The sequence below is a fragment of the Acinetobacter sp. genome, from assembly GCF_041919735.1.
In the GTDB taxonomy this organism is placed as follows: Bacteria; Pseudomonadota; Gammaproteobacteria; order Pseudomonadales; family Moraxellaceae; genus Acinetobacter.
On the sequence record NZ_JAYRTF010000018.1, the window covers coordinates 1 to 57,425 of the forward strand.

At 45.7% G+C, this 57,425-nt stretch carries 56 protein-coding genes (1 of these 56 running past the window's edge); 23 read left to right on the forward strand and 33 right to left on the reverse strand.

Annotation, left to right across the window (positions count from 1 at the left end; all coding sequences use genetic code 11):
- Nucleotides 1-164: 164 nt before the first annotated feature.
- A complete protein-coding gene (locus ACE3T3_RS11145) occupies nt 165-644 on the reverse strand; it encodes a hypothetical protein (protein WP_374666919.1) in 480 nt (159 codons plus the stop codon).
- A gap of 105 nt (nt 645-749) precedes the next feature.
- On the opposite strand from ACE3T3_RS11145, the gene ACE3T3_RS11150 reads away from it, so the two are divergent.
- From ACE3T3_RS11150 to dapC, 6 genes are all read left to right on the forward strand, one after another.
- On the forward strand, nt 750-1,502 hold the full coding sequence (locus ACE3T3_RS11150; RefSeq protein ID WP_374666921.1) for an AzlC family ABC transporter permease: 753 nt from the start codon (nt 750-752) through the stop codon (nt 1,500-1,502).
- Nucleotides 1,499-1,846 carry an L-valine transporter subunit YgaH gene (ygaH, locus tag ACE3T3_RS11155; RefSeq protein ID WP_374666922.1) on the forward strand — a complete coding sequence of 116 codons (348 nt, stop codon included), beginning with the start codon at nt 1,499-1,501 and terminating at the stop codon, nt 1,844-1,846. Before ACE3T3_RS11150 ends, ygaH begins: the two co-directional genes overlap by 4 nt.
- Before the next feature lie 122 nt (nt 1,847-1,968).
- Entirely contained in the window at nt 1,969-2,460 is a 492-nt protein-coding gene (locus tag ACE3T3_RS11160) for a hypothetical protein (RefSeq protein WP_374666924.1), read from the forward strand.
- A gap of 288 nt (nt 2,461-2,748) precedes the next feature.
- Entirely contained in the window at nt 2,749-3,963 is a 1,215-nt protein-coding gene (gene purT / locus ACE3T3_RS11165) for a formate-dependent phosphoribosylglycinamide formyltransferase (RefSeq protein WP_374666927.1), read from the forward strand.
- Between the two features lie 29 nt (nt 3,964-3,992).
- A complete protein-coding gene (gene glnD / locus ACE3T3_RS11170) occupies nt 3,993-6,659 on the forward strand; it encodes a [protein-PII] uridylyltransferase (protein ID WP_374666929.1) in 2,667 nt (888 codons plus the stop codon).
- 24 nt (nt 6,660-6,683) lie between these two features.
- Nucleotides 6,684-7,853: a succinyldiaminopimelate transaminase gene (dapC, locus tag ACE3T3_RS11175; RefSeq protein ID WP_374666931.1), complete on the forward strand. Its 1,170-nt coding sequence runs from the start codon at nt 6,684-6,686 to the stop codon at nt 7,851-7,853.
- Nucleotides 7,854-8,092: 239 nt separating this feature from the next.
- Here dapC and ACE3T3_RS11180 read toward each other — a convergent pair whose 3' ends face one another.
- Together ACE3T3_RS11180 and msrB are read right to left on the reverse strand one after the other, a co-directional pair.
- Entirely contained in the window at nt 8,093-8,575 is a 483-nt protein-coding gene (locus ACE3T3_RS11180; RefSeq protein ID WP_374666933.1) for a glutathione peroxidase, read from the reverse strand.
- Nucleotides 8,572-8,991: a peptide-methionine (R)-S-oxide reductase MsrB gene (msrB, locus tag ACE3T3_RS11185; RefSeq protein ID WP_374666935.1), complete on the reverse strand. Its 420-nt coding sequence runs from the start codon at nt 8,989-8,991 to the stop codon at nt 8,572-8,574. The genes ACE3T3_RS11180 and msrB overlap by 4 nt, the downstream gene beginning before the upstream one ends.
- A 228-nt stretch (nt 8,992-9,219) precedes the next feature.
- On the opposite strand from msrB, the gene ACE3T3_RS11190 reads away from it, so the two are divergent.
- Complete coding sequence (locus ACE3T3_RS11190; protein WP_374666937.1) at nt 9,220-10,650, forward strand: pyridoxal phosphate-dependent aminotransferase; 1,431 nt, start codon at nt 9,220-9,222, stop codon at nt 10,648-10,650.
- A gap of 74 nt (nt 10,651-10,724) precedes the next feature.
- On the opposite strand, the gene ACE3T3_RS11195 is transcribed toward ACE3T3_RS11190, so the two are convergent.
- Nucleotides 10,725-12,704, reverse strand: a complete 1,980-nt coding sequence (locus tag ACE3T3_RS11195) for an acyltransferase family protein (protein WP_374666939.1) — start codon at nt 12,702-12,704, stop codon at nt 10,725-10,727.
- 221 nt (nt 12,705-12,925) lie between these two features.
- On the opposite strand from ACE3T3_RS11195, the gene ACE3T3_RS11200 reads away from it, so the two are divergent.
- Nucleotides 12,926-14,116 carry a YbfB/YjiJ family MFS transporter gene (locus ACE3T3_RS11200; RefSeq protein ID WP_374666941.1) on the forward strand — a complete coding sequence of 397 codons (1,191 nt, stop codon included), beginning with the start codon at nt 12,926-12,928 and terminating at the stop codon, nt 14,114-14,116.
- 278 nt (nt 14,117-14,394) lie between these two features.
- Here ACE3T3_RS11200 and ACE3T3_RS11205 read toward each other — a convergent pair whose 3' ends face one another.
- The 3 genes from ACE3T3_RS11205 to icd form a co-directional block, all read right to left on the reverse strand.
- Entirely contained in the window at nt 14,395-14,556 is a 162-nt protein-coding gene (locus ACE3T3_RS11205) for a hypothetical protein (protein WP_374666943.1), read from the reverse strand.
- A gap of 345 nt (nt 14,557-14,901) precedes the next feature.
- Entirely contained in the window at nt 14,902-15,168 is a 267-nt protein-coding gene (locus tag ACE3T3_RS11210; RefSeq protein ID WP_374667062.1) for a hypothetical protein, read from the reverse strand.
- A gap of 153 nt (nt 15,169-15,321) precedes the next feature.
- Nucleotides 15,322-16,575, reverse strand: a complete 1,254-nt coding sequence (gene icd / locus ACE3T3_RS11215) for an NADP-dependent isocitrate dehydrogenase (protein WP_374666946.1) — start codon at nt 16,573-16,575, stop codon at nt 15,322-15,324.
- Nucleotides 16,576-16,769: 194 nt separating this feature from the next.
- Between icd and ACE3T3_RS11220 the strand changes: the two genes are divergently transcribed.
- Nucleotides 16,770-17,558, forward strand: a complete 789-nt coding sequence (locus tag ACE3T3_RS11220; RefSeq protein WP_374666948.1) for an rRNA large subunit pseudouridine synthase E — start codon at nt 16,770-16,772, stop codon at nt 17,556-17,558.
- A gap of 28 nt (nt 17,559-17,586) precedes the next feature.
- Here ACE3T3_RS11220 and ACE3T3_RS11225 read toward each other — a convergent pair whose 3' ends face one another.
- Both ACE3T3_RS11225 and ACE3T3_RS11230 read right to left on the reverse strand, forming a co-directional pair.
- On the reverse strand, nt 17,587-17,781 hold the full coding sequence (locus tag ACE3T3_RS11225; RefSeq protein WP_374666950.1) for a hypothetical protein: 195 nt from the start codon (nt 17,779-17,781) through the stop codon (nt 17,587-17,589).
- Between the two features lie 190 nt (nt 17,782-17,971).
- Nucleotides 17,972-19,675 carry a M61 family metallopeptidase gene (locus ACE3T3_RS11230; protein WP_374666952.1) on the reverse strand — a complete coding sequence of 568 codons (1,704 nt, stop codon included), beginning with the start codon at nt 19,673-19,675 and terminating at the stop codon, nt 17,972-17,974.
- 180 nt (nt 19,676-19,855) lie between these two features.
- Here ACE3T3_RS11230 and ACE3T3_RS11235 point away from each other — a divergent pair, with 180 nt between their 5' ends.
- Nucleotides 19,856-21,172, forward strand: a complete 1,317-nt coding sequence (locus ACE3T3_RS11235; protein ID WP_374666954.1) for a D-alanyl-D-alanine carboxypeptidase PBP6B — start codon at nt 19,856-19,858, stop codon at nt 21,170-21,172.
- Here ACE3T3_RS11235 and ACE3T3_RS11240 read toward each other — a convergent pair.
- Nucleotides 21,102-21,467 (reverse strand): hypothetical protein, encoded by a 366-nt coding sequence (locus ACE3T3_RS11240; RefSeq protein ID WP_374666956.1) that lies wholly within the window; start codon nt 21,465-21,467, stop codon nt 21,102-21,104. The genes ACE3T3_RS11235 and ACE3T3_RS11240 overlap by 71 nt on opposite strands.
- Before the next feature lie 470 nt (nt 21,468-21,937).
- Here ACE3T3_RS11240 and ACE3T3_RS11245 point away from each other — a divergent pair, with 470 nt between their 5' ends.
- A complete protein-coding gene (locus ACE3T3_RS11245; RefSeq protein WP_374666958.1) occupies nt 21,938-22,420 on the forward strand; it encodes a peptidylprolyl isomerase in 483 nt (160 codons plus the stop codon).
- Between the two features lie 302 nt (nt 22,421-22,722).
- Here ACE3T3_RS11245 and ACE3T3_RS11250 read toward each other — a convergent pair whose 3' ends face one another.
- The 5 genes from ACE3T3_RS11250 to ACE3T3_RS11270 all read right to left on the reverse strand — a co-directional run bounded on the left by ACE3T3_RS11250 (nt 22,723) and on the right by ACE3T3_RS11270 (nt 27,486).
- Nucleotides 22,723-23,496 (reverse strand): M48 family metallopeptidase, encoded by a 774-nt coding sequence (locus ACE3T3_RS11250; protein WP_374666960.1) that lies wholly within the window; start codon nt 23,494-23,496, stop codon nt 22,723-22,725.
- A gap of 117 nt (nt 23,497-23,613) precedes the next feature.
- Entirely contained in the window at nt 23,614-23,922 is a 309-nt protein-coding gene (locus ACE3T3_RS11255) for a hypothetical protein (RefSeq protein WP_374666962.1), read from the reverse strand.
- Between the two features lie 187 nt (nt 23,923-24,109).
- Complete coding sequence (locus ACE3T3_RS11260) at nt 24,110-25,432, reverse strand: adenylosuccinate synthase (protein ID WP_374666964.1); 1,323 nt, start codon at nt 25,430-25,432, stop codon at nt 24,110-24,112.
- 98 nt (nt 25,433-25,530) lie between these two features.
- Nucleotides 25,531-26,697, reverse strand: coding sequence for an ATP phosphoribosyltransferase regulatory subunit (locus ACE3T3_RS11265; protein WP_374666966.1), 1,167 nt, complete (start codon nt 26,695-26,697; stop codon nt 25,531-25,533).
- A gap of 333 nt (nt 26,698-27,030) precedes the next feature.
- The gene (locus tag ACE3T3_RS11270) at nt 27,031-27,486 is read right to left on the reverse strand and encodes an Lrp/AsnC family transcriptional regulator (protein WP_374666968.1); all 456 of its coding nucleotides are present in this window, start codon (nt 27,484-27,486) and stop codon (nt 27,031-27,033) included.
- A 146-nt stretch (nt 27,487-27,632) separates the two neighbouring features.
- On the opposite strand from ACE3T3_RS11270, the gene ACE3T3_RS11275 reads away from it, so the two are divergent.
- Both ACE3T3_RS11275 and ACE3T3_RS11280 read left to right on the forward strand, forming a co-directional pair.
- Entirely contained in the window at nt 27,633-28,379 is a 747-nt protein-coding gene (locus ACE3T3_RS11275; RefSeq protein ID WP_374666970.1) for an AzlC family ABC transporter permease, read from the forward strand.
- The gene (locus ACE3T3_RS11280) at nt 28,376-28,675 is read left to right on the forward strand and encodes an AzlD family protein (protein ID WP_374666972.1); all 300 of its coding nucleotides are present in this window, start codon (nt 28,376-28,378) and stop codon (nt 28,673-28,675) included. The genes ACE3T3_RS11275 and ACE3T3_RS11280 overlap by 4 nt, the downstream gene beginning before the upstream one ends.
- A gap of 185 nt (nt 28,676-28,860) precedes the next feature.
- Here the strand turns inward: ACE3T3_RS11280 and ACE3T3_RS11285 are convergent, their stop codons facing one another.
- Nucleotides 28,861-29,163, reverse strand: coding sequence for a hypothetical protein (locus ACE3T3_RS11285; RefSeq protein WP_374666974.1), 303 nt, complete (start codon nt 29,161-29,163; stop codon nt 28,861-28,863).
- A gap of 172 nt (nt 29,164-29,335) precedes the next feature.
- Entirely contained in the window at nt 29,336-30,361 is a 1,026-nt protein-coding gene (locus ACE3T3_RS11290; RefSeq protein ID WP_374666976.1) for a type I glyceraldehyde-3-phosphate dehydrogenase, read from the reverse strand.
- A 760-nt stretch (nt 30,362-31,121) separates the two neighbouring features.
- Between ACE3T3_RS11290 and alaS the strand changes: the two genes are divergently transcribed.
- The 3 genes from alaS (at nt 31,122) to csrA (ending at nt 35,934) form a co-directional block, all read left to right on the forward strand.
- Nucleotides 31,122-33,815: an alanine--tRNA ligase gene (gene alaS / locus ACE3T3_RS11295; RefSeq protein WP_374666978.1), complete on the forward strand. Its 2,694-nt coding sequence runs from the start codon at nt 31,122-31,124 to the stop codon at nt 33,813-33,815.
- A gap of 340 nt (nt 33,816-34,155) precedes the next feature.
- Complete coding sequence (locus ACE3T3_RS11300; protein WP_374666980.1) at nt 34,156-35,436, forward strand: aspartate kinase; 1,281 nt, start codon at nt 34,156-34,158, stop codon at nt 35,434-35,436.
- A 243-nt stretch (nt 35,437-35,679) separates the two neighbouring features.
- On the forward strand, nt 35,680-35,934 hold the full coding sequence (gene csrA / locus ACE3T3_RS11305; RefSeq protein ID WP_004989721.1) for a carbon storage regulator CsrA: 255 nt from the start codon (nt 35,680-35,682) through the stop codon (nt 35,932-35,934).
- A 157-nt stretch (nt 35,935-36,091) separates the two neighbouring features.
- Here csrA and rnhB read toward each other — a convergent pair whose 3' ends face one another.
- Together rnhB and ACE3T3_RS11315 are read right to left on the reverse strand one after the other, a co-directional pair.
- Nucleotides 36,092-36,670, reverse strand: coding sequence for a ribonuclease HII (gene rnhB, locus ACE3T3_RS11310; protein ID WP_374667065.1), 579 nt, complete (start codon nt 36,668-36,670; stop codon nt 36,092-36,094).
- Between the two features lie 108 nt (nt 36,671-36,778).
- Nucleotides 36,779-37,171 (reverse strand): hypothetical protein, encoded by a 393-nt coding sequence (locus ACE3T3_RS11315; RefSeq protein WP_374666982.1) that lies wholly within the window; start codon nt 37,169-37,171, stop codon nt 36,779-36,781.
- Nucleotides 37,172-37,386: 215 nt separating this feature from the next.
- Between ACE3T3_RS11315 and ACE3T3_RS11320 the strand changes: the two genes are divergently transcribed.
- Nucleotides 37,387-37,941 carry a cytochrome b gene (locus tag ACE3T3_RS11320; protein WP_374666984.1) on the forward strand — a complete coding sequence of 185 codons (555 nt, stop codon included), beginning with the start codon at nt 37,387-37,389 and terminating at the stop codon, nt 37,939-37,941.
- Between the two features lie 51 nt (nt 37,942-37,992).
- Here the strand turns inward: ACE3T3_RS11320 and ACE3T3_RS11325 are convergent, their stop codons facing one another.
- From ACE3T3_RS11325 to yaaA, 5 genes are all read right to left on the reverse strand, one after another.
- Nucleotides 37,993-38,343 (reverse strand): hypothetical protein, encoded by a 351-nt coding sequence (locus ACE3T3_RS11325; RefSeq protein ID WP_374666986.1) that lies wholly within the window; start codon nt 38,341-38,343, stop codon nt 37,993-37,995.
- Nucleotides 38,344-38,449: 106 nt separating this feature from the next.
- The gene (locus ACE3T3_RS11330; RefSeq protein ID WP_374666988.1) at nt 38,450-39,451 is read right to left on the reverse strand and encodes an adenosine deaminase; all 1,002 of its coding nucleotides are present in this window, start codon (nt 39,449-39,451) and stop codon (nt 38,450-38,452) included.
- A 67-nt stretch (nt 39,452-39,518) separates the two neighbouring features.
- Entirely contained in the window at nt 39,519-40,841 is a 1,323-nt protein-coding gene (locus ACE3T3_RS11335) for an NCS2 family permease (protein WP_374666990.1), read from the reverse strand.
- 401 nt (nt 40,842-41,242) lie between these two features.
- On the reverse strand, nt 41,243-41,434 hold the full coding sequence (locus tag ACE3T3_RS11340; RefSeq protein ID WP_374666992.1) for a hypothetical protein: 192 nt from the start codon (nt 41,432-41,434) through the stop codon (nt 41,243-41,245).
- A 450-nt stretch (nt 41,435-41,884) separates the two neighbouring features.
- Nucleotides 41,885-42,664 carry a peroxide stress protein YaaA gene (gene yaaA / locus ACE3T3_RS11345; protein ID WP_374666994.1) on the reverse strand — a complete coding sequence of 260 codons (780 nt, stop codon included), beginning with the start codon at nt 42,662-42,664 and terminating at the stop codon, nt 41,885-41,887.
- Nucleotides 42,665-42,787: 123 nt separating this feature from the next.
- Between yaaA and ACE3T3_RS11350 the strand changes: the two genes are divergently transcribed.
- Nucleotides 42,788-43,417 (forward strand): alpha/beta hydrolase, encoded by a 630-nt coding sequence (locus ACE3T3_RS11350; RefSeq protein WP_374666996.1) that lies wholly within the window; start codon nt 42,788-42,790, stop codon nt 43,415-43,417.
- Here ACE3T3_RS11350 and ACE3T3_RS11355 read toward each other — a convergent pair.
- On the reverse strand, nt 43,397-43,732 hold the full coding sequence (locus ACE3T3_RS11355; protein ID WP_374666998.1) for a hypothetical protein: 336 nt from the start codon (nt 43,730-43,732) through the stop codon (nt 43,397-43,399). The two genes, ACE3T3_RS11350 and ACE3T3_RS11355, sit on opposite strands and share 21 nt — an antisense overlap.
- A 102-nt stretch (nt 43,733-43,834) precedes the next feature.
- Between ACE3T3_RS11355 and ACE3T3_RS11360 the strand changes: the two genes are divergently transcribed.
- Nucleotides 43,835-44,275: a DUF2147 domain-containing protein gene (locus tag ACE3T3_RS11360; protein WP_374667000.1), complete on the forward strand. Its 441-nt coding sequence runs from the start codon at nt 43,835-43,837 to the stop codon at nt 44,273-44,275.
- A gap of 183 nt (nt 44,276-44,458) precedes the next feature.
- Here ACE3T3_RS11360 and ACE3T3_RS11365 read toward each other — a convergent pair whose 3' ends face one another.
- From ACE3T3_RS11365 to pheA, 4 genes are all read right to left on the reverse strand, one after another.
- Complete coding sequence (locus ACE3T3_RS11365) at nt 44,459-44,824, reverse strand: hypothetical protein (protein ID WP_374667002.1); 366 nt, start codon at nt 44,822-44,824, stop codon at nt 44,459-44,461.
- 109 nt (nt 44,825-44,933) lie between these two features.
- Entirely contained in the window at nt 44,934-47,183 is a 2,250-nt protein-coding gene (locus ACE3T3_RS11370; RefSeq protein WP_374667004.1) for a bifunctional prephenate dehydrogenase/3-phosphoshikimate 1-carboxyvinyltransferase, read from the reverse strand.
- A 3-nt stretch (nt 47,184-47,186) separates the two neighbouring features.
- Complete coding sequence (hisC, locus tag ACE3T3_RS11375; RefSeq protein ID WP_374667006.1) at nt 47,187-48,278, reverse strand: histidinol-phosphate transaminase; 1,092 nt, start codon at nt 48,276-48,278, stop codon at nt 47,187-47,189.
- Nucleotides 48,279-48,360: 82 nt separating this feature from the next.
- On the reverse strand, nt 48,361-49,470 hold the full coding sequence (gene pheA, locus ACE3T3_RS11380) for a prephenate dehydratase (protein WP_374667008.1): 1,110 nt from the start codon (nt 49,468-49,470) through the stop codon (nt 48,361-48,363).
- 479 nt (nt 49,471-49,949) lie between these two features.
- Between pheA and ACE3T3_RS11385 the strand changes: the two genes are divergently transcribed.
- Nucleotides 49,950-50,468 (forward strand): type 1 glutamine amidotransferase domain-containing protein, encoded by a 519-nt coding sequence (locus tag ACE3T3_RS11385; RefSeq protein WP_374667011.1) that lies wholly within the window; start codon nt 49,950-49,952, stop codon nt 50,466-50,468.
- 81 nt (nt 50,469-50,549) lie between these two features.
- Here the strand turns inward: ACE3T3_RS11385 and ACE3T3_RS11390 are convergent, their stop codons facing one another.
- Both ACE3T3_RS11390 and ACE3T3_RS11395 read right to left on the reverse strand, forming a co-directional pair.
- Entirely contained in the window at nt 50,550-51,692 is a 1,143-nt protein-coding gene (locus ACE3T3_RS11390; protein ID WP_374667013.1) for an acyl-CoA dehydrogenase family protein, read from the reverse strand.
- Nucleotides 51,693-51,894: 202 nt separating this feature from the next.
- The gene (locus tag ACE3T3_RS11395) at nt 51,895-53,241 is read right to left on the reverse strand and encodes a dicarboxylate/amino acid:cation symporter (protein ID WP_374667016.1); all 1,347 of its coding nucleotides are present in this window, start codon (nt 53,239-53,241) and stop codon (nt 51,895-51,897) included.
- Nucleotides 53,242-53,635: 394 nt separating this feature from the next.
- On the opposite strand from ACE3T3_RS11395, the gene ACE3T3_RS11400 reads away from it, so the two are divergent.
- Nucleotides 53,636-54,652: a glycosyl transferase family protein gene (locus tag ACE3T3_RS11400; protein ID WP_374667018.1), complete on the forward strand. Its 1,017-nt coding sequence runs from the start codon at nt 53,636-53,638 to the stop codon at nt 54,650-54,652.
- A gap of 130 nt (nt 54,653-54,782) precedes the next feature.
- A complete protein-coding gene (locus ACE3T3_RS11405; protein WP_374667020.1) occupies nt 54,783-55,157 on the forward strand; it encodes a hypothetical protein in 375 nt (124 codons plus the stop codon).
- A 98-nt stretch (nt 55,158-55,255) separates the two neighbouring features.
- On the opposite strand, the gene ACE3T3_RS11410 is transcribed toward ACE3T3_RS11405, so the two are convergent.
- Complete coding sequence (locus tag ACE3T3_RS11410; protein WP_374667021.1) at nt 55,256-55,522, reverse strand: YeaC family protein; 267 nt, start codon at nt 55,520-55,522, stop codon at nt 55,256-55,258.
- 3 nt (nt 55,523-55,525) lie between these two features.
- Complete coding sequence (locus tag ACE3T3_RS11415) at nt 55,526-56,464, reverse strand: NAD(+) kinase (protein ID WP_374667023.1); 939 nt, start codon at nt 56,462-56,464, stop codon at nt 55,526-55,528.
- 151 nt (nt 56,465-56,615) lie between these two features.
- On the opposite strand from ACE3T3_RS11415, the gene mrcB reads away from it, so the two are divergent.
- Nucleotides 56,616-57,425, forward strand: the beginning of a protein-coding gene (mrcB, locus tag ACE3T3_RS11420; protein ID WP_374667025.1) for a penicillin-binding protein 1B. 1,584 nt of this gene lie beyond the right edge of the window; 810 of the gene's 2,394 nt are visible here — the first part of the coding sequence; the start codon lies at nt 56,616-56,618; its stop codon lies off the right edge, out of view.

A 57,425-nucleotide genomic window follows, 5' to 3' on the forward strand; every position in this document is an offset into this window, starting at 1 on the left:
CATAAAACATAAAATCAAACAATAAACAATTATAAAAATCAAAATATTAAGATGTAAAAATTATTAAAATAAGCAGTGATTTTTTATAAATTTGATATTTTTCAAATCATTCACTACAAAAAAACCGCTAAATTTCGCTTTAGCGGCTGTTAATCAATCCCAGCTTAGACCCCAACTTTTTTCGGGTCCGTATTGCCTAATTCAGGGTTATCAATGGCGTCCTTGCATTGCGCTTTATCACGCTCATAATCCGCCTGCCTTTGGGCGACGGTACTGCTTTGATCCAAAGTTTCACGCGCCCATATTTCCAGACTGGTCAATGCTTTGCGGCAAAGCGCATATTTTCCTTCCGTCACAGAATCGGTCATTTTGACATTGATCCGCCATTCTGTACTGAGTTTACGCGCAGGCTTGCGGACTTGCTCATCAATCAGATTGCGCTGTTTCTTATACACAATCCCATCCGCCCGATTCATGAATGTCCAGGCTTCCTGAGCATAAGCAGTTGCATCGTTGGTCAGTTTAGGAGCAGCCTTAATTTCCACCTTATCTTGCTCAGCATTATCGTTACCGCAGGCCTGCAGCAGCACTGTACTGCACAATAATGAAACAATCAGTATCCCGCGCATCTTCAACCTCTGCATATCAGGCTCGTTTCAACAAACATATTCAGTAATATGCTAGAGAATTCGAGTACAATACTCAACCATCATTTGACCCATTGATCAACTCTTCCGCTAAGGTGTGTCGTGTCAGAGTACAAAACCTCTCCAGTACAGCCCGCTGGCTTTTGGCAAGGCGCTAAAGATAGCCAAGCAATTATTTTTACTTATCTTCCTGTTTCTTTTGCCTTTGGCGTCTCGGCGACTCAATTCGGCTTCAGCGCATGGGAAGCTTTGTTTTTATCCTGTTCCATGTATGCCGGCGCCAGCCAGTTTCTAGTGGTTGCCCTGCTTGGCAGCGGCACCTCTATTTGGATGACCGCGCTGACGGTCATTGCGCTGGATATCCGCCATTTGCTGTATGGCCCAGCCTTGCAGAACCTGATTCAAGACCGTTTAAACTTGAAAAAAACCGCGGTGTGGGCTTGGGGCTTAACCGATGAAGTCTTCGCCTCCGGCATGATTAAACTGTCACAGCGCCGTCAGGAATGGTCTGAATCCTGGATGCTGGGACTCAGCTTATTCAGCTGGATGTCTTGGGCGCTGGGTTCATTTTTGGGCGGACTGTTTGCCGATCAAGTCAGCAGCTTGCCGCAATTCCTGCAAGCGGCGCTGGATTTCTTATTGCCGGCCCTGTTCTTAAGCTTCTTATTGGCAGCCTTTGAGAAAAAACATACTTTTGTTGTTGCCATTACCATCATTGTATCGGCCATTGCCTGTTACTTGATTGATTTATCCGCTGCAATTTTTATCGGCATCTCATCCGGTATTTTTGCAGGTTTATTCAAGCATTATGTCCTGAAAAAACCAAACCCAGAACATACGGGAAATGCAGCATGAATCTCGAAATTATTTTAGTCGGCATTTTAGTCGGTATCGCCAATTTTGCTTCGCGCTTTGGGCCATTTTATTTCATTCAAAAATTCCAGCAAGGCTCGCAGCAGCGCGGTTCTTTATGGCTGAAAATTGCTTTGGGTTCGATTGGCATCTCCGCCATCAGCTCCATGCTGGTCGTGGCCACTTTGCCGCCTCTGCTGGAAACACCGGATAAAAGCATGGCCATGCTGGCCGGTTTTATTGTACTGGCAGGCTTATATTTTAAATTTAAGAAGATTGTTCCAGCCACGCTGACTGCAGCACTCACCTATGGTTTGGTCTACACCTATGTGCCTTTCCATCTTTAAGCTGCATATTGCTCGATCAAGCTAAAAATATTGAAGCGCAGGCATCATCAGTCTGCGCTTTTTTATCGTCTACAAATATGAGATAGTCAATACATGATAAAAAACTTCGATAAAGCAAATAGATGCCAAAATACCGCTTCATTCAAGGCAAAATTTTTATTCATTCTAGACGTTCATCTTCACTGAGCTGGGGACTGCAAAAGCCTGCAGACAGTATTTATTTTGAGTGTTTCATACAGAATCAAAAGTTCAATGGCAATTTTTGTGGATTGCATTGCCATCCAGCAGATCAGATTCGCGCGCTTTATACCGAAGATGATCAGCAAAAAACCATTATTGCCTTGTATAACTGCACCCAGCAGATCTTGCATTTACACCCAAAACGACGGTTATATCCTCAAATTTCTTGGTCGATGCTATGGATAAACATCCTACAACTGTCAGGCTTTCTAATGCTTTTTCTATTTGGTGTTTTCCGCTTCAGCGCATGGCAAAATGCTTCATTTCATTTTTCCAATGTGATAACCGATACGATTTATTTCTCTACAATATTAGTTTCAATCATATTGATTTTAAGCTTATGTGCCGCCCCGCTGCTTTGGTTGCTGTACTGACCCAACTTCCGTCAAACGGATGCACAAATCAAAGCGCTGCAATGTTTCAATCCAGACATCACAGCATTGCCAGCATCTATACAAAACGCTGGAATTTTTAAAATGAATTTGAATAAAAACAGATAAATACTATTTATCTCTCCCCTTGTACGCACATGAATGCCGGCGCCTGCTCCCGACCTCAAATATATAAATAAAATTGTTGGACAATATCATTTATTTATGTGAATACGCGCTTAACAGCCTAGCGAGTTCTGCTATGCTTAAAGCCCATAAAATCAAGCATGGATGAGACACATGAGCGTGACTATTGGTACCCCACTTCAATCTTCTGCTTTTAAAGTTTTACTTTTAGGTTCTGGCGAACTGGGTAAAGAAGTGGTGATTTCTTTACAGCGTTTAGGTGTAGAAGTTCACGCTGCAGACCGCTATGAACACGCCCCAGCCATGCAGGTTGCACATTATTCTTATGCCTTGAATATGGCAGATCCAGAAGCATTAAAACAACTCATCCAACAAGTAAAACCAAATCTGATTGTTCCAGAAATTGAAGCGATTGCGACTCAAGTTTTAGTTGAAGTCGAAGAACAACTACTGGCAACCGTAATTCCTTCTGCCAAAGCTGTAAATCTCACCATGAACCGTGAAGGCATCCGCCGCCTTGCCGCGGAAGAACTGGGTTTGCCAACATCTGCATACCGTTTTGCCGACACATTAGAATCTTTCCGCGCTGCGTGTGACGATATTGGTTATCCAAACTTCGTTAAGCCGGTGATGTCTTCTTCTGGCAAAGGCCAATCTCGTGTAAAAAGTTTTGCCGAAGTGGATGCTGCTTGGCAATATGCGCAAACCGGCGGCCGCGTGAATCAAGGCAAAGTGATTGTCGAATCGCAAATTGATTTTGATTTTGAAATTACCTTGCTGACGGTGCGCGCTAAAAATGCCGAAACAGGCGAAATTGAAACCTCATTCTGCGACCCGATTGGCCACCGCCAAGACTCAGGCGACTATGTTGAAAGCTGGCAGCCGCAAGCCATGACGCCTGCTGCACTGGAAGAATCCAAACGCATTGCCAATAAAGTCACCATCGCGCTGGGCGGCTGCGGCATTTTTGGCGTGGAACTATTTGTCAAAGGCGACAAAGTGTGGTTTAGTGAAGTATCTCCTCGCCCGCATGATACAGGCCTTGTGACCCTTGCGTCTCAATTCCAAAGTGAATTCGAGCTGCATGCCCGAGCCATTTTAGGCTTACCGGTAAATACTGCACGCCACAGCACTGCAGCCAGTGCGGTCATTTATGCGGGTATTGATGACACCAATTTATCTTTTTCTGGCTTGAATCTTGCTTTAGCAAATCCAAATACTGATTTACGCTTATTTGGCAAACCAGAAGGCTTTAAACGCCGCCGCATGGGGGTCGCGACAGCCCGCGCAGAGACAACCGATCAAGCGCGTGAACTGGCGCAGCAAACCGTACAGCACATCAGTGTTCATCAAAACTAAGCTAGCAACACCATAACGGACTACTGTTCATGATCAATACCGTACCGCTGCTGAATTACATTAAAAGCAATCAAGACATTCAAGCAATTAACCAATGGCGCACAGATGTCGAAAATCAGCTGCAGGAATATTTTGAGAATGGGCAGTCAATCCGTGACCTGATTTTGGCACGTTCCAATATCATTGATGAAGCTCTGCAATTTTTATGGTCGCATGCTCATTTAGACCAAACCAATCTCGGTTTGTTTGCTGTCGGCGGTTACGGCCGCCGCGAAATGCTGCCCTATTCTGATGTCGACATCATGATTTTGTCGGAAGACCGCATTTCTGAAGAACATGAAAAACTGATTTCCACTTTCATTTCATCGCTTTGGGATGTCGGCAATTTCAAGCCCGGCATCAGCGTGCGCACCATTGCTGACTGCGTGACGCAAGCCACCAACGACTTGACTGTAGCAACCGCACTGATTGAAGCGCGCTTGATCAGCGGCAATCAGCATTTGGCCAAATGGCCGCGCCGCATTGTGTCGCAAACATGGACAGATAAAACCTTTTTCGATGCCAAAATGCAGGAACAGGAAAAACGCCATGCACAGCACAACAATACAGAAAGCAATTTAGAACCTGATATTAAAAATGCGCCGGGCGGCATCCGCGACATTAACCAGATTGGCTGGATTGCCAAACGCCATTTCCGCGTCAACCGCATTTATGATCTGGTGCATTTGGGATTTATTTCAGAATTTGAACTCGGTGTTTTGGAATCGGCGGAAAGCTTCTTATGGGAAATCCGCCACCATCTGCACCGCTTAACCAAACGCGATGAAAACCGCTTGCTGTTCGATTATCAGCGTGAAATCGCAGCCAAATTCGGCTATATGCGCGAAGAAGGCAAATCGCCGAATTATCCGATTGAACAATTCATGAAGCGCTATTACCGCAGCGCACAGCAAGTATCCACACTGAATGAAATGCTGCTGGCCTATTTCAATGAATCGGTGATTACCCCGCGCCTGCCTAACTATAAACGCAGCATTGAAGAAATTAATGCCAACTTCAAGCTGGTGGACGGCAAACTGGCAGTGCAGCACCACAAAATCTTTTCTGAAAATCCAAGCGCGATTTTAGAAATTTTCTATCTGCTGGCCAACCGTCCTGAAATTACAGGGATCCGCGCCAGAACATTGAGACTGCTGATTTTGGCGGCCAAGCGCATTGATCAGAATTTCCGTGACAATCCAGAACATCAAGCGATGTTTATGGCGATTATCCGCTCGCCCTACCGCCTGTATGACACCATGCTGGCGATGAAGCGCTATAGCGTTTTAGGCAATTACATTCCGGCTTTCGGCCAAATTATGGGCCTAATGCAATATGACTTGTTCCATATTTACACCGTAGATGCGCACACCTTATTGCTGATCCGCAACCTCAACCGCTTCAAAGAGCCTGAGTTTGCCAAAGACTTCCCTGTGGTCAGCTCTGTGTTCCAGCGCCTTGCCCGCAGAGATATTGTTTACCTCGCGGCCATTTTCCATGATATCGCCAAAGGCCGCGGCGGCGACCACAGCAAATTAGGCGCGGCGGATGCCATTCAATTCTGCATGAAGCACGGCTTCAGCGAACGTGAAGCCAATATGGTGGCATGGCTGGTGAACAACCATTTGCAAATGTCTGTCACCGCGCAGAAAAAAGATATTTCAGACCCGGATGTGGTGCGCGCCTTTGCAGAAAAAATGGGCGACATGGAGCATCTGGATTATCTCTATACACTGACGGTTGCCGACATCAATGCGACCAACCCAACGCTTTGGAATACCTGGCGCGCATCATTGATGCGCCAACTGTATACGCAAGCGCGTGACGTGATCCGCTCAGGCCTTGGCCGCCCAGTGGATTATCAAATGCTGATCGAAGACACCAAATTTTCCGCCAGCGAACAGCTGGTCGAAGAGTTCTCATTGGACGAAGTTGAAAAAGTTTGGCAGGAACTGGGGGATGACTACTTCATCAAAGAATCGGCCGATGAAATTGCCTGGCATACCCGCGCCATCTTGCAGCACGGCGACAACCCTGAACCGCTGGTATTGATGCGCGCGCACCGCAAATATGCGCAGGATGCCGTGCAGATCTTCATTTACACCCAAGATCAGCCGAACTTGTTTGCAACAACCGTTGCGATTCTTGACCGCATGAATTTGGATGTTCAAGACGCGCGGATTATTACTGCGCTGAAAGCTTTCAGTCTGGATACCTATGTCGTTTTAGACCGTTTCGGCACACTGCTGAATGATCCTGAACGGCAAGACACTGTGATTCAGGCGCTGGTCAAAGCGCTGAGCCAATCAGATAAATATCCAGGCCTGATGCAGCGCCGCATTCCGCGCCAGCTGCGCCATTTTGATATTGAAAATACCGTTGATATCACGCTCAATGAAGCGCTGCAGCAAAATATGGTGGAAATTGCGACGCTTGACCACCCTGGCTTGCTTGCCAAAGTCGGCGGTTTATTTATGATGCAGGGACTGGATATTCACTCTGCCCGAATTGCCACCTTAGGTGAGCGCGCCGAAGATATTTTCTTTGTGACTAAAAAAGATGGCACGCCAATGAACCGCGCCGAAGCGGAAATTTTTGCCGCTCAGCTCAAGTCGGCTTTGGACGAAGCTTCGCATTTAGTGTGCGGCCATCATTAATTTACTTGAACCGGTAACCATTCCATGAACCCTAGTTTGTCATTATTGCACCCATATCCTTTTGAAAAACTGAATAAGCTTTTTCAGGACGTTAACCCTGCGGATTTGCCTTTAATTCCATTATCCATTGGTGAGCCGAAGCATCCAGCGCCTGAATTTGTGAAACAGGCAATTATTGACAACTTCCAGCATTTATCGACTTATCCAAACAGCAAAGGCCTGCCTGAATTGCGCAGCAGCATTGCCAGCTGGCTTACACGCCGTTTCAAGCTGAACAGCATCAGTGCAGAAAACCATGTGCTGCCGGTTTCAGGCACACGTGAAGCAATCTTCTCTTTTGTGCAGGCTTTGGTCAACCGCGATGACGCGCCCTACGTGGTGATGCCGAATCCGTTTTATCAGATTTATGAAGGCGCAGCATTGCTGGCAGGCGCGACGCCTTACTTTATCAACTGCACTGAAGAAAATCATTACTTGGGTGATTTTGATTCAGTGCCCGCTGAAGTTTGGGAAAAAACGGCTTTGCTGTTTGTCTGTACACCGGGCAACCCAACCGGTGCAGTCCTGTCCAAAGAACAGTTTAAAAAACTGATTGCGCTGTCTGACCAATACAATTTTGTGATTGCTTCGGATGAATGCTATTCAGAGCTTTGGTTTGATGAAGCGCCTGCGGGACTGTTGGAAGTGTGCGCGGAAATGGGCCGTGATGACTACAAAAACTGTGTTGTGTTCCATTCATTGTCGAAGCGTTCCAACTTGCCGGGCATGCGTTCAGGCTTTGTCGCGGGCGATGCAGAACTGCTTAAACCGTATCTGAAATACCGAACTTATCACGGCGCAGCCATGCCGGTTCAGCATCAAATTGCATCAATTGCCGCATGGGATGATGAAACCCATGTTGAAGGAAACCGTAAGCTGTACCGCGCAAAATTTGAATTGTTCCAAAATGAATTGGGCCATTTGCTGCCGCTGCAAAAACCGGATGCTGGCTTCTATTACTGGCTGAAAGTCGACAATGACGAAACCTTTGCCAAAATGCTGATGGAAAAAGCCCACATTAAAGTCTTACCGGGCCGCTATTTGTCCCGCGAAACAGCAGAAGGCAACCCAGGTGAAAACCATGTCCGCATGGCGCTGGTTGCCGATATTGCGCAATGCGAGCAAGTGATTCAGCGTTTGAAAGCAATTCTGTAATTACGCAGCATGTGAACAGCCTTGTGCTTGAATGAATCTCTGCACATGCAGCAGGTTCATTCAAATTCGATCAAACCCGCTTTAAATCAGCGGGTTTGATCATTTCTGCCGCAGCAAGGCTGATTTTAGAAAAGGATTGCGTTAAGCGCTGCAAATTCTCTCCAAAATGAATACTAAAAATAAAAGGCGCTTAAGCGCCTTTTATTTTTTTTAACATTCATTGAGGGTTCAGCCAAAGCTTAACTTGCCAAAGCCTTTTCAATATCTTCCTGCAATGCTTCCGGCTTGGTGGTCGGCGCATAACGGTTAATCACTTGACCATTTTTCCCAATCAAAAACTTGGTGAAGTTCCATTTAATGCCATTCCCCAAAACTCCTTTAGAATTGTTGGTTAAATAACGGAAAATTGCATGCGCTTCTGGACCTTTCACATCCACTTTCGCAAACATTGGAAAATCTACGCCATAATTCTTTTGGCAAAATGCGCCGATCTGATCATTGCTGCCCGGATCCTGCCCGCCAAACTGGTTGCAGGGAAAACCCAGCACCAAAAAGCCTTGATCTTTATACTGCTGATATAGTTTTTCCAATCCCGAAAATTGCGGTGTAAACCCGCATTTGCTTGCAGTATTCACCACCAACAAGACCTTGCCCTCATAGTCGGCAAAAGATTTATTTTTTCCATCTAACAACTCAGCCTCAAACTGATAAATGCTTGTCATGGATAGGTTTCCTCATCATTTTTTTCTTGTGTTTTTAAGTCTAATGAAGCCGAATTAACGCAATAGCGCAATCCAGTCGGCTGCGGGCCATCTGGGAAAACATGCCCTAAATGTGCGTCACAATGATGACAGACAATTTCTGTTCTCACCATGCCGTGCGATGTGTCTTGATGCTCCTCAATAACGGTCCCATTTACAGGACGGAAAAAACTTGGCCAGCCGCAGCCGCTGTCAAACTTTGTTTCAGACGTAAATAAAGGCTCTCCGCAGCAGCGGCAAACATAGGTGCCTTCTTGCTTGGTATTCCAGTATTTTCCTGTAAAAGCCGGCTCAGTGCCCTTCTGACGTGTAATGCGAAACTCTTCCGGAGATAATTCTCTTTGCCATTCTCTTTCTGTTTTATTGAGTTTTCCCATGATGACGTCCCTTTATATCGTGGTATTTAAAATAGGATAATCCTATATTTACGTCATTCAATCTTAAATTTCTAGTCTTTATTCAACAATTTACAAAATCCATATAATGCTCTAAAAAGCAAAAAGGAAGCAAATATAAAAACAAGGTAAGCAATCTTAAAAATTAAATGCTTTTTTGTGAGCAAATTTAATGTTAGGCTTAGTCCTACTCTTGCTCAGGATTAAAAAATGTCGCAGAAAAAGAGCGTAATTTTTAAAAATCTGCTGCCGGTGATTAAACAATATCAACAGGCAGGGTTTACGCATGAAAAAATTGTTGCTTTACTCAGAGATGAACATCATCTCGATTTGGTAACAACCGAGACATTTAAAAGCTATTTATACCGTTATGCAAAAGTGACCTCCACTCTTTCCGAGAACATAAAAATGCCGAACACTTTCCACACCCCACGCGAAATTAAGAAATCGTCTAAGCTCGAGCATGTATGCTACGACATTCGCGGGCCAGTGTTGCGAGCGGCCAACGAAATGGAAGAGGCTGGACACAAAATCATTAAGCTGAATATCGGCAACCCCGCCCCGTTCGGTTTTGAAGCGCCGCAAGAAATTATCAATGATGTGGCATTGAACCTGCCGAATGCGATTGGCTATACCGATTCAAAAGGCATCTTCCCTGCGCGTAAAGCCATTTGCCAGTACTATCAGCAAAAAGGCATCCTGAATATGCACGTCAATGACGTGTACATCGGCAATGGCGTATCGGAGCTGATTGTGATGGCCATGCAGGGCCTGCTGGATGACGGTGACGAAATGCTGGTGCCAATGCCGGACTATCCGCTTTGGACTGCAGCTGTAAATCTGTCTGGCGGTACAGCAATTCACTATAAATGCGATGAAGAAAACTTCTGGTATCCAGACATTGCAGATATGGAAAGCAAAATCACGCCAAATACCCGCGGCATCGTGGTGATTAACCCGAACAACCCGACAGGCGCAGTGTATCCACGTCATGTGCTGGAGCAAATTGTTGCCCTGGCGAAAAAATATGACCTGATTTTATTTGCCGATGAAATTTACGACAAAATCATTTATGACGGCATTGAACATGTTGCGGTTGCCGCTTTAGCGGGCGATCAGCTGTGCATCTCATTCAATGGTTTGTCTAAGGCTTACCGTATTGCAGGTTACCGTTCAGGCTGGATGGCGATTACCGGTGATAAATCACGCGCGCTGGACTACATCGAAGGTCTAGACATGCTGGCATCTATGCGCCTATGCGCCAACCACCAAGCGCAGTATGCGATTCAAACCGCTTTAGGTGGCTATCAGTCGATTAATGACTTAATCCGTCCAGGCGGCCGTTTATACGAACAGCGCAATATCGCTTGGGAAATGCTGAATGATATTCCGGGTGTATCTTGTGTAAAACCTGAAGGCGCAATGTATTGCTTCCCTAAATTAGACCCTGAAGTGTACCCAATCGAAGACGATGAGAAATTCATGCTGGATTTCTTGCGTGCCGAGAAAGTGCTCTTGGTTCAAGGCACAGGCTTCAACTGGCCGACACCTGATCATTTCCGCGTAGTCTTCCTGCCTGCCGAAAATGAACTGCGTGAAGCGCTGACACGTTTGGGACGCTTCTTGTCCAAAATGCGTTAATTGGATACCCCCCATTTAACCGAAAAAAAGCCGCACACTGTGCGGCTTTTTCAGTTTCACACTGAGGCTTAATTTCAATGCCGTTTCAGCGGATTGCCGAATTGCTGGATATAGGCTAAGCCCAATTGCTGAGAACCGATATAATTCATATGGTTATTATCTTTATTTCGGTACAGCGGCACACCGTTGATATTGATGCGGCACAATGCCGGATCACAAATGGCATTGGCCAGGTGTATGACTTTCAGCTGAGGAAACTGCTGTTTTACCCGGGCAAGGATCTGATGAAACCGGATTAAATCCTGCTGAAAATCGTGCCGGGAAACAGCGCAATTGACCCGTATATTAAGGATTTCATTGCGCACAATGCAATCTGCAGGAACATCATTCGGCATTAAACGCGGCATATCATCCAGCAGAACCACTTGATCAGCAGATTGGGACGCTATTTTGATCGCCTTCATCAATCCACGCTCGAAGATCTCCTCGCTGCTGCGTTCTGTGCCGTCCTGCAATTTCCAGCCTTGATGAAAATACGGAGAATATCCGCCAGCCAAAATAATCATCGGATAATGCTTATGCGCCAAATGCGCAGTAATCGCATCATTCCGCTGCTTCGTTTGTTCCAATTCTGTCCATTTGCCGTAATTCTTTTGCAATGTATGCACATCCGGCAAATAGAATGTCGAACTTTGCGTCACCTCATAACCGCGCAACTGAGCATCTTTCGCCCAAACATCCAGCATACCGCTATAGCTGTTGGCATGCGAATCGCCAATCAGCAAAAAATCAATTTCATCTTTTTGCTGGCCCAATACGCAATCTTCCGGTTTTGGCAAAGTGCTGGGATCTTCCGTATCCATGCATTTATAACGGATCTCATGCGCAAAAGCATTCAAGGCCGCTGTCTGCGTATAGATGGCTTGGGGAAAGCGCTGCGGGTAGCCTTTGTGCTGCCACATGGAAAATGCCGCACCGGAGAACAGCAAAGCCGGCAGCGCAAAACCCGCCAAAATCACGGTCTTATTCGGCAGCATGACAAAGCGTTTCGAGGGCTTTTCAACAAATATATAAGTCAGATACGCCAGCAAGATTGAAATTACCAGCACTAAAAACTGGTTCAGCCCATTCATCGGCTGCATATACATGTAAAACAGCACAATAACCGGCCAGTGCCAAAGATACAGCGGATAAGAAATTTTCCCCACCCAGCGGCTAAAGCGATTGCTGAGCAGCAGATTGCGCTGCGGCGCTGAACCGCCGGCATAAATAATCAATGCAGCTGCCGCACAGGGAAACAGCGCCATGATGCCTGGAAATGGCGTTGTATGATCCATTAAACAGGCCGCTGCAAAAATAATAGCCAAACCCAGCCAGACGATGAACTTTCTTGCAGCCGCCGGCCACTTCATTTGGGGCACAAAACAGATCAATGCCCCGCAAAGCAGCTCAAAAGCCCGTACCGGCATGCTGTAATACGCTTTTTCCGCATTATCATGAAGCTCAAATTGCGCATAAGCCAAAGACGCTGCAAATAAAGCGCCAATCAGCCATAAAATATTCTTGAATCCCCATTTGCGCACAAAAAACAGCAGGATCAGCGGCCAAAAAATATAAAACTGCTCTTCTACGCCTAAAGACCATAAATGCAGCAAAGGCGTTTCATGCACGCTTTGGCTGAAATAATCCCCCACTTCCTGCTGCATAAAAATATTGGCCATTAAAAACGTCGCATACAGCACGCTCTTAAAATAGGTCATCAGATCTTCAGGCAAAAGGACGTACCAAGCGCCCAAAGATACGGCCGTCAATACGGTAAAATACGCAGGCGCCAGCCGGACCACCCTTTTCTTATAAAATCGGGCGACTGAAAATTTTTCAGTCCGGATATCATGAATAACCGTCGTTGTAATCAAATAGCCGGAAATTACAAAAAAAATATCCACGCCAATATAGCCGCCGGAAAAAACAGTCCAGCCGATATGATTGAAAATCACCAATAAAACTGCGACTGCCCTGAGACCGTCAATATCGGCGCGGTATGAAAGATTCATGATGAATGACAGCGATAAAATAGTATCGCGATTGTATGCCTTTCTTTCGAAAATTCAATTTGCAAACTTAAACGTTTGATTCATCGCCTGCCTGAGTGAAAAATCTGCAAGCACACAGAGGATGCTCGCTCTTTTTTACAAGATTTTGTGATTTCCAGTCATACAAAACCTGTCTCAAACATGCTATTTTTCAATCAAATATAAAATCTTATGAGTACAGGATGTCCTCAAACCGCGTTAAATTAAGCATTTTTTTATGCCTATGCATGTGTTTAGGCATCGGCATTTTGCGTTTTTCCTATACGGCGCTGCTGCCCGCAACGCGTGAAGCTTTTGGCTGGACCGGGCAATTCGCCAGCATTTTGGGCAGTGCGAACCTGCTGGGATATTTAGCCGGCGCTTTTTGGGCAATGCGCATACCGCAAACCCGTGTAATGACATTTTACATACAAGCAGCCGCTTTCGCCGGCACACTAAGTTTATTCAGCTGCGCCTTCGCTGGCTTCTCCGATTTTTGGTATGTATGCTGGCGGGTCATTTCCGGCATGAGCGGCGGTTTGATTATGATTCTTTCGCCCAGCATTGTCGCTCAGTGCTGTGAGCTGAAAGACCGTTTTAAAATCAACTTTATTGGCTTTAGCGGCATTGGCTTAGGGGTTTTGCTGGCGACACTGTTTTTGCCGTATTTAGATCACATCGCTGTCCGCAGCGCATGGCTGATTCTGACGGGCTTTGCCTTGATTATCAGCATCGTGTTGAGTGTTTTGCTGAAAGGCCTTAAACCGCTGCTCTCTCTTCACGCAGCCGTACAGCAGGAAAAAATACAGCTGAATCTGCTGTATTTCAGCCTGATTGCCGTCTATGGCTGCAGTGCATTTGCCTATGTGCCGCATTCGTTGTTTTGGATTGATTATCTCACTCAAGTCCTAAAACTGGATTTATATTGGATGAATTTCAATTGGATTCTATACGGCCTCGGCAGTGCGCTCGGCGCGTTCAGCTCGTATCTTCTTGCGCGAAAGCTGGGGAATTTCGCAGCGCTGAAAATCCTCTATTGCGCTTATGTCTGTGCAATCGTTGCCGCGGTATTTGATGTCAGCCCGTTTTTTACTTTTATGTCATCATTTTTGACCGGGTTGCTTAACCCGGCCGTGGTCTTTTTAACCTCTTATACCATTTTGCAGCTGTATGGTTCTGCCTATAAAAAACTGTGGAGCATCGCAACACTGACCTTTGCCGCTATTCAACTGATTGGCGGGCTCAGCTTCAGCGCCTTGCAGCATTGGGGTGTCAGCTATCACCAGCAGTTTACGATTGCTGCTGCTGTCCTTTTGCTTGGCGCTGCGCAATTATTCTGGGTTACACGCAAGCATGCCCCAGTTGTCACAGAGTGCAGCAACTCTAGCCATTAACTCAGGTCATTAATGTTCAACATCTGCGGCCGTTTTCAGGCATACGGCCGTATGCCAATACCAGATCTATCCCGCAAAAAAACAACAGGCGCCAATTCCCTTGGCGCCTGTTGTTTTTATAGCTTTTGCTATGGGCTTTATTCACCGCCTAGACAGCCTGCATTCCTGCTGCATATCCAAGTCAGCGAGCTCAATTTTTTAAACCTTGGATTGATAGCCTTATATATATTTTAGCTGTGAGCAAATGGATTAATCATTCAAAAAATTAGCACTCCGCTTTAACGCTGCTGCTGGCTGCGTTGATTTTGCTGATTAGGCTGCTGTTTGCCAGACTTCTGATTTTGCTGATTCTGGTCTTGCTGTTGCTGCTGCTGTTGCTGATCTTGCTTATTGGGCTGCTGTTGATTCGGGTTCTGCTGCTGCTGTTGATGGCTAGCCATAACGTGTAACTCCTATTCAATTTCATGCATCGTGCTGAGACGATAGGTTTACTTTAGCCCAGTTCTGCGCCATTCCAAGCATTGAGCTGTTTCAAATTACGTCAATGTAATTACATTGCCAATAAATTGAAGAAATTCAGCAGCCCTGTTTTTGACCGGCTTACTCAAATAACGCTTAAGCTAAACACGCGAACCTAAGGACACAAAACCTTAAGCTGGCTGAAACATTTTATTGATGCAAGCAGCTCATGCAAACCGCATATCATTCAGCCTAAAGCCCTAAGAGCACCCTCTACAGCGCCTCGCTGGGTTCAGAGACAAGCCGCTTAAATTGATTCAGCAGAATTATTGCGCTGGATGCTCTTTCGTTGTTTTATAGGCCTCTTGCGCAATCGCTAAGCCTTTCTTTTTGCCTTCTTCTGTCTCTGGAATTTCATTGCTGGTGCCATTTTTCGCCTTTGGCTGGCTTGGCGCGCTCACATGCCCATATAAACGCTGTTCTTTCTGAAAGCGGGCATCCGCAGTCGCGCCTGGGCATGGCTTAGACTGATAAATCACAGATCCTTTAATATTGCACTTATAAACTGCGCCGGCATGCGCCAAAAATGGCATTCCGAGCAATAATAAAATTATCCCGCTGCGTCTCATTGCATTCCCCTTATCATTTTTGTACAAAATATCATCAAGCTGTTTAAAATTCTAGTTTTAACAAATAAATAACCCGCAATGCGCGGGTTATCCAACACTGTATTGATCTTACTCAGGCTATTCCATATTGTCGATAATCGCCTGACCAAATTCAGAACAGCGCAGCAAAGTCGCATCCGGCATTAAGCGTTCAAAATCATACGTTACTGTTTTAGCGGAAATCGCGCCGGAAATGCCTTTGATAATAAGATCAGCCGCTTCAGTCCAGCCCATATCGCGCAGCATCATTTCTGCAGACAAGATAATCGAGCCCGGATTGACCTTATCCTGACCTGCATATTTCGGCGCCGTGCCATGCGTTGCTTCGTAAACCTGCACCGCACCGCCGATATTGGCGCCCGGGGCGATGCCGATACCGCCGACTTCGGCCGCCAAAGCATCCGAAATATAGTCACCGTTTAAATTCAGCGTTGCAATCACTGAATAATCCGCTGGACGCATTAAAATCTGCTGTAAGAACGCATCGGCAATCACATCTTTAATCACAATATCTTTGCCTGTTTTCGGATTCTTGATTTTGACCCAAGGGCCGCCGTCAATCAGCACGCCGCCAAAGCGTTCCATAGCGAGCTCATAGCCCCACTCCTTAAACGCGCCTTCGGTATATTTCATGATGTTGCCTTTGTGCACCAGCGTCACAGAAGGCTTATGATTATCAATGGCAAATTGAATCGCCTTGCGCACCAAACGCTGTGTGCCTTCTTTAGAAACCGGCTTGATGCCAATACCGCAATTTTCTTCAAAGCGGATTTTGGTGACGCCCATTTCTTCTTTTAAAAATTTAATGACTTTTTTCGCTTCTGGCGAATCGGCCTTCCATTCAATCCCGGCATAAATATCTTCGGAATTTTCACGGAAAATCACCATATCCGTTTGTTCAGGATGCTGCACCGGTGACGGTACGCCTTTAAACCAGCGCACTGGACGCACGCAGACATACAGGTCTAATTCTTGGCGCAGCGCTACATTAAGCGACCGGATGCCGCCGCCCACTGGCGTAGTCAGCGGCCCTTTGATCGACACCACATATTCACGCAGCGCTTCCAAGGTTTCATCCGGCATATAAGCGCCGTAAATTTTATTGGCTTTTTCACCGCAATAGACTTCCATCCATTCGATTGAGCGCTTGCCGCCATAGGCTTTTTGCACTGCGGCATCAACCACGGTTTTCATGGCTGGTGTAATGTCTACACCAATGCCGTCACCTTCAATAAACGGAATAATCGGCTGATTGGGTACATTTAAAGATAAATCTGAATTTACAGTAATTTTACTGCCATCCACTGGCACAATAATTTTTTGATAAGCCATTTTGTCGTTTCTCCTTATTATTCATCTGGCAATTTAAATTTTTTTGCCTTTTCACATTACTTTCAATCTTAGTTCACGCATAATACTCTAATGCAAAAGCACCCAATTTGAGATTTAGATGGGAAATAACTGCATTTCCCTATTGAATAAATCTTCACCAATTTAAATTATTGTCATTACAGAAGTTATTTCCTATGAAAATCGTCATTCTTAATAAGCCGTATGACGTGCTCTCCCAATTCCGTAAAGACGAAGCACACATGACTATGTCTGACTTCGTAGACGATCCGACTTTGCGTTTGGCTGGCCGTCTGGACATGGATTCTGAAGGTCTGGTTTTCCTGACCGATCACGGCGGTCTAAACCAATACATTACCAACCCAGCCAATAAAAAGTACAAGACGTATGTGGTGCAAGTTGAAGGTGATGTCACTGAAGAAGCGCTGGAGCAGCTGCGTAAAGGTGTCGAGCTGAAAGACGGCATGACCTTGCCGGCAAAAGCATCTAAAGTGGAAGAGCCTGAATGGCTGTGGGAACGTGATCCTCCAGTCCGTTTCCGCGCATCGGTACCAACGTCTTGGGTTGAAATTCAGATTTGTGAAGGCCGTAACCGTCAAGTGCGCCGCATGACTGCAGCAGTAGGTTTCCCTACGCTGCGTTTGATCCGCACTCAAATTGGCGCGATCAGCTTAGTGCAAATGGAATTAAAACCGGGTGAAACCAAAGAGATCGAACCTCTGCTGTATCCTGATTTTCAAAACCTGCCGGCAGAAGAACCTTACCGTTCACGTTCTTATGTGAAAAAACCGGGCGGTACAGGCGGCAAACCAATGGTCCGCAAGAACAAAGATGGTTCTGTGAAAAAATCAGGCACCAAACGCATCTGGCAAATGGATGAAAGCGAGAAGCCAAAACGCCGTACCAATGGTACAACTCGTCCGAATACTAAAGCGCCTCGCGGGCGTGGACGTAATGGGCGTTAAGCTAGATTCTTAAAAAATCCGTTTAAAATTAAAGCTCACGAATGTGGGCTTTTCTTTTTGCAGCTGCGTATTTAATAATTTTATTGCAATACACGGATTGAAATTGCTCTAAACCGACATCCTTATCCCGTTCCACACCCAACACATCACTATCAGAATTTTCACTTTCAAAAGAATCATTATAAATAATATGAATTTCGTGCTTAATATGATTATTTTTCACACACCAACTTTCAATATTAAACCCTAATCTTAGAGTAACAGGTATATCTTTAGGGATAAATTCCTCATCGTAATAAAATTCCCTCTCCTCTTAGGAGAGGGTTAGGGAGAGGTTTTAAAACATCAATACCCCTAAACATAAAACCCATACCGAAGTATGGGTTTTAGCTAAAAATTAAACGCTATTTACATTAAGCTTTCAGCCATTTTTCCGCTTTGGCTGGATCTTCCACTTTCAGTTCCACTTCAGTCAGTTCTGAACCTGCAGCATTTACTTCAAAGCTCATCAGTTCATCACGGCGGAATGCCAGCACGGTATAACTGCCATCTTGCTTGGCATATTTTTCTGCCAATTTAGCTGTCGCTTTCAGACCATCAATCGCAATGATCACATCATTGGCAGACAATCCTGCTTTAGCTGCTGCGCCATCACGGCGAGCAGACTGCACCAGCACGCCTTCAGGCTTATCAGCAAGCTTTAAGCCAAATGGCAATGACTTGTCATTTTTCAGTGTATAGCTGAGGCCAAACTCTGGGAACAGCTGATCCAGCGGCAATTCATCGGTAGTATTAATCAAGTGATTGATTTGCTCTAACCAATCATCACCAGTCAATTCATTGCATAAATTGAAGATTGTGCGTTCATTGACTTGAATGCCCTTTTGCGCATTTTCATACAGCTTGCGCATTAAAGCATCCAGACTAGAACCGCGTAGACGCAGGCCGAGATCCAAACATAAGGCAACCAAACAGCCTTTGTTGTAATAGCTGGTGCCGGCATTGCTGGAGTTTTCATCCTGACGGTAGAATTTTACCCATGCATCAAAACTGGATTCAGATACAGACTGCACAAAACGGCCAGGGTTTTGCAAATAGCGGTCAATCTGCGCCTTTAACAGCTTGATATACGATTCCTGATTAATCACACCGCTGCGTAGCAAAATCAAGTCATCATAATACGAAGTGAAACCTTCAAAGATCCACAGCAAAGAGGTATAGCCTTCTTTGTTCAGATCATAATTGACAAAATTTTCCGGACGGATGAATTTCACCAGCCAAGAGTGAAAATATTCGTGGCTGCAGAGGCCTAAGAAACGCTGGTAGTCTGCCGATGGTTCTGCAGGCTCATCCGCTTTAGGCAGGTCATCACGCGGCGTAATCAGGCTGGTGCTGTTTGGATGTTCCAAACCGCCATAACTATTGCCTGTTGCCATGGTCATAAAGGTATAGTTTTTAAATGGCGCGGTGCCGAACATTGAAATTTCGGTGCTGCAGATTTTTTCAATGTCTTGCTGCATGCGCTGCGCATTCATCGCGTGCTTGCCTGACACTACAAACTCATGCGGAATGCCATTGGCTTCAAAACTGAAACGGCTTTGCTCCGCCAGCTCAAACGGCGAATCAATCAGCTGCGCATAGTTGTCTGCATATAAAGTAAAGCGGCCTTTGACCAAGCTTTTTGCAGCCATGCCCGTCGCGATTTGAAAATGCTTCAATTCATCCGGCAAGAACACTTCCACTTCAATGGCTTTATCTTCTTGACCGGCCAAGCCTAAGCATGCGCAGGCTGGGTTGACATATAAACGGCTTTGATCGACATACGCGCCGCGTACAGACAGATCATAAGCATAGACATCATATTCAACGGTAATCAGCTCGTGATCAGTATTGAATAAACGCCATTTGTTCTTTTCAAACTTCTCAATCTGCAGCACGCGCCCATCTTCATCATAGGCGCGGACCGCTTCGATATGCTTAGAAAATTCACGGATTAAATAGCTTCCCGGAATCCAGGACGGCAAAGTCAAAACTTGAGTCGGGTCTGCCAAAAAGCGCGCAGTGACATGGATAAGGTGCTGACGATAATCGTCAAATTCGATTTGATAATGCAGCATAATGGGCAATACAAAATAAAAAATGGTAACTTGACAATAAGCTTAACATTTTTTGACTGAACGATGCAGAGCTGCTGCAATTGTCTTCAATTTTCACTAGCCAGCAGAAAAAAAAAGGCATAGCATGCCTTAAAATTTTTTTGTATTTTTGGACTCAGGGATGAGTCTTAAGGAACTTCATTGAAACGCGTGATCTACTTTATCGTGGCGCTTTGCGCTTTATGCTCCACGGTAGCAAATGCTGCACTGCTCAACATCAATCCTGAAACAGTAGAAGCTGAAGCCTGGACAATTCTTGACCCGCAATCCGGTCAGGTCATTGCCGAGCATAATAGCCATGTTCAGCGCGCTCCGGCTTCACTCACCAAAATGATGGTGGCTTATATCGCGCTGAAAGAAATTCAAGCGGGCCATTTGGATAAAAATGAAGTTCTGACTGCAACTCCTGTTGTGAATATTGTGCAGTGGGATGAGTCTCAGATGTATCTGAAGCAAGGTGAGCAAATTACTGTTGATCACTTGCTGGCGGGCTTAATCGTCATGTCAGCCAATGATGCAGCCGTGACTTTGGCCGAAAAAATTTCTGGCGGCATCCCGCAATTTATTGAGCGCATGAATAAAGAAGCCAAAGCGCTGGACATGAACGATACCCACTTCCAGAACCCAGCCGGCATCACCATGCCTGAGCATTATTCTTCGGCTGCGGATTTGGCGCGTTTAGGCCGTGCGTTGGTGCAGGAAACCCCGGATTATCTCAATTACTCAAAACAGCAAAGTTTCAGCTACAACCAGCGCTTTCATCGGGCGACCAATATTCTGCTAAAACAAGACGCATCTGTTGATGGCTTAAAAACCGGCTTTACCAAAGCTGCCGGCTTTAACCTTGCGCTGACCGCCAAACGCCCTACAGGCCGGTATAACCAAGATGACCGCCGCTTAATCGTGGTGGTAATGGGCGCAAAAAGCGGCATAAAGCGCGCCGAAGTTGCCCATAAGCTGATGAATTTGGCCTACGCCTACACCCGCAACGAAGTGGCGATTAAAGACAAACAGCTGATTGCCGAGCTTCCGGTGATTAAATCGACTTTGAAAATGTTTAAAGTTGAGACCAAGAAACCGCAAATCATCACCACCTCGTTATATGACCCTGCACTGACCATTGATATGAATACCTTTGATCAGCCGCATCAGCGCATCATGCTGGCCTCTGCAGATGGCCTGATGCACACCATCGAGCCGCTGCAGCAGACTCAGACACACATGAACATTGAAGTAAATGAAAAAATGCTGACTGCGCCTTTGGCCCAAGTGATGAAACTGGTTACCGTCAACGTCTATCAAAATAACCAGCTGATCAACAGCATCGATATTGAAGATGACGTCAACATTGAAGAAGCCAATGTTTTTGAACGCTTTTTCTTCTGGGTTAAAAGCTTCTTCGGCATGTTCTCAGCAGAATCCGGCGCTGTAAAAACCTATCCATTACAGCATGAATAACGCTGAAAAATGGCATGATGCAACTTGCCCCCTGATGCACTGAAAAAGAAGATGGCATACCCTGCCATCTTCTTTTTTTTATAAGAACAGCATGGCAATAGATCAGCAAACGAATGCTGAACAGTAAAACCAGCCAGCGCACAAAATGATCATTGCCGGCGGCGGGCATTAAAGTTCCGCCAGTTTTGCTCATTTGGACGGGTTTGTGAAAGACCGCATGGGATGCCTTGAGATCTATGCCATTTTGCAGGCTAAAGCGGATCTGGGTAGTTTTTCCTTTGGCGGCTGCGCGCATTGCCAGCTCTGTGCAGGCAAGCCCGTGCGTGCATGCGCACGTAGTGAGCCAGCCAGCCTCTTTTTTAGCAGGAGCGCTGAAAACCGGTTTGAGCGGTCAACAGCTCTCAATATTTGTTTTCTTAGGCAAAGGTTCTCTTAGATCTTTGAATAAAAATAAAGCGGTGGGCGAATGATTGGGCCAAATTTATATGCAAAGCTTTGCCGTTAAATCGATGCATGTTTCTTTGTAGCGCAGGCATTAAGCCACGATTTATGGCTATGCGCATGCCGATCTAATGGCTGCGAAAGATTTTGTGAGCAAAAAAATCACCTCAAAAATTAAATTGCATTGAAATTTCAATATTCACCCCTATTAATGAAAAAACCATCATCTAAAATATGAAAGTGCATTTTTTTAGTAAATTTAGTCTACAAAAAAGCAATTTCACTTTATGATGTACCCTTTAAAAAATTGAATGGATCAATAACATGACTGCTATTGCAAATAACCTTGTGGTGTCTTTCCACTACACATTGACTAATGCTGAAGGTGAGAAACTTGACCAATCTCAAGGTGAGCCACTTGCCTATTTGCACGGCGCAGGCAACATCATTCCTGGCCTGGAAAAAGCATTATTGGGCAAAACTGCAGGTGAAAAATTCACTGTAACTGTTCCTGCTGCTGAAGGTTACGGCGAATACAACCCAGAGCTAGTTCAAGAAGTTCCAGCTCAAATGTTCCAAGGCGTAGACAACATCCAAGCTGGCATGCAGTTCCAAGCTCAAACTGATGACGGCGTGCAAATCGTGACTGTTAAATCAGTTGAAGGCGACAACGTAATCGTTGATGCTAACTTCCCGCTTGCTGGCCAAGATTTGACTTTCGAAGTTGAAATCGTAGAAATCCGTGAAGCTTCTCAAGAAGAATTAGATCACGGCCACGTACACGGTGCAGGCGGTCACCACCACTAAGATCGTTTGATCTGAAGTGCAAAAAAGGCAAAGTTTTTACTTTGCCTTTTTTATTGCGCTGCATATGGAACACAAGATGCAGATACGAAAAATCTGTCTAATTCGCGGTTTTCAAATTTTTTATCCTTGAACAGATTTAAGCTGTTCCAGGGCTATTTTTAAAATTCAATATGAGCTTTTAATCCCAGCCTATACAGCCAGCACTTGAATTGAATCCATCGCCATTCAACGGATCCATTCTTATTCAAAAGTCTAAAGCAAAAAAATCAGGACGGATTGTCCTGATTTTTAAACCCTAGGCCTTATCTGCGCTGATTGTAAATCTGCTGCGCAGCTGGCAAGTTTTGGCGCATAGCTTCAATACGCTGGCTATTTGAGGGGTGAGTCGATAAGAATGATGAACCGCCTGCGCCGTCCAGCTTATTCATTTTTTCCCAAAGCGTAATCGCGGCTTGCGGGTTATAGCCAGCACGCGCCATCAGCATTAAGCCGCCTTGGTCAGCACGGCTTTCCAAGCTGCGCGAATACGGCAAGCCAATGCCGATCTGACTGCCCAGCTGCGCTGCTGCCGTACCTGCCTGCCCTACACCCGCTGCGCTTAAGCCAATGCCAAGCGCTAAATCAGTTAAAGCTTGCGCACCGACTTTATTCTTAGAATGCTCTTCTAAGGCATGCACCATTTCATGGCCCATGACCGCAGCAATTTCCGCATCAGTCAAATTCAGTTTATTCACAATGCCTGTATAGAACACCACTTTGCCGCCTGGAGCTACATAAGCGTTCACTTGATTCGATTTCAGCACTGCAAGCTGCCAGTCAAACTTGGTGCCCGTTTGGTTCATTTGATCTGCATAAGGCTTTAAATGGCTAAATACTGCATAAATGCGCTTATATGTCGCAGAAGAAGTATCCAATGTATTGTTGCCGCGCGCTTCAGTCACTGTTTTATTAAAACCTTGTGTTGCCGCAGCGTTTAAAGTTGCTGTATCCGCACCCGCCATATCAGCAAATGTCGTACAGCCTGAAATAGTTACAGCGCCTGCTGCGCATAAACTCATTAATATTTTTTTATTCATTCTTCAGGACTCCGCACCCATAATCACGCTTACATAAGTTACAGCAATTATATTCTGTAAATTTAGGAGCTTAAATGAAGATAAAGCACATAATCATAGGATTTATGTAAAATCTGGTCAGCCAATAAACTGAATATACAGCCAATAAATTAAACAGCAGGCATTGAGGACAAGATACATCCTGCATACCGGTTCTAATTTTTGCTCAATGGCCGGGTTATGGCGTTTCAAAAATAGAATGGCGTTCTGAATCAAAATCACCGGCACCAAAATACAGGCAATAATCACCGACAGCCCCACCAAAGCCTGATAAACAATTGCAGGATCCTGCGTCTGCGCGCGGATAATCACCATCGCGATGGTTGGCGCGCCTCCCATCGCAAACAGCAAAGAATAGAAAATGGTTCCCGATGTGTATTTCTGCATCCTGCATCGCCTGAAATCTAAGGTGGAATGCATTTTAGCAATTCCCCCTGCGCTGTACAGCCGGTACAACTGCAACTTTAGTCTTGAATAGGCTCACACAGCTTAAAACTGTAAATTTGACTGAATTCAGCCATAAAAAAAGCCCTGCATGCAGCAGGGCTTTTTTTTACGCATTCAATGCTTGAAATTAAGCATCAAATGGGTGGCGAAGAACGATGGTTTCATCACGGTCTGGGCCAGTTGAAATGATGTCGATTGGACATTCAATCAATTGCTCAAGACGTTTTACATAGTTGATCGCAGCTTGCGGCAATTGATCCAAAGATTTCGCGCCGAAAGTAGACTCAGACCAGCCTGGCATAGTTTCGTAGATTGGTTTTAGCGTTTCAAATGCCAGCGCATCAGAAGAACCTGCACAGCCTGCATCATCAGAAGCTTCATAACCTACACAGATTTTCACTTCTTCTAAACCGTCAAGAACGTCTAGTTTAGTTAAGCAAATGCCTGAAAGTGAGTTCACTTCTACAGAACGGCGCAGAATTTCAGCATCGAACCAGCCACAGCGGCGCTGACGGCCAGTAGACGCGCCAAACTCAGAACCGACAGTACCCAAGTGTTTGCCGATTGCATCACCAACATCGTTAGCAGCATCGTAAACAAGTTCTGTTGGGAACGGACCTGCGCCTACACGTGTTGTGTACGCTTTAGTGATACCTAAAACATAGTCAAGGTGCAATGGGCCAAGGCCTGAACCAGAGCTTACGCCGCCAGCAGTTGTGTTTGAAGACGTTACATACGGATATGTACCGTGGTCTACGTCAAGAAGTGAACCTTGCGCGCCTTCAAACATGATTTTTTTGCCCGCTTTGCGGTAAGCATGGAGTTCGCCTGTGACGTCCATGACCATTGGAGCAACAACTTTGCGCCATTCGTCGCAAAGCGCAAGAACGTCTTCAACTTTAACGGCTTCAACACCGAAGAATTGAGTCAATTGGAAGTTGTGGTATTCAAGTAGCTCTTCCAGCTGCGCTTTAAGATGCTCACCGCCGCGAACCAAGTCAGCGACGCGGATTGCACGGCGCGCAACTTTATCTTCGTACGCAGGGCCAATACCGCGGCCAGTTGTACCGATTTTCGCATTGCCGCGTTTTTTCTCACGCGCTTGGTCAAGCGCAATGTGATGCGGCAAGATCAATGGGCAGTTTGGAGAAATGCGCAGGCGTTCACGTACAGGCACACCTTCTTTCTCAAGCACGTCCATTTCATGAATTAAAGCTTCAGGTGAAAGAACAACACCATTGCCAATTAAGCACAATACGTTTTCACGTAAAATGCCTGATGGAATGAGGTGTAATACAGTTTTCTTACCACCAACCACGAGAGTATGACCAGCGTTGTGACCGCCTTGATAGCGAACAACTGCAGCCGCTTGATCTGTGAGCAGGTCGACGATTTTGCCTTTGCCTTCGTCGCCCCATTGGGTACCCAGTACCACAACATTCTTGCCCATAATAGCCTCATTACATCATGCTGTTAAAATTGAAAGTCAAGCTGAATGACATGAACATTCAGCTTTCCCATTAAACTGTTTCTGCTAAAACGCTTCGATTAAACTGCTTCGACTTTCCACTCAGCGCCAGTATTCACCAGCTGATGAGTTGCATTCGGAATTGAGCTTAAATCATCATCACCCAGCAATTGAACTACACTTAAACCTTGTGCGCGGACATGGGCAATTGCATCAAGCAATGCTTTATCTGCACCTTTAGGCGCAACAACTTTCTGAGTTTGCTGAAACTGGCCTGCGCAAAGCGCATATAAGTCGCAAGAGAAGCCTGTTGCTGGACGCGCACGTCCAAAGTGCTGGCCAATGCCGTCATAACGGCCGCCTTGAGCCAGCGGCGCTGCGCGGTTTGGCGCATATACGGCATACATCAGGCCGGTATGGTAATGGTATGAACGCAATTCAACCACATCAATACCGATCAGCAGGTCTGGCCAGCGCGCTTGAATTTCAGACTGAGTTTGCTTCACAGCATTAAATGCCTGCTTAAACTCAACATCTGCAAAAATTTCAGCGCTTAGGTTGGCTTGCAATGCATCTAAATCGCTTGAATATCGGCCCAGATTGTAAAAATCTGCGCCAAATTTTAATTCTTGAGTAAATTCGGCCAGTTCAGGCAATGCTTTACGCTGATACAGATCAGAAAGCTGGCGTTCTACAGCTTTAGACAAGCCTGCATGTTTCACTAGACTGCGGAACAGTCCAACATGGCCTAAATCTAAATGGATGCCCTCAGACAAACCTGCCGTTTGAATTAAGCTCAGCATCACATCGACCATTTCTACGTCGGCATCAATACTATCTGAACCAAATAACTCAGCGCCCAGCTGCAGCGGCGCGCGTGTTGTGTTAAAACCTTGAGGTTTAGTATGCAAAACCGTGCCAGCGTAGCAATAGCGCGCTACGCCTTCAACTGGATGTACATGCGCATCGATACGAGCCACTTGCGGTGTCATATCGGCACGCACGCCAAGCAAACGGCCAGAAAGCTGGTCGATCACCTTGAAAGTAGCTAAGTCTAAATCTTGATTCGATTCTGAAAGAGAAGAAAGAGATTCGATGTATTCGATAAATGGCGTGTACACCAGCTGATAACCTCGAGATGCGAGGAAATCTAATGCTTTACGGCGCAAAGCTTCAATTACTTGCGCCTGTTCTGGTAATACATCAGCTACACCATCAGGTAATAACCATGTCTCTGAAATGGGCATGTTGTAAACCTAAATACTTGTCAGCGCGGAAGTAATCCGCATAAAAAAATCGGGAGCACACCCGATTTCTCCTAGTCTAGCACGATCACCTGAGCTGTGCACCAGACTTTTTTCAGATTTGCATATTTTTAGAGTTTGAATTGATGCCGATGAAAAGCCAGAACAGTTAAATGCTTTTATTTTTAGCGATTTTCACTGAAATTGAGCGGAATTTCAGCATTCCAAATCTATTGCTTTCAACGGTTTCCAACCGACTGGTCAATTTTACAATACCTTAACCTCTGCGCAGAACCAAGACTGCAGCTAAGCGGTTTAACACCAGGCCGTGCAGCATCAGTCCAGCGGCAGCGCGGTGGTCTGTTTTATGGTTTGCAGCGGAATTTCTGTTTTCACATTTTGAATGCTGCTGATTTTGTTCAAGCGCTGAATTTGAAACTGCCGATAAGCATCCAGATCCGCCACCATAATGCGCAGGAAAAAATCACAATCCCCAGCCATCAGCTGGCATTCCACGACTTCATCCAGCATCTGAATCGCATCAACAAAGGTATTGACTGTTTGCTCATCCTGCCCTTTCAGCCATATGCGGGCAAAGACGGTCAGGCCTAAATTGACCTTATGCGGGTTCAGCAGCGCGACATATTTTTCGATAATGCCGTCATCTTCCAGCTGCTTGACGCGGCGTAAACACGGTGATGGAGACAGCCCAACCATTTGCGCCAATTCGACATTCTGCAGCTTTCCATTGCGCTGTATCGCGCGGAGTATCTTCTTATCCAGCTGATCCATTTATCTTGCAGCACCCTATTTCAATATTGATTCAATTTATAGAATTTAATGCCAAAAGTACAAGCATACTAAGCAAATAAAACGCCCCATGCCAAAATGATTGCTCTAGAATAGCTTCTTCACTGTTTTTAGGATTGGCCAGCCTCATGTTGAGCTTTCGGACTGCTGCTGCGGATATTCATGCCTCAGATAAATTTGCAGAATTCAAACGCGGCCTGAAAACCTCAATTCCCCTGCTGCTGGGCATTATTCCATTCGCCTTGGTGCTTGGCGCGCAAGCCACGCAAAAAGGATTCTCCGCCCTAGAAGTTCCGCTGCTGACAGGACTGAACTTTGCCGGCGGTTCGGAATTTGCCATTTTGGAAGTCTGGACCAATCCGCCGAATATCATCATGCTGGTCTTCATTACCTTTCTGGTCAACAGCCGGCATTTGCTGATGGGCGCCAGCCTTGCCCCTTATCTTCGCCACTTGCCCAATCGAACCGCATTCAGCGCGCTATTTTTCATGTGTGATGAAAGCTGGGCGCTCAGCTTGGCCGACGCCCAACGGAAGCAGCATCATGTTGGCATGCTGCGCGCATTCAGCATGCTGTACTACGCCGGACTATGCTTTGCGCTGTATGTCATGTGGGTTGGCTTTACTACTTTAGGCGCAGTCATTGGCCCTGTGCTAGGCGATGTGCAGCGTTTTGGTTTTGATATGGCCTTTCCCGCAGTATTTTTAGTCCTGCTGCGCAGCATGTGGAAAGGCATGCGCGCCGCGCGCCCGTGGCTGGTCAGCTTAGTGGCTGCGGCATTGGCTTATTTGTATCTTCCTTCTGGCTGGTATGTGCCGGTTGGCGCAATCAGCGGCATTGTTTCAGCAATGTTCCTGACTGGAGATGCAGCATGATTCATACGCCGACACTGATTGCCATTCTGTTCATTGCTGCGACCACGTACCTCACCCGCATCTTGGGCTATGTGCTGCTGAAAAATAAAACCCTGAGCAATAAACAGCGTCAGATTTTAGAAGTTGTCCCGGGCTGTGTGCTGATTTCTGTCATTGCGCCTTATTTTGTCAAAGATAATCCAGCCGATCTGATTGCCATTGTCATTACACTGCTGGCAGCCTCACGCTTTTCACTGCTGCCGACTGTTGCCATCAGCATGGCGTCAGCAGCCTGCCTCCGGTTGGTGCTTGCGTAATGACTAACCCTTAGGGCAATAAAAACCTAAAAACCGCTGTTATCCAAGCCCCTCGATATTGTATGCATAACCAAACCGGCGCCTGAAACGTATTTGACAATCCGCAAGCCAATAAAAAGCCCTTGCATTGAAAGGGCTTTTTGCATTGAATATTGAGAGAAATCCACGCGCTGGCTAAAGTCAGCTTAATCCGGCTTAGGGCTGACCACTTGGGCCAGCAGATTCACCAATTCAGCATTTTGCAGTTCAACCTGCTGCAACTTTTGCGAGGTATGATCCATTGCCTCCTGCTGCACATGCATTTTTTTCGCCAAATCCTGCATAATCTCCAAGGTTTTCTTCAAGTTTACTTCCAAATGCACAATTTTTTCTTCAAGATGCAGATTGGCCTGAACTTCCGCATTATCGTCCTGATTTTTGAACTGCAGCCAAATCAGGAAAATTACCGCCATCGACAGTAAAAAAATAAATCCCCACAATAAAATCATTTGCTTTGCTCTTTTAATCATTCATTTGCTTCATCTTACCTAATTTTTCTATATTTTTTTAGAAAAAACAGCTATTTCACCGCTTTTACGATCAACGCCGCCATTTCCGCGCTCAATAACAGCAAGAACCGGCTGCATGGCATAAAAAAAGCGCCCGAAGGCGCTTTAAAATTCAAGCAGCAAAGGATTCGCATAAATCCAGCAAGCGGTTGGCATAGCCCCATTCATTGTCATACCAGGCAAAGACTTTGGCCTGACGCCCCACCGTCATGGTTTGGCTTAAATCCACAATTAAAGAATAAGGCGAATGGTTAAAATCGCTCGAGACCAAAGGCTCATCGGTCACAGACATAATGGATGCATAATCATGCGCTGCAGATTTCACCAGCACCTCATTGACTTTATGCGTGGTAATCGGTGACTGCGCAATAAAAGTCAGGTCAATGGCCGCGACATTAATGGTCGGGACGCGGATTGAAAAACCGTCAATGCGGTTTTCCATTTTCGGCATCACCCGCTTTAATGCGCCCAATGCAGAAGATGTGGTTGGAATAATATTTTGTCCCGATGCTCTCGCCCGGCGCAGATCCCGATGCGCATGATCAAGCACGGATTGGTCTGCGGTCACGGCATGAATTTCCGTCATCATTGCTGATTCTATGCCGAAAGCATCATCAATAATTTTAACCAAAGGCACCAAAGCCTGCGTCGTGCAAGACACGCTGGAAATAATCTGATCCGCCGTTTTCACTTCATGATGGTTCACGCCATACACAATAGCGGCATCAACACTGTCAAATGGCGCCGCGCCAATAATGACGCGCTTGGCTCCTGCAGTGATATGCTGAGTGGCGGCTTCCCGCGAACGGAACAAGCCTGTGCACTCGAGCACCACATCAACATTCAGCTCCTGCCAAGGCAGCTGTGAAGGCTCAGCATTGCGCAAGACCTGAACACGCAGCATTGAGCCGCCAGCCTGTATCTTTAAAAACTGTTTGCCGTCTTCTGCATCAATTTCTGCCGTGCCGTGAAAACGGCCATGCGTTGAATCGTACTTAAACAGATGCAGTAAAGTTTCAATGTCCGCAACATCATTAATGGCAATAATTTCAAAATGAAATTGTTTCGGATTTTCAAACCACGCGCGCAGCACGTTGCGCCCGATTCGGCCAAATCCATTGATTGCCACTTGCTGCATGACTTATCCTTCATTTTGAAACAATTATAAAACGCCTCTATGTTAATGGATTTCAACACCAAAACGTTATCATTAATTCGTTTAATGCTTATTGGGCCGTATTTTTATGTGCAGCATAAAAATAGAATAACAATGAAAAAACAAAAAATATTCCAAGATTGGGGCTGCAAAAATTGCATACAGCTTTAAAACTCCAATGCGCAGCACACTTAATCATTGCTTTAACCGCCTATTCCAGCTTGAGTTCTGCCGGCTTGTATCAGCCTTGCTCGGTCACAGAGTTTGCAAAAATCCAAACAAAATTGGCAGGCGATTCATTTAGCAGGAAAAAATAACGGCCGGCTCCCTATCTTGCGCATTAAAGAACAAACCATGGATACCGATTACAGCCGAAAATCCTGCCATGCTGACATATCTAAACAGCAGAAATCGTATCAAACCCAATTCAATGGCACGGATGATCCAATACAGCAGATCATGAAAAATGACGTCGCATATTAGGGTCTGCTGACATTTCATCAATGGCGGGCGCTGCGGGCTAAAATTGAGCAAAAATTTGACAATTTTCAGAGAAATGCATGAATTCAGATGAATTGTATAAAAAGTCGTAGAGATAGCCGAAAATCATTGGTCGGTGCGGCTTTTTCCGTTATAATTTAGCGTTTTTAAATTTTAAGTCAGCCTATCAAGCCAGCTTTAATTTTCTGTAAGACTTGCTTGATAGGCTATTTACCCAATTGAAATTAGGAGAGACTTGGTTGTGAGTACTCGTTTTATGACATCAGCTGAAATTCGCGAAGCTTTCTTAAGCTACTTTGAATCGCAAGGGCATACACGTGTCGCGTCGAGTTCTCTGGTACCTGCCAACGACCCAACATTATTATTCACCAATGCCGGGATGAACCAATTCAAAGACTGTTTCCTTGGTCTTGAAAAACGTGACTATGTACGTGCAACATCATCACAAAAATGCGTACGTGCAGGCGGTAAACACAACGACTTAGATAACGTCGGCTATACAGCGCGTCACCATACTTTCTTTGAAATGCTGGGTAACTTTTCTTTTGGTGATTACTTCAAACGTGATGCGATTACATTTGCATGGGACTTCTTAACCAACGAAAAATGGTTAGGCCTTCCAAAAGATAAATTATACGCCACGGTTTACCATACCGATGACGAAGCATTTGATATCTGGAACAAAGAAATTGGCTTAGATGCGAGCCGCATTATCCGTATTGGCGATAACAAAGGCGAAAAATACGCATCAGACAACTTCTGGGCGATGGGCGATACCGGTCCTTGCGGTCCATGTTCTGAAATTTTCTTTGACCATGGCGACCACATCTGGGGCGGCTTACCGGGCACACCTGAAGAAGACGGCGACCGTTTCATCGAAATTTGGAACAACGTCTTCATGCAGTTCAACCGTACTGCGGACGGTGTACTTCACGCACTGCCTGCACCTTCTGTTGATACCGGTATGGGCCTTGAGCGTATTTCGGCTGTATTGCAGCACGTTAACTCAAACTACGAAATCGACCTATTCCAAAACTTGCTGAAAGCTGCTGCGGAAATTATTGGTCTAGATACCACTGAAATTGATGCTGCTGCAAAAGAAGCGGGCAAGCCTGTTGACTACCCTGCTTCACTTAAAGTGGTTGCAGACCACGCACGTTCATGCTGCTTCCTGATTGCAGATGGCGTAAACCCTTCAAACGAAGGTCGTGGCTATGTACTGCGCCGCATCATCCGTCGTGCCGTTCGTCACGGTAACAAGTTGGGCGCAACTGGTACATTCTTCTACAAAATGTTGAAGCCTTTAATTGAAGTGATGGGCGCTGCCTATCCTGAACTTGCAGCTCAACAAGCGCGTATCGAAGCACAGCTTCTTAAAGAAGAAGAACAATTTGCCAAAACACTTGAGCAAGGTTTGAAATTGCTTGAAGGTGAATTGGCAAATCTTAAAGGTTCTGTCATTCCGGGCGAAACTGTATTCAAACTGTATGACACTTACGGCTTCCCAACTGACCTAACAGCAGATATCGCACGTGAACGTGATTTAACGATTGACGAAGCGGGCTTTGAAGTTGAAATGGCCGCTCAGCGTCAACGTGCGCGTGATGCAGGTAAATTTGCTGTTGACTACAATTCCATTGTAAAAGTGGATGGCGAAACGCAATTTGACGGCTATGACGCAACTCAAGGTCAAGGTCAAATTGTTGCGATCTATAAAGATGGCGAACAAGTGGATGAAGTGGTTGAAGGCGATGAAGCGCTGATCGTATTGAACCAAACCCCTTTCTATGCAGAAAGCGGCGGTCAAGTAGGCGATACAGGCTTATTCAAAAACGATACCGGTATTTTTGAAGTTCAAGATACCAAAAAATCGGGTGGTGCTTTTGTACACCAAGGTATCGTCACCATGGGTAACCTGAAAGCATCTCAAGCTGTTGAAGCGATTGTAAAAGCAGATATCCGTGAAGCGACTTCACGCAACCACTCTGCAACTCACCTTCTACACGCTGCACTGCGTCAAGTTTTAGGTGCGCATGTACAGCAAAAAGGCTCACTGGTTGCTAGCGAACTTTTACGTTTCGACTTTGCCAACGACCAACCTGTAACCTTTGAACAACTTCAAGAAATTGAACGTATTGTCAATGCTGAAGTCATTGCCAACACTGCAGTTTCAACTGAACTGCTCGACATCGATAGCGCTAAAGAAAAAGGCGCAATGATGTTGTTTGGTGAGAAATACGGCGACGAAGTACGCGTACTGTCTATGGGTTCAATCATTGACGAGAAAAACTTCTCGATCGAGCTTTGCGGCGGTATTCACGTCAAACGTACAGGTGACATCGGCCTATTCAAAATCACTTCTGAAGGCGGTGTGGCTGCGGGTGTACGCCGTATTGAAGCGATTACAGGTACGAAAGCGATTGAAGCTGCACAAAAAACAGATCGTGATATTCATGCAATCAACGATTTGCTGAAAGCGCAAAAAGATCAAACTTTAGAAAAAGTTGAGTCTTTAGCATCAACAGCATCCAGCCTGCAAAAGCAAATTGAACAATTGAACCAAAAACTGGCAAGCTTCCAAGCCGCTGAGTTATTGAGTCAAGTTCAAGAGATTGCCGGCCGCAAAACATTGATTACTACCGTTCAAGGCGTGGATGCAAAATCACTCCGCAACTTGCACGACGGCGTGAAGTCAAAACTGGATAATGCGGTTATCGTGATTGCTGCTGTAGACGCAGACAAAGTGAGCCTGATTGCTTCTGTTGCCAAAGAGTTCACTGCTGCAGTGAAAGCGGGCGACATCATCAAACACCTCGGTCAAGAACTGGGCGGTAAAGGCGGCGGCAAGCCAGATATGGCTCAAGGCGGCGCACCTTACAGTGACAAGCTTGCACCGGTTATGGCTGACCTCGTTGCATGGTTGGTTGCAAAATAAGACCAAAAGTCCTATAGCTGAAGATCGAGGCCTTCAGCAAATCAGCCTGATTGAGCAGTGTGTTTTTTAATGCTGGATCCTGCTTAATCTGCGCTGATGCGCTCAAGCGCAAACTCAATCATCATACGGCAACCTCAGTTAAAACTTGGGCCGATGATGAAGATGGAGTCTAAAGGACTAAGTTCATCTGAACTCCCTGCAGACACAAAGTCTCTATTTGAATTGCACACCGTGCTGTTCAGGAGCTACGTGGTATATTAAAACCGCACAATAAAAAGCGGTCTTAAAATATGTGTAAGTGCTTTAAGCCTCCGGGCTTATTTACTTGGTAAGGATAGTTATGGCATTAATCGTTCAAAAATATGGCGGTACCTCAATGGGTACTCCTGAGCGCATTCTCAATGTAGCTCGTCGTGTAAAGCGCTGGCATGATCACGGACATAAAGTCGTGGTTGTTGTATCAGCTATGAGTGGCGAAACCAACCGCCTGCTTGCTTTAGCGAAAGCCATTACGGACACCCCTGACCCGCGTGAATTAGACCAGATGGTCTCTACAGGGGAGCAGGTAACGATTTCGATGTTGGCAATGGCGCTGAATTCCATTGGCGTTGCAGCTAAATCACTGACAGGCCGCCAAGTTGGCATTAAAACTGACAGCTCATTCACCAAAGCACGTATTGAATCAATTGATACCGAAGTGATGACTGGCCACCTAGACGCAGGCCGCGTCATTGTAGTTGCAGGTTTCCAAGGCTTTGACGCTGAAGGCAACACCACAACTTTAGGCCGCGGCGGTTCAGATACATCTGGCGTGGCGCTGGCTGCCGCATTAAAAGCAGATGAATGCCAAATTTACACCGATGTTGACGGCGTTTACACGACCGACCCGCGTGTCGCTCCAAAAGCGAAAAAAGTAGACCGCATTTCATTTGAAGAAATGCTGGAAATGGCATCACTTGGCTCTAAAGTCCTGCAAATCCGTTCTGTTGAATTTGCCGGCAAATACCAAGTGCCTTTACGCGTATTATCAAGTTTTGATAATGACGATGATGGCGCATTCGACGAAAACTTCAAACAAAACGTCGGAACACTGATCACCACTGAAGCGGAAGACAACATGGAACAACCAATTATCTCAGGTATCGCGTTTAACCGTGACGAAGCAAAATTAACCATTTTAGGTGTTCCTGACGAGCCAGGCATCGCGTCTAAAATCCTATCTCCGATTGGCGCTGCCAACATCGAAGTGGATATGATTATTCAAAACGTTGAAGAAGACGGCACAACAGACTTCACGTTTACGGTAAACCGCAGTGAATTGGCAAAAGCAAAAGCAATTCTTGAAGCTACTGCAAAAGCCATTGGCGCGCGTGAAGTTGCAACCCGTGACGATATCGTCAAAGTATCAATCGTGGGTGTAGGCATGCGTTCTCACGCAGGCGTAGCAAGCAAAATGTTTACTGCTCTGGCGGATGAAGGCATCAACATCCTGATGATTTCAACTTCAGAAATCAAAATCTCAGTAATCATTGATGAAAATTACTTAGAATTAGCCGTGCGCACACTGCATACAGTATTTGGCTTAGACCGTGAACACGGTGAGTCAAGCGTACGTGCGTAAATAATATGTTTTGAATTGTCATTGTTAGACAGTTTTTGAAAAACATTGCAAATAAAGCCGGGCCACTATAGTTTTTCATATAGTGGCTCTGTTATATTAAACCTGAGGATTTTTAGAAAGTTTATTAGAAATAAGCCTGTAACAGAATGGTTACATCTCTCTTGTAAATTTTCTTTGCTTTTTCAGGTTGTGTTTTTACATTCTAGATCAATTGCAGGTTTAGCGTTTTGCAAGGAGATAAACATGCTGATTCTGACTCGACGTGTCGGAGAAACATTGATGATTGGGGACCAAGTCAGCGTGACTGTGCTTGGGGTTAAAGGTAATCAAGTGCGTATTGGCGTAAATGCTCCAAAAGAAGTATCCGTTCATCGTGAAGAAATTTACCAACGTATTCAACATGAACGCGCTATGCATGAACATCTTCAGCATCTCGATCAAGATTATCAACCTTCTTTTGAAGATGATAACTTTTCACAGAACAACTTCAATCGTTAATATTGAAGTTGAATGTGAAAAATAAAGCGGCTATTCAGCCGCTTTAAATTTGCCTGCGCTTTTATTGATCAGCGCAAACACGCTCTTCACATCTCGGAACCGGGCGCTGTCTTGGCATCTATTTCCCAAGCTCTTCTTCTAAGCCCTTCTTCACCGCTTAAGCTTGTTCTGCCTGTTCCAGCACTTTGCGCACCGGCCCAAAACTGCGGCGGTGCTCCGCAATCACCCCATGCTGCGCAATCGCTTCAAAATGCGCTTTGGTTGGATAGCCCTTATGCTTAGCAAAACCATATTGCGGGTATTTTGCATCCAGCTCCACCATTTCATGGTCCCGGGTGACTTTGGCCAAAATACTGGCTGCAGATATTTCAGCGTGAATCGCATCACCGCCCACTACCGCATCACAGCTCATGCTTAAGCCCTGAGGCACTTTATTGCCATCAACCAGCAAATGATCCGGCTGAATAGAAAGCTTCTCTACAGCGCGGCGCATGGCCAATAAGGACGCCTGCAGAATATTAATTTCATCAATTTCTTGTGCAGAACATTCTGCAATAGCCCACGCCAAGGCTTTTTCCTGAATTTCAACAAACAGCTTTTCACGTTTTTTTTCACTGAGTTTTTTAGAATCATTCAATCCTTCAATCGGATTATCAGGATCCAGGATCACCGCAGCTGCCACCACTGAACCCACCAAAGGGCCGCGCCCAGCTTCATCCGCACCCGCAATTTTCATCATATGCACCTTTTTTCAAAAAAATAGGCCGAACACATCAGCCTATTTTACATTTTCCCGCCCATCAGCGGCCTCAGCCGCCGCATGCAGCAAGCCAATCCGCCCTGCTTAGTTTACAGCTTCCTGTACGCACGAATTAATGGTTTTTGCCACCACATTGCCGACAATCGCCGCACGCGCATTCGGATCAAGCGCTGCAGTCGCCAAATCAACCGTAGTCACATTTTGCGGCGCTTTTTCACTGACACAGCCGCAAATTTCAGATTGAATGTTTTGCTTTTGAGTTGATGTCATGACTTTCGTTGCAGTATTCCAAGCTGGAAGCGTATCCAATTCAGCGATGCATTTTGCATTGATCGCAATTTTAATTGCCGCCATGCCTAACTGCTGCGAAGCGGTTTGAGTGCCTGCAGCGGTATTTGCACCAGTCGATGTGCCTGTAGCGGTACAAGCAGAAAGAACCATTGCGAGCGGCGCCATAACAGCAAGTAATTTTTTCACTGTTTTTCCTTATGTCTGTTATAAAATTCAGTAGCGCTATTTTGCCTAAACTGCACATTTTAAGAAATAGTCAAAATACAAATACACCGCAGGTTGCATACTAATAACACATATTCAAGCGTTGCAGATTTTCAACACAGTGTTGCAGCAATTCTCTTTTGTTGAATACGGGCGATAAAATAACATTGGTCAACCTAAAAACAGCTTGATGCAAAATGAAAAATACAACTGGATATTACACCCGCACTGCGCAATGCCTGCATTGGCTGATGGCGCTGATCTTTATTGCCGCATGGCTGATTGGCTTTTACAGCGGCAATTTTTTAGATTACGCAACGGACGGCAGTTTTAAAGGCCAAGTGATTACCTTGCATAAGAATATTGCCACCACCATTATCTTCTTCGTGGTTATTCGGATTTTCTGGCGTTACACCCACCCTGCACCTGAGCTGCCGGACAGCATGTCGCCCTTGATGAAGAAACTGGCGCATCTTGGCCATTTGGCGCTGTATTTGGTTTTGCTCGCCCTGCCGATCACCGGCTGCCTATTCAGCTGGAGCGCTGGCCACCCTGCGCCCGTCTTGTATTTATTTGACCTTCCCCGCTTAGTACAGGAAAACTCGGATCTGCTTGCAATTGTTAAACCGCTGCATATCTATATTTCCTGGGCCGCCGGCTTGCTGCTTGCGGGGCATATACTGGCTGCCTTGAAGCACCATTTCATTGATAAAGACCATGTTCTGCTCAGCATGACCCGTCAAGGCGAATAATCCGCCCAAACACTTCTCAATCCACATCCGTAAAAGCGTCGTCAGGCGCTTTTACATTTTTTGCTGCATGATGCAGCTTTTCGCCGTATTCAGCATGGCTTTTTTAATCAGCTGATTTTTTACCTCCGCACTGACTGCAGCATGCGCCAGCGCCGCAGCAGGCACATCATTTAAAGCATTGCTGCTGACACAGCCGCAGACGTCTTTGCCAAATTGGCTTTTATTGCGCTCAGTCATAAAGTATGTCGATGCTTTCCATACATTCGATGCTTTCAGCTCCGCAGCGCATTGCAGTTCGATATAAGGTTTCAGCATTTTCTGCACAGCCGATGGCTCCGCAGCAGCATCACTCAAACAGATCAGCGAAGCGCAAAACACCGCAATTTTCAGCACAGTTTTCATTTGAATCTCTCAGCCATTTTGTTGATTGCACTGCCGCACACAGCGCCAAATTCAATCTATAAAAAACAAAAAAGGCAGCTTATGCTGCCTTTTTAGACCATAAAGCTCAGTGCAAATTTTCAATCTGCAGCTTCCATTTCTGCTTTTCTTCAGCAGAAATAAATGAAGCCTCAAATGAATTGACCGCCAGCTGTTTCAACTCTGCGTTGCTTAAATCCAGCGCCTGGGCAATGGCAATAAAATTGTCATTCATATAGCCGCCAAAATAGGATGGATCGTCTGAATTAACTGTCACATGCACGCCCTGCTGCAGCAGGCGGCGAATGTTATGCTCCGCCATATCCTGAACGACACACAGCTTCAAATTGCTGAGCGGGCATACAGTTAACGGCATTTTCTCCGCGATCAGGCGCTGCATCAGCTGCGCGTCTTCCTCGGAACGCACGCCATGGTCAATGCGGTTGACTTTCAGCAAATCCAGCGCTTGCCATACATATTCTGCAGGACCTTCTTCACCGGCATGCGCCACAATCAAGAAACCCAATTCACGCGCTTGAGCAAAGACCCGTTCAAATTTTGACGGCGGGTGGCCCAATTCACTTGAATCCAAGCCTACAGCAATGATCTGATCTTTGAAAGGAAGCGCCTGTTCCAAAGTTTCAAAAGCCACTTCTTCACTCAAATGGCGCAGGAAGCACATGATCAAGTGCGATGTAATGCCCAATTTAGCCTTTGCATCATCACACGCACGCTGCAAACCATTGATCACGGTTGCAAAAGCCACGCCACGATCGGTATGGGTTTGCGGATCAAAAAACATTTCAGTATGCACAACATTGTCTTCGGCGCATTTTTCAAAATAAGCCCAAGCCAAATCATAAAAATCCTGCTCATGCACGAGCACGTTGGCGCCTGCATAATAGATATCAAGAAATGACTGCAAATTATGGAAGTTATAAGCTTGTTTTACTTCTTCTACAGATTGATAAGGGATTGCAATTTGATTGCGCTGCGCAATTTCAAACATCAATTCAGGTTCAAATGTTCCTTCAATATGCACATGCAATTCCGCTTTCGGCAATGCGCGAATCAGCTCAAGTTGATCCATCTCTTATCCTCATAAAAAATAAAAAAGGGTGCAAACGGAGTTTACACCCTTAAATGCGTTTGGAGAATTAACCGCCAAACATTGCAAATTTCAACGCCCAAAGCGCAGCAATAATCCAGACCATATACGGTACAGATTTGGCCTTGCCTGTCAGCAGCTTAATCAGCGCATAGCTGATGAAGCCCATTGCAATACCGTCTGCAATTGAATAAGTGAACGGCATGAAGACAATGGTCAGAAATGCCGGCACAGCTTCAGTAATATCATCCCATTCAATATGGACAATGCCCTGAATCATCAAAACACCGACAAACAGCAGCGCTGGCGCAGTCGCAAAACCAGGCACAGATTGCGCAAGCGGCGCCAAGAATAGGCACAGAACAAACAGCACGGCAACCACCACCGCTGTTAAGCCTGTACGGCCGCCTGCCGCCACACCCGCAGAAGATTCAATATATGGCGTCGTTGAAGATGTACCCAAGGCAGCGCCTGCAACAATTGCGGTTGAATCGGCAAATAAAGCTTTCTTCAAACGCGGCAATTTGCCGTCTTTCAGCAAGCCGGCACGATGCGAAACACCCACCAGCGTTCCTGTTGAGTCAAACAAATCCACTAGGAAGAATACGAAAATCACGCCAATTAAGCTTGCAGTAAACAGGCCCTGAAAATCCATTTGCATGAAGGTTGGCGCAATTGAAGGAATGTGGCCGACCACGCCTTTGAATTCGTTGTAGCCCAGCACTGTTGAAATGGCTGTCACCGCCAAAATACTGATGATGATTGCGCCGCGCACTTTAAATTGGTGCATGATCACGATCAGCAAAAAGCCCAGCAAAGCCAAAATCACTGACGGCTGGCTTAAATCGCCCAGACCCACCAATGTCGCGTCATTTTTAACAATGATGCCAGAGTTCTTCAGCGCAACCAGCGCAAGGAATAAGCCGATGCCGCCGCCAATTGCCAGCTTGAGCGACATTGGAATCGCATTGACAATGGCTTCACGGATTTTGAACATGCTGATGGCAATAAATACCAAGCCGGACACAAATACTGCAGCCAGTGCTGTTTGCCAAGGCACGCCCATGCCCAAACAAACAGAATAGGTAAAGTAAGCATTCAAGCCCATGCCCGGTGCAAGCGCGATAGGATAGTTTGCAATCAGCCCCATCACTAAACAGCCAATGGCCGCCGCCAGGCAAGTTGCTACAAAGACAGCCCCATGATCCATGCCTGTTTCGGACAAAATCATTGGATTGACAATAATGATGTAACACATGGTAAGGAATGTCGTTACACCAGCTAATACTTCTGTTCTAAAGCTGGTTTTGTTTTCACTCAGCTTGAACAGGCGTTCCAGTATATTTTCTGAAGATGGATTAGGAGTCGTCATGACCTAGCCCCTATTAAGTAAACTTTATGCCCTAAGCACTCCACAAAATTAATCACAAACACTCATCATTAATTTTGTCGATGTTCTAGCAATCGGTATGCCAGCATTTTCACGCTGCAGGAAAATTGTTTCATCCGCTCATTCAATATATGCGCATTGAATGCTTAAACAGCGTCAACAAAAAAGCTGCATATATTGTTTATGCAGCTTTTTTTACCTGTATTAAATCAGATGCCTATGCAGCAAATAACTGACTTAATTTCATATTTGACAAATTATAACACATTGATTTTTATTGTTTCTAAATTTTATGGTGCGGGTAAATTCATTAAAGTTAAGATATTGGTTTTATTTAAAAGAAATTCATTTTTAATCAAAAAAATTTGCCGCATGCATTCCATTCAAAGCGGATCAGATGCATTCGCAGCAGACATAGGCGGTTCCTCCGCCTGTTCCAGCTTTCTCTTGGGCTGAACTGACTCATTCAGCAGCTGGTCAACCGCCGCCTGCTTTTTCATTTCTGTGTCTTTATGCACGATGAAACCAAGCGCGCTCACACATAAAATAAAGATTGAGATAAGTAAGGTTTTCATAACTGCAATTTATTTTTCAATAAACTTTTAATTATGATAACAAACTTTCTACAAAAATAATCTTAACAATACAATTCATTCTTTCTAATTTTTGATTTTTATATTCAATATTAAGCTAAAACAGCTAAAATACTGACATATACCAAAACTTACTATAAGTTTGTAAATTACTATCAAATAGCAAAAAATGATAAATACATCAATAAATTGATTTATATCCGGATGCAATTAAAAACCCAATATGATTATTTTTTAACCAAATCTTTATTGATCATTTTTAAGGATCTTTAATAAAAACGCTGAGCCATGACCTGACAGCGGCAAGAAAAAGAATAGAAAAGAAAAAAGCTCCAGCATTCAAGCGGAATCCATCAGCCGAAAATCCTTCCGCAAAAAACTATGCCGTGAATCAAAATTCACAGCATTTCAATAACAGCAATGAACAGACAGCTAAGCAGCCTGTTCATCTCGCTTAAAGACCAGCTCTCCTTTCAAAGAGCTCTCCGCATCAAAATAGTAGCCATCGGTGCAAAACGATTTCAGATCATCTGCGCGCTCAATTTTATTTTCAATAATATAGCGCGCCATCAAGCCTCGGGCTTTTTTAGCATAGAAGCTGATCACTTTATACTTGCCGTTTTTCTGATCTAAAAAGACCGGCTTAATAATTTCAGCCTGAATTTTGCTTTCTTTGACGGACTTATAGTATTCATCCGAAGCAATATTCACCAAAAGCGCTGAACCTGCATCTTCCAAATCCTGATTCACCATTTGAGTGATGCGGTCGCTCCAAAACTCGTATAGGTTATGGCCGCGCGGATTCTGCAGTTTAGTGCCCATTTCCAAACGGTAAGGCATCATTAAATCTAAAGGGCGCAACAAACCATACAGGCCTGAAAGCATGCGCAGATGCTTTTGCGCATAGTTAATTTCCGTTTCTTTCAAGCTATAAGCATCCAAGCCGGTATAAACATCGCCTTTAAATGCAAACAGCGCCTGCCGCGCATTGGAAAAATTAAAATCCGGCTGCCAGTCACGAAAACGCTCTGCATTCAAATGGGCAATTTTTTCACTCACACTCATTAAATTGGCGATATCTGAAGCGGACAGTTTACGACTTACGTCGATAAGCTCTTGTGAGTGATCCAGCAGTCTTGGTAGGGTGTGATGATCCGTTGGCAATACAGTTTCGTAATCTAAGGTTTTTGCAGGGGAAATTAAAGCGAGCATAAATAACTTGATTAAAATTTAAGTAAACAAACTATAACAGTAGACTTATTTTATTTCCAATCTGTGTTTTTACTGAGCATTATCGGTAGAATACTGCGTTCTCCTGCAATTTAATCTCTTTTTATGTCCGAACAAATGTTCATTCAGGGCCAAGCCGGCCAAATTGAAGTTTTTGTAGATTATCCTCAGGGTGAAGTGAAAGGATTCGCGGTAGTGACCCACCCCCATCCACTGCAAGGCGGCACACCTCAGCATAAAGTTCCGGTTCTGCTTGCACAAATGTTCTTAGAGCGCGGCTGCATTGTCTATCGTCCAAGTTTCCGCGGTTCTGGACAAAGCACCGGCGCCCATGATGAAGGCCATGGCGAAACGGATGATGTGCTGGATGTGATTCAGCATGTCCGCGCATCTCATGTGAAACTACCTTTTTATGCAGGCGGCTTCAGTTTTGGCGCGCATGTCATGGCCAAGTGCCATCATTTGCGGCAAGAAGAAATCCGTCCAAAGCAAACCATTTTATGCGGCTTGCCGACCGCAACGGTGGCTGGCGTCCGCCACTATGTAACTCCGGCCATTCAAGGCGATATCCTGTTCATTCATGGCGAAGCGGATGAAGTCACTTTGGTTTCTGATCTGATTCAATGGGCCAAGCCGCAGCGCCATCTGCTGACCATTTTGCCGGGCGCAAACCATTTCTTTACCGGCTATCTAAAACAGCTACGGACAGCCATCTCACGCTATCTTGCCGCTTAAGCGATCCCGCATCAGTATTTTTACCATCTCATTTAAAAATAAAAGAACCGGCAGCTCAAATGCTTGAAGCTGCTGATTCGAAAAAAGCTCAGAATGATCTGGGCTTTTGGGTTTTTGCATCCATTTTAAGAACCGATGCCCCATGCCGCAATTATAAGATTTAGATCTTATAACATTCCAATTCAGCGCTATTTTTTGCTTTATCAGCACCGCATACTCAAGCTCTAAATTTGCGCAATCCAAACAGCGCTGAATGAAAAATACGGCCTCCGCCAGCCCCAAAAAATAGTAATAAATTCCTGTTAAATTAAGCAAATTTGCAATTCATAAGATTATTTTTAAACCATATAATCTTTTGTTACGGTCAAATTTGGCTGCAATTTAGCCATCAAATTTATTGCTGTTTCAGGGGAAATTATGAAAACAATATTAGGATTACTGACGATTACAGCCTTGTGTTCTACAGCTATGGCGCAAAACATTTCAGGCACATGGCGCTATATGGATGACAAAACTGGCGAAGCCAAAGGCATCGTCAAAATTGAGCAGCAGGCAGATGGCACCTATGCCGGCACAGCCCTGAAAGCAACACCGCGCGCAGGTTATACTCCAAAAGAATTTTGCACCAATTGCCCAGCACCTTATACCAATAAGCCAATCATCGGCCTGCAAGTCATTCAAGGCTTAAAAACATCAGATGATACTAACTACACCAATGGCAAAATCATCGATCCGGTTTCTGGAAAAATTTACAGTCTGAAAGGCAAGTTAAGCCCGAATGGCAAAAAATTATTTCTTCGCGGCTATATGGGTGTTTCTGCAGTAGGACGCAATCAAACTTGGCTGCGTGTGGAATAAAATGCAAATGCTCAATATGCCTAAATATCCAAAATATTAGAATTATTTAGATATCATATTGTTTTATAAAGCATGCTATTCCATACCGTTGCTTTATTTTTGTTATCTTTATTGCCAATATAAAACGGCAGAATTTTTAATGATTTCTGCCGTTTTTTATCTCTGAAATATTTTAAGCGTCAATCAGCCTTTCCATTCAAATTTACTGAACGCTTCATCTTCTTTAAGGGTATTTTCCACCGCCTGAGCCAATTGATTCAGCAAGCTCTGTTCCGTAATGCGGTCCAGCCAATCCTGATCTTCATCAGGATATGAAATGATCTCACAGACCAAATGCCCGGCCACGTCATGGCCTTGGCAGGTAATCGATAAGGGCAAGGCATGATTGTCCACACTGACTGCAACCTGATCGCCGCTTTGCGACAGCGTTTCAAAACCGTAATCACTTAATTTATTCGCTAATAAATCGGCGACCTGCTTTTGCGCTGCACTGGAATCATCTTGATTTTCCTGATGTTCGCAGTTGGCTGCAAATTGTAATTTTCTCATCATGTGACCTAAAAGCATTATTGTTGTATGGTTTTAGAATAAGCAATAAAAACAAAACAGCCAAGCTTTTGCTTGGCTGTTGTCCAACAAATGTACAAAATTAGACTAATTATTCACTGACCTGAATGGCTAAGCCCGCCTGATTCGCCAGTGCAGTGAATGTCGGGAAACTGGTCGCCACAGTTTCGGTGCCGACAATTTTAATCTCGCCTGAAGTACGCAAGCCTGCCATCGAAAAGCTCATGGCAATACGGTGGTCATGATGCGATTCAATTTCACCGCCAGTGAAGACTGCGCCCCACTCTCCAGTCTTGCCTTTGCCTTCAATGATAATGCCGTCATCTGTCGGCGTGCAGTCAACACCCATAATTTTCAGGCCGTCCGCCATCACTTGAATGCGGTCCGATTCTTTGACACGAAGCTCTGCAGCGCCCGTTAAAATAGTTTGGCCTTCTGCACATGCCGCCGCAATAAACAGCGCAGGGAATTCATCAATCGCCAACGGCACTTGATCTTCCGGCATGTGAATGCCTTTCAGCGTGCGCGTGCCGCGAATGCGGATGTCTGCAATCGGCTCACCGCCGGCAATGCGTTCATTTTCCACCGTCAGGTCAGCGCCCATCTGTTTTAAAATTTCAATCACGCCAGTACGGGTCGGGTTAATGCCGACGGCTTCAAGCGTGACATCGGAACCTTCCGTAATCGCAGCGCCGACCATAAAGAAAGCCGCAGATGAAATATCCGATGGCACTTGAATGTCCGTACCGACCAATTTGCCGCCGCCTTGCAGTGAAATGCGGTTGCCTTCAGTTATCACTTCATAGCCAAAAGCGCGCAGCATGCGTTCTGAATGGTCACGTGTAGGTTCAGGCTCAGTTACCACAGTTTCGCCCTCAGCCCAAAGACCTGCCAGCAAAATGCCAGATTTAACTTGAGCCGATGCCATAGGCAAGTCGTAGTGAATGCCTTTGAGATTTTGATTGCCTGAAATCGAGATAGGTGGTGTGCCGCGCTCACCGGTGGTTTGAATCTGCGCGCCCATTTCACGCAATGGTTTCGCAATACGCTCCATAGGACGTTTGGTCAGCGATGCATCACCTGTCATCACAGAATCAAACTTCTGTGCAGACAGCATGCCTGAAAGCAGGCGCATGGATGTGCCTGAGTTGCCCATGTACAAGGCCCCTACCGGCGCTTTTAAGCCCTGCATGCCGACACCATGAATGGTCACTTCACCATTTTTAGGCCCCTCAATACTGACGCCCATATCGCGGAAGGCTTGCAGTGTGGCGAGCGCATCTTCGCCCTCAAGAAAACCAGTCACATGCGTGGTGCCTTCAGCAATCGCGCCAAACATAATGGAACGGTGTGACACAGATTTGTCGCCTGGCACGGTAAATTTACCTTGGAAATTTTTCTGGCCCGGTAAAATAGTAAATTGCTGTGTCGTCACTTTGTTTTTCTCCATCAGAGGTTTGTTGGCGAGCATATGATTGAAATGCTGTCGGGCAGCCTGAGCATGTCCCAATAAGCCCATAAGCGCTTGAGAGTTTTCATCTTCAATCAATTTACGCAAAGTCGCGAGCTGTGTTTCAAAGCCATCGACTGCATTTAAAATTGCTTTTTTATTGGCAAAAAAGATGTCATGCCACATCTGCGGATCACTGGCCGCGATTCGGGAAAAATCACGGAAGCCGCCTGCGGCATAACGAAAAATATCTAAATTGTCTTCACGGTTGGCTAGCTGCTCAACCAAATTAAAAGCCATTAAATGCGGAAGATGGCTGGTATGCGCAAGCACTTCATCGTGCTTTTCGACATCCATGCAAATCACTTCCGCCTTAGCGGCCTGCCACAGCTGAATCAGCTTCTCCACCGCCCAATCCGCGCTGCTCGGCAGCGGCGTCAAAATCACTTTATGATTGGCAAACAAATCGACTTTGCCTGCATGCACGCCGGTATGTTCAGCGCCTGCAATAGGATGGCCCGGCACAAAACCCGCTGGCAATTGCTCGCCAAAGACCGCTTTGGCTGCCTCAACCACATTGCCTTTGGTGCTGCCGACATCGGTCAGAATCACATTTTCAGACAAATACGGCTTGATGGTTTCTAGCACTTTTTGCGTTGCGCGCACCGGCAAAGCCAGCACCACCAAATCAGCGCCTTTAACGGCTTCAATGGGGTCACTATAGCCCTCTTGAATTAAACCCAAGGCCTTTGCGTCATCCAGCGTCTGCTTAGAGCGGGTGGATGCCACAATCTGCTTGGCCAGGTTTTCGGCAATCATAACGCGGGCAAGGCTTGAGCCAATCAGCCCAAGCCCAATAAAAGCAGCTTTTTCAAACAGTGGTGCAGACATAGCTTAAGCAACAGCCCCTAATTCAAGCACTTTCGCTAAAGCAGCGAGGAACTTGGCATTTTCAGCTTCGGTACCGATAGATACACGAAGATGATTCGCAATACCGACTGGACGGACAATCACGCCTTCTTTCAGCAAACCGTTAAAAGTCTGCGCAGGGTCCGCTTGCACATCCACCAAAATAAAGTTGGCGCGTGACGGCACATAATTCAGGCCCAGCTTTTCAAAACCCGCCTGCAGCTGCGCCATGCCCGCTTTATTCACTTCACGGGATTTTTCAATGAATGCTTCATCTTTCAATGCCGCCACGGCAGCCACCATCGCCAAATGATTGACGTTGAATGGCTGGCGGATGCGGTTCAAATAATCTGTCACTTCTGCAGACGCCAAAGCAAAACCGACGCGCAGCGCGGCCAAGCCATAGCACTTCGACATGGTTCGGCTGACGATGAGGTTTGGATACTGATCCAAGAATTTCAAGCTATTGAAGTTTTCAGGGAAATATTCCACATACGCTTCATCCAGCACCACAATCACATTGGCCGGCACTTTTTTCATGAAAGCATCAAATTCGGCTTCTTCAAACCATGTGCCTGTCGGGTTGTTTGGATTCGCAATAAAAATCAATTTGGTATTGGCTTTTACCGCAGCCGCCATAGCATCCAAGTCATGCGCAAAACCTTTTGCCGGCACTTCAACCGCTTCAGCATTAATGGCTTGCGCCACCAAGCTGTACACCGCAAAAGCATGCTGGCTATAAACCACGGAATCACTTGAAGACACGAATGCGCGCGCGAAAATTTCCAGCAGATCGTTTGAACCATTGCCTAAAGTAATGCGGTCATGCGCAATGCCAAACTGCGCCTGAATTTGATCTTTTAAAATAAAGCCGCCGCCGTCCGGATATCGGCCAATTTCCGCAAGCTCAGCAGCCACCGCTTCTTTCACTTTATCTGAACAGCCCAAAGGGTTTTCATTTGAAGCCAGTTTTACGATATCCGTAATCCCCAGCTCACGTTCAAGTTCACTGATAGGTTTACCTGGCTGATACGGCTTAAGCTTTGCGATGCCTTCATTGGCTGGAACAAACGTCATGTAACACTTCCGATGATTTCAAGTGATTAAGGCGCAAAACACCTCAACGGCATTTTGCGCAGTGTAATTTTCAAGCTGCCATTTATAAAACAGCAATTGGGTACGAACCCAGTACGCGAAGCTCTTTCACCAATGGGCGGATTTCTTCCAGCGCCGCTTTCACATTGTCCTGCTCGATATGGCCTTCCAAATCGATAAAGAACACATAAGCCCACTTCTCTGGCAGTGCAGGACGGGTTTCGATGCTGGTCAAACTAATTTTATGCTTGGCAAACGGCGCTAAAATTTCCAGCAAAGCGCCGGCGCGGTCGTGTGCAGAAATCAGCAATGACGTCTTGTCATTGCCGCTTTGCGGAATTTTTTCACGGCCAATCACCAAGAAACGCGTGGTGTTTTCTGGATTGTCTTCAATATTGCTGTGCAGAATTTCCAAGTTATAGATATTGGCTGCCACTTCAGAAGCAATCGCAGCAGAATGCCATTCATTGCGGATGCGGCGCGCCGCTTCTGCATTTGAGCTCAGCGCAACACGCTCAACGCCCGGATAATGCGCGTCCAGCCAGCTGCGGCACTGCGCCAGCGTTTGCTGATGGGCATAGATCTGCTTAATGCTGTCTTTACGGGTATTTTCAGAAATCAGGAATTGATGATGAATTGGCAATTCAACTTCGCCAATCACATTCAAATGAGAGGTCTTAAAGCAGTCCAGCGTGTGATTCACAACGCCTTCAGACGAGTTTTCGACCGGCACCAAACCATAGTGCGCGCTGCCCGCTTCCACTTCACGGAAGACTTCATCAATCGTCGGCAATGGACGGATGACCGCATCATGCCCAAAATGCTTCAAGACAGCAGAATGCGTATAAGTTCCGACTGGACCTAAAAATGCGATGCTTTGCGGCGCTTCAAGCGCCAGGCAAGCCGACATAATCTCGCGGAATAAGCGCGCCATGGTCGCATCAGACAGCGGGCCTTCATTTCGATCCATAACTTTGCGTAAAACTTGCGCTTCACGTTCAGGACGGTAAAACAGCGGGTCTTCTTCTGCAGCAAATTTCGCTTTTGCAACAGCTTCTGCCAATTTCGCTCGGCGGTTAATCAGCTGCTGAATCTGCATATCTACCGAGTCAATATCCTCACGGATTTGAGCCAGGTCGAGAGAAGCCGTGGTGTTCTGATCGTCATTGATCATTGTTATGTCGCCCTTCAAAATCATGGTTGCAAACAGTATAACAATAGTTAGCTTTCAAATGTTGCGCAATAAGACATTCATTGATTCCGCCTTAAAAACATACAGTTGTTTAAAACATCAGCGGCGCTGAAATTCATCATCAAAAATATTGCTATAAAAATGGATGCAAAATACGGTCTGTCCATATCAAACCGGATTGTAGATGAATCGTTCTGCATCTCTTGAAGTCTTTTTCTATCAGCACAGAACTTTAAACGATAAGAAAAAGTTAAAAATGATAGTTTTTTAATCAGTTTTAATTTAAATTAAAAGAAAATTTTGACCGAAACACACTTATAAAACCATTACTTACTTTTAATTCATTTTTTAAAACGGCTAAATTTTGAATAACCATTTATAGACCATTCAGCTGCAAAGCAGTCACGAATTTTTAAGATTGATCTTTTAATCTTTATACATGCAAGACAGGAGCTTCGTTTATGCGCAAAAGAATCGCTGTACTGGTAACACATGATTTTGAAGATTCCGAATATGCAGACTCTGTACAAGCCTTCCGCGCAGCCCGTCATTGCATTTCCAATATTGAACACCGTGCCGGCAATATCATTTATGGGAAAAACCGCCTGCATGCAGTCACTATCGACCAAAGTATAGATCATGCGTCCATACATGATTTTGACGCCCTGCTGATTCCTGGCGGCGACTCTCCGGAACGGCTGCACACAGATGAACGCTATATCGACTTTGTACGGAATTTTGCCGGCGCCTATAAGCCAATCATGTGCATTTGCCATGGCCCCAAACTGCTGATCAATGCGCAAGTGGTGAAAGGCCGCCGCATGACCGCCATTGAACCCTTGATGATCGAACTGCAAAATGCCGGCGCGGTGTATTTTGACCAGCCTGTGGTGAATGACAATAATCTCTATATTACTTCGCGCGCGCCTGCTGACCTGCCGGAATTCATCCGTGAAACACTGCAGGTGCTGAAGCACTGAATTGCGATGAATCCAACCCCCAATAAAAAAGAGCCCTGAGGCTCTTTTTTATTTTCACGATGAGCTGCGGCCAGCTCAGTGTCAGCGCCCTAAAATGCCGCGCGCGACAATCTCTTTCATAATTTCATTGGTGCCGCCGTAAATCCGCTGAATCCGCGCATCAACAAAGAAGCGTGAAATTGGATATTCCACCATATAGCCATAACCGCCGAACAGCTGCAGCAAATTGTCGGCAACTTTCATCTGCATATCGGTAGCGAAGCTTTTCAGCGCCGCGGCCGTTTCAACATCCAGCTTGCCTTGCATATACAATTCAACATTGCGCTCATAAAATGCAGCCGTCGCCAGCTCATCAATTTTGGCCTGCGCCAAAACAAACCGGGTATTTTGGAACTGCCCCACGGCCTGACCGAAAGCTTGACGCTCTTTGACATACTGCGCCGCCAGATCAATCGATCCGCGGATTGCGCCAATGGCTGTCGAAGCAATCGCGGTGCGCTCGCGCGGCAATTCCTGCATCAAATAGGCAAAGCCCTGGCCCGCCTGCCCCAGCAGCTGTTCTTTCGGCACTTTCACATTATCATAGAACAACTCAGAAGTATCTTGTGAGTGCAGGCCAATTTTGTCTAAGTTGGTGCCTTTTTTGAAGCCGTCTAAATGCGTATCAACCAATAACAGCGATACGCCTTTGGCGCGCGCCTGCGGATCGGTTTTAGCGGCCAGCACCACCAGATCAGCATGCTGGCCATTGGAAATAAAGGTTTTAGAACCATTCAGTACATAATACTCGCCCTGCAAAATAGCGCTGCTGCGCATTGCCTGCAAATCCGAGCCGGCGCCCGGTTCGGTCATGCCAATTGCACCCACCACTTCACCGCTGACCATTTTCGGCAGCCAATACTGCTTTTGCGCTTCTGAGCCAATATGCAGAATATACGGCGCAGCAATTTCTGAATGGCAGGAAATGCCTGTCGATAATGCGCTGAATCCCGCGCGGGCAGACTCTTCAACCAGCATCAGGGAATAATGTGTCGGCACGCCATAGCCGCCATACTCTTCCGGCACATCGACGCATAAAAAGCCGTTTTCACCCAAAGCGCTCCACACGGAGCGCGGCATGATGCCCTCTTTTTCCCATTGCTCATAATGCGGCGCAATCTGTTCCTGCATAAAACGGCGGAAATTATCTCTGAATAATTCTAAATCTGCATCATGTGCCAGCATTGGGTTCTTCCTTTTGAACTTTGTTGTTTTGCTGGAACCCATCCTAGTGCAGTTTTCATCTGCTGTCATGAGAGAAAACTGAGCATTCAAATTCCAGCATTCAGGGCTTTGCATAACAGCAATAAAAAAACGCTGCAAAAAAAAGGAAGCCGAAGCTTCCTTTTAAGCGCCAAGTTTAAACTTGGCATTGAATTAAAACATCTTAAGCATGCGCTTGATTGCTTTCATCCTGCATTTTACGGTCAACTTCCGCAGGATTGTCCAATGCATCATTCAGCTGCACCATATCCAGCTTGCCGACCCATTTCGCAACCACGATTGTTGCCAATGAGTTGCCGACCAAGTTGGTCAAGGCGCGCGCTTCTGACATGAAACGGTCAATACCCAAAATCAAGGCCAAACCAGCAACAGGAATATGCTCCACTGCAGACAGCGTCGCCGCCATCACAATAAAGCCTGAACCGGTTACACCCGCAGCGCCTTTAGATGAAATCAGCAGCACGGCTAAAAGTGTAATTTCATGCGCCAAATCAAGCTGCGTATTGGTCGCTTGCGCAATAAAGATGGCCGCCATGGTCAGGTAAATAGATGTGCCGTCCAGGTTGAATGAATAGCCGGTTGGAATCACCAAACCCACCACCGACTTTTCACAGCCCGCAATTTCCAGTTTTTTCAGCATGCGCGGCAGCACCGATTCAGATGAAGATGTACCCAAGACGATCAGCAATTCTTCGCGGATCATACGGATCATTTTCAAAATGCTGAAACCGCAGAAACGGGCAATCGAACCAAGCACAATAAAGATAAACAGCAAGCAAGTCACATAGAAGCAGATGATCAGCTGCGCCAACTGCGCCAGTGAGCCGATGCCGTATTTGCCGATTGTGAAAGCCATTGCGCCAAATGCGCCAATTGGTGCAAGCTTCATGATCATATTCACAATGTTAAAGAATACATGTGAAATTTGATCGATGAATTTCAATACAGGCTTGCCTGCGTCGCCCAGTTTATGCAATGCAAAACCAAACAGCAGCGCAAACAGCAGCACTTGCAGAATCTCGCCTTGGGCAAAAGCGCCTACCACGGTATCAGGAATGATGTGCATCAAGAAATCGACAGTCGATTGCGATGCGCCAGTTTCCACATATTTCGAAATCCCTGCTGTATCTAAAGTCGCAGGATCAATATTCATGCCTGCGCCTGGCTTAGCGATATTAATCACCAGCAGGCCGATAATCAGCGCTAAAGTAGATACGACTTCAAAGTAAAGCAGCGCAATGCCGCCTGTTTTACCAACAGACTTCATGCTTTCCATACCCGCAATGCCGCTGACGACAGTACAGAAAATTACAGGAGCAATAATCATTTTGATGAGTTTAATAAACGCATCGCCTAATGGTTTTAACTGCTCGCCTAAGCCCGGAACGCTTTGTTTAACACCGTTGACAATTTCAGTTGTACTCGGTGAAAAATGGCCCACGATTACACCGAGAATAATAGCCACAATCACTTGAAAATACAGCGACTTATAAATTGGTTTCTTGGTCATGAGAATACTTCACAATCTGCTTCTGCTTGCAGAAGTTTTCGTTTTTTGCCTATTTTCCGCTAAAAAATAAACAACCCTAACTCATTTGCCGCTGACAAAAGAGGATAACGATGCTGGTTTCACTAGCATGGAATAATGTAAAAGCGATTTTGCTCAAATCGCGCCAAGCCATGAACTGGCCCGGAACAGGAGAAACAACATACAAAAATACTGCTAAATTTTACCAAGTTCTAAAACTGATTTTTTGCCTGAAATGTTAATTCCGATTAATAAATATACTTTTCTTATTAGACTATGGTCTAGCATCATACCAAATATGTATTATAAACTGGCTGAAAAACACCTAGCAAAAAAGTAGACTAGAGAGTTAGCCTGTTTTTTTAGACCTAGCGCCATGAATACAAAACGAAATATGTATAAAGATTTTGAACATCCTTTTGCCCAGTTTGTCCGTATTATTGGCAAAGGCAAAAATGGCGCGCGCTCACTGACCTATGATGAAGCCTATCAGGCGTTCAGCATGATCTTAAAAGACGAAGTTTTAGATGTGCAGTTAGGCGCATTTCTCATGCTGCTGCGGGTCAAAGAGGAATCCGTCGATGAATTGGCCGGTTTTGTGCAAGCCGTGCGCGATCAGCTGAATTTCAAACCGCTGCATGTCGATTTAGACTGGTCCTCTTATGCCGGAAAACGCAAGCATTACCCGTGGTTTTTGCTGGCGGCCCTGACGCTGGCGCATCATGGCTATAAAGTGGTGATGCATGGCGCTTCAGGCCACACCATCAACCGCCTGTATACCGAACAGGTTTTAGAATATCTCGGCTATCCAATTTGCGAAAATGCAGAAGACGTCGAACGTCAATTGCAGCAGCGCAATTTCGCCTATTTGCCATTGCAGGCGATTTCACCGATTTTGAGCGAGCTGATTTCTTTGCGGAATGTGATGGGCCTGCGCTCGCCTATCCATACCCTTGCACGCCTGATCAACCCTTTTAATGCCAAAGCGACCATGCAGGCCATTTTTCATCCGGCTTACCGCAGTTCACATCAGCAGGCCGCGTTTAAGCTGGGCTATCAAAACAGCGCCGTCATCAAAGGCGAAGGCGGAGAGTTTGAACGCAACCCCGATGCAAAAACGCTCATCTTCGGGATTAAAAACGGCGAATTATACGAACACGAATTGCCTAAATTGACTGACAGCCGCAGTCCCGCCGAAGAAGAGCTGAATTTGGCGGACTTTAAAGCCGTATGGGAAGGCAAGCAAACCCACGAATATGGAGAAATTGCTGTGGTTGAAACCATGGGTATTGCGCTCTATGCCATGGGCGCAGTGCCAAATTTCGAGTCTGGCATGCAGATGGCTCAAAAACTCTGGCTCAGCCGCAATGCCGCGCCTGCAGGCATTCAGTAAAGCGCAGCCGGAAAAAGCGCTACAAGATTGATACAGTCTCCTCAAAAGATCCGCTAGGCCTAGCGGATCTTTAATGATAATTTATTTGTGAGCACCCGTTATCATAAATACAACAAAAACGAGGAATATCATGAACACAATCTTTGGACAAGATTCAGTCTCGACTGAAAAAGAAACGCAGGCTCGCAACGCCCTTTACGATGCAATCGTTTTCAGAAACACCTTTACTCAAGTCGTCATGCAATTTATCCAGCATCATTTGGACACTGTGCCTGCGGATTATTGGACCGCGTATTTTGGCAGCCCAAAACCCAGCACCGAACAGATCGTTGAGCATTTGATTTTAGACGACCGCAGCTTTTTAAATAGCGGTGATTTGACTGAAGAAGAAATTGCATTTCATGAAAATCATTTGGATTTTGTTCTGCCCGCCAATATCAGCTTATACGCGCTTTGCGTCAGCTTTGAAGATGGCGTTCCCTACAGCATCAGCATTGCCAATTAAAAAAACCAGCATGATGCTGGTTTTTTTTCGGCTTAAAGCTTCATGCGCCTGCAGCCAAGAGGCTATTCACTGAAGCCCATGCCCCCAAGCGGATTGAATTAAACAAAATGGATCGGTTTAAATTCAGGCTCTTCCACATGTGAATCGCAATGTTCATCTTCTTCTTTGGTGCCGCGGTCAATATAGCCGCTGCGTTCTGTTTCAGGCAAATTTTTCATTTCCCACGCATACACGGCCTGCATGCAGGTTTGACGCTGCTCTGCCGTCAGCGCCACGCCATTTGGCCATTTTCCGATTTCAATTGCTGTTTTTAAGCGTGCAACAATTTCAGGATCCAATATGGCAAGCATTTGTTCAATATTCATGGGCTAATCCTGTTTAAATGAGTCAAAGTCTTGATTCCAGCCAAGCTTGGTACGGCATGCCATATAAAAGTCATAGCCTGGCGGGTGAAGCAAATTAAGTTTAAATGGATGCTTGCGGATATGCAGGCTGTCGCCGACACTCAGCGAAACACTGTGCTGGCCGTCCGCGCTCACCATAGGCAATACGCGGTTTTCACGGATAATAATCTTAATTTCACTTTGTCCGCCCACCACAATAGGACGGGAGGATAAAGTATGCGGATGCATCGGCACCAAAGCAATGGCATCCATGCTTGGATGCAGGATCGGCCCGCCGCCTGACAAGGCATATGCGGTAGAACCGGTCGGTGTAGAGACAATCAGACCGTCACTGTGCTGGCGGTACACATACTGACCGTCAATATTCAGTTCAAAGTCAATCATATGCACGGATTTACCCGAATGCAGCACCACATCATTCAAGGCGATGGCATCATAAATGCTCTCACCTTTGGAACGGATTTCAATTTCCAGCAAAAAGCGCCGGTCTTGCTGAAATTCACCTTTCAGCACTTGATCCAGCTTGAAGATGACTTCAGTCGGCTTAATGTCGGTTAAGAAACCCAAGCGGCCGCGGTTCACGCCAATCACCGGCGTATTGAACTTAACCAATGAACGCGCAGCATGCAGCAAAGAACCGTCACCGCCGACAACAATCACCAAATCCACCACCTCGCCCAGCAACGCTTTGCTGACGGTCTGTGTGTTGGTATATGGAACTAACTGGGCTGTTTCGGTATCAAAAACCGGATGCAGCCCCAAACTCAATAAATGATCATGTATCAGGCATAAGGTTTCAACCACTGACGATTTGTCAGGACGTCCAATTAGTCCGATATTCCGAAAAGCCTTATGTGAAATATACACCTGCGCCATTGCTCCGCTACGCCTCATGCTTATCATAGCATTAACGCTTTTGATTTAAAAAAACTTTGATTTGCTAATTAATCTGACCGAAGCCTCCTTATTTTGCATACATATACAGTTTAAATATTGCAAATTGCGCAAAAGCTTCGCATGATTAGCGAAATTTCTCAGGATCTTATAATTATTTATGAAGTCTGAACGCGGCATAGGCACGATTGCATTTATTTTCTGTGTATTGGTCATTGGCGCATTTGTCGCTTTCAGTGTTTATCTGATTAAAATCGACAATGTCGTCCGGGCCAAATTTGAAGGACAGCGCTGGGACATTCCGGCCAAGGTCTTTGCACGCCCATTAGAAATCTACAGCAATGCGCCTGTCAGCCAGGATGACCTGCAGGAAGAGCTGAAAATGCTCGGCTATAAAAATGCCGACAGCTATGCAAAAACCGGCAGCTATGTCACGGCTGGCAATGAAATGTACGTGCATACCCGCGGCTTCGACTTCGGCGACAGCGTTGAACCTGAACAAGTGTTAAAAGTTTCTTTCGGCAAAGATACCGTGACGGATGTGAGCGCAACCAAGCCTTCATCCAGCGGCATCGCGCGTTTAGAGCCTTTATTGATTGGCGGGATTTATCCGCAGCACAATGAAGACCGCGTGCTGATTAAACTGAAAAACGTGCCGAAACCGCTGATTGAAGCGTTAATCGCCACAGAAGACCGCAACTTCTATCATCATCATGGCATTTCTGTCCGCGGCACAGCACGCGCCATTGTCAGCAACGTGACTGGCGGCAAGCGCCAAGGCGGTTCGACCTTAACCCAGCAGCTGGTCAAAAACTTTTACTTAAGTCCTGAGAAAACCATTAAGCGTAAAGTCAATGAAGCCTTGATGGCCATGCTGATTGAACTGCACTATGACAAAGATGAAATTCTGGAAGCCTACTTAAACGAAGTGAATTTAGGCCAAAACGGCAATTATTCCATTAACGGCTAC

What these genes read in the sequence shown, in the direction of transcription:
- ACE3T3_RS11145 (WP_374666919.1), bottom strand. Translation starts at nt 644, where the DNA reads ATGCAGAGGTTGAAGATGCGCGGGATACTGATTGTTTCATTATTGTGC.
- ygaH (WP_374666922.1), top strand. Translation starts at nt 1,499, where the DNA reads ATGAATCTCGAAATTATTTTAGTCGGCATTTTAGTCGGTATCGCCAAT.
- ACE3T3_RS11160 (WP_374666924.1), top strand. Translation starts at nt 1,969, where the DNA reads ATGCCAAAATACCGCTTCATTCAAGGCAAAATTTTTATTCATTCTAGA.
- purT (WP_374666927.1), top strand. Translation starts at nt 2,749, where the DNA reads ATGAGACACATGAGCGTGACTATTGGTACCCCACTTCAATCTTCTGCT.
- glnD (WP_374666929.1), top strand. Translation starts at nt 3,993, where the DNA reads ATGATCAATACCGTACCGCTGCTGAATTACATTAAAAGCAATCAAGAC.
- dapC (WP_374666931.1), top strand. Translation starts at nt 6,684, where the DNA reads ATGAACCCTAGTTTGTCATTATTGCACCCATATCCTTTTGAAAAACTG.
- ACE3T3_RS11180 (WP_374666933.1), bottom strand. Translation starts at nt 8,575, where the DNA reads ATGACAAGCATTTATCAGTTTGAGGCTGAGTTGTTAGATGGAAAAAAT.
- msrB (WP_374666935.1), bottom strand. Translation starts at nt 8,991, where the DNA reads ATGGGAAAACTCAATAAAACAGAAAGAGAATGGCAAAGAGAATTATCT.
- ACE3T3_RS11190 (WP_374666937.1), top strand. Translation starts at nt 9,220, where the DNA reads ATGTCGCAGAAAAAGAGCGTAATTTTTAAAAATCTGCTGCCGGTGATT.
- ACE3T3_RS11195 (WP_374666939.1), bottom strand. Translation starts at nt 12,704, where the DNA reads ATGAATCTTTCATACCGCGCCGATATTGACGGTCTCAGGGCAGTCGCA.
- ACE3T3_RS11200 (WP_374666941.1), top strand. Translation starts at nt 12,926, where the DNA reads ATGTCCTCAAACCGCGTTAAATTAAGCATTTTTTTATGCCTATGCATG.
- ACE3T3_RS11205 (WP_374666943.1), bottom strand. Translation starts at nt 14,556, where the DNA reads ATGGCTAGCCATCAACAGCAGCAGCAGAACCCGAATCAACAGCAGCCC.
- ACE3T3_RS11210 (WP_374667062.1), bottom strand. Translation starts at nt 15,168, where the DNA reads ATGCCATTTTTGGCGCATGCCGGCGCAGTTTATAAGTGCAATATTAAA.
- icd (WP_374666946.1), bottom strand. Translation starts at nt 16,575, where the DNA reads ATGGCTTATCAAAAAATTATTGTGCCAGTGGATGGCAGTAAAATTACT.
- ACE3T3_RS11220 (WP_374666948.1), top strand. Translation starts at nt 16,770, where the DNA reads ATGAAAATCGTCATTCTTAATAAGCCGTATGACGTGCTCTCCCAATTC.
- ACE3T3_RS11230 (WP_374666952.1), bottom strand. Translation starts at nt 19,675, where the DNA reads ATGCTGCATTATCAAATCGAATTTGACGATTATCGTCAGCACCTTATC.
- ACE3T3_RS11240 (WP_374666956.1), bottom strand. Translation starts at nt 21,467, where the DNA reads ATGCGCGCAGCCGCCAAAGGAAAAACTACCCAGATCCGCTTTAGCCTG.
- ACE3T3_RS11245 (WP_374666958.1), top strand. Translation starts at nt 21,938, where the DNA reads ATGACTGCTATTGCAAATAACCTTGTGGTGTCTTTCCACTACACATTG.
- ACE3T3_RS11250 (WP_374666960.1), bottom strand. Translation starts at nt 23,496, where the DNA reads ATGAATAAAAAAATATTAATGAGTTTATGCGCAGCAGGCGCTGTAACT.
- ACE3T3_RS11255 (WP_374666962.1), bottom strand. Translation starts at nt 23,922, where the DNA reads ATGCAGAAATACACATCGGGAACCATTTTCTATTCTTTGCTGTTTGCG.
- ACE3T3_RS11260 (WP_374666964.1), bottom strand. Translation starts at nt 25,432, where the DNA reads ATGGGCAAGAATGTTGTGGTACTGGGTACCCAATGGGGCGACGAAGGC.
- ACE3T3_RS11265 (WP_374666966.1), bottom strand. Translation starts at nt 26,697, where the DNA reads ATGCCCATTTCAGAGACATGGTTATTACCTGATGGTGTAGCTGATGTA.
- ACE3T3_RS11270 (WP_374666968.1), bottom strand. Translation starts at nt 27,486, where the DNA reads ATGGATCAGCTGGATAAGAAGATACTCCGCGCGATACAGCGCAATGGA.
- ACE3T3_RS11275 (WP_374666970.1), top strand. Translation starts at nt 27,633, where the DNA reads ATGTTGAGCTTTCGGACTGCTGCTGCGGATATTCATGCCTCAGATAAA.
- ACE3T3_RS11280 (WP_374666972.1), top strand. Translation starts at nt 28,376, where the DNA reads ATGATTCATACGCCGACACTGATTGCCATTCTGTTCATTGCTGCGACC.
- ACE3T3_RS11285 (WP_374666974.1), bottom strand. Translation starts at nt 29,163, where the DNA reads ATGATTTTATTGTGGGGATTTATTTTTTTACTGTCGATGGCGGTAATT.
- ACE3T3_RS11290 (WP_374666976.1), bottom strand. Translation starts at nt 30,361, where the DNA reads ATGCAGCAAGTGGCAATCAATGGATTTGGCCGAATCGGGCGCAACGTG.
- ACE3T3_RS11300 (WP_374666980.1), top strand. Translation starts at nt 34,156, where the DNA reads ATGGCATTAATCGTTCAAAAATATGGCGGTACCTCAATGGGTACTCCT.
- csrA (WP_004989721.1), top strand. Translation starts at nt 35,680, where the DNA reads ATGCTGATTCTGACTCGACGTGTCGGAGAAACATTGATGATTGGGGAC.
- rnhB (WP_374667065.1), bottom strand. Translation starts at nt 36,670, where the DNA reads ATGAAAATTGCGGGTGCGGATGAAGCTGGGCGCGGCCCTTTGGTGGGT.
- ACE3T3_RS11320 (WP_374666984.1), top strand. Translation starts at nt 37,387, where the DNA reads ATGAAAAATACAACTGGATATTACACCCGCACTGCGCAATGCCTGCAT.
- ACE3T3_RS11325 (WP_374666986.1), bottom strand. Translation starts at nt 38,343, where the DNA reads ATGAAAACTGTGCTGAAAATTGCGGTGTTTTGCGCTTCGCTGATCTGT.
- ACE3T3_RS11330 (WP_374666988.1), bottom strand. Translation starts at nt 39,451, where the DNA reads ATGGATCAACTTGAGCTGATTCGCGCATTGCCGAAAGCGGAATTGCAT.
- ACE3T3_RS11335 (WP_374666990.1), bottom strand. Translation starts at nt 40,841, where the DNA reads ATGACGACTCCTAATCCATCTTCAGAAAATATACTGGAACGCCTGTTC.
- ACE3T3_RS11340 (WP_374666992.1), bottom strand. Translation starts at nt 41,434, where the DNA reads ATGAAAACCTTACTTATCTCAATCTTTATTTTATGTGTGAGCGCGCTT.
- yaaA (WP_374666994.1), bottom strand. Translation starts at nt 42,664, where the DNA reads ATGCTCGCTTTAATTTCCCCTGCAAAAACCTTAGATTACGAAACTGTA.
- ACE3T3_RS11350 (WP_374666996.1), top strand. Translation starts at nt 42,788, where the DNA reads ATGTCCGAACAAATGTTCATTCAGGGCCAAGCCGGCCAAATTGAAGTT.
- ACE3T3_RS11360 (WP_374667000.1), top strand. Translation starts at nt 43,835, where the DNA reads ATGAAAACAATATTAGGATTACTGACGATTACAGCCTTGTGTTCTACA.
- ACE3T3_RS11365 (WP_374667002.1), bottom strand. Translation starts at nt 44,824, where the DNA reads ATGAGAAAATTACAATTTGCAGCCAACTGCGAACATCAGGAAAATCAA.
- ACE3T3_RS11370 (WP_374667004.1), bottom strand. Translation starts at nt 47,183, where the DNA reads ATGTCTGCACCACTGTTTGAAAAAGCTGCTTTTATTGGGCTTGGGCTG.
- hisC (WP_374667006.1), bottom strand. Translation starts at nt 48,278, where the DNA reads ATGACGTTTGTTCCAGCCAATGAAGGCATCGCAAAGCTTAAGCCGTAT.
- pheA (WP_374667008.1), bottom strand. Translation starts at nt 49,470, where the DNA reads ATGATCAATGACGATCAGAACACCACGGCTTCTCTCGACCTGGCTCAA.
- ACE3T3_RS11385 (WP_374667011.1), top strand. Translation starts at nt 49,950, where the DNA reads ATGCGCAAAAGAATCGCTGTACTGGTAACACATGATTTTGAAGATTCC.
- ACE3T3_RS11390 (WP_374667013.1), bottom strand. Translation starts at nt 51,692, where the DNA reads ATGCTGGCACATGATGCAGATTTAGAATTATTCAGAGATAATTTCCGC.
- ACE3T3_RS11395 (WP_374667016.1), bottom strand. Translation starts at nt 53,241, where the DNA reads ATGACCAAGAAACCAATTTATAAGTCGCTGTATTTTCAAGTGATTGTG.
- ACE3T3_RS11400 (WP_374667018.1), top strand. Translation starts at nt 53,636, where the DNA reads ATGAATACAAAACGAAATATGTATAAAGATTTTGAACATCCTTTTGCC.
- ACE3T3_RS11405 (WP_374667020.1), top strand. Translation starts at nt 54,783, where the DNA reads ATGAACACAATCTTTGGACAAGATTCAGTCTCGACTGAAAAAGAAACG.
- ACE3T3_RS11410 (WP_374667021.1), bottom strand. Translation starts at nt 55,522, where the DNA reads ATGAATATTGAACAAATGCTTGCCATATTGGATCCTGAAATTGTTGCA.
- ACE3T3_RS11415 (WP_374667023.1), bottom strand. Translation starts at nt 56,464, where the DNA reads ATGATAAGCATGAGGCGTAGCGGAGCAATGGCGCAGGTGTATATTTCA.